Annotated in this window: 65 protein-coding genes, 1 tRNA gene and 1 pseudogene (2 of these 67 cut by a window edge); 18 read left to right on the top strand and 49 right to left on the bottom strand. The window is 54.0% G+C overall.

Going from position 1 to position 53,422, the window contains the following annotated elements; all coding sequences use genetic code 11:
- The 3 genes in view from hldE to AAIR21_RS07370 are tightly spaced (at most 40 nt apart) and all read right to left on the bottom strand, a layout consistent with a single transcriptional unit that may run on beyond the window.
- Positions 1-926, bottom strand: the 5' portion of a protein-coding gene (gene hldE / locus AAIR21_RS07380; protein WP_149376008.1) for a bifunctional D-glycero-beta-D-manno-heptose-7-phosphate kinase/D-glycero-beta-D-manno-heptose 1-phosphate adenylyltransferase HldE. 505 nt of this gene lie to the left of the window's left edge; the window shows 926 of its 1,431 coding nt (coding positions 1-926); the start codon lies at positions 924-926; the stop codon falls past the left edge of the window.
- A 40-nt stretch (positions 927-966) separates the two neighbouring features.
- The gene (gene glnE / locus AAIR21_RS07375; RefSeq protein WP_434680568.1) at positions 967-3,825 is read right to left on the bottom strand and encodes a bifunctional [glutamate--ammonia ligase]-adenylyl-L-tyrosine phosphorylase/[glutamate--ammonia-ligase] adenylyltransferase; all 2,859 of its coding nucleotides are present in this window, start codon (positions 3,823-3,825) and stop codon (positions 967-969) included.
- A gap of 17 nt (positions 3,826-3,842) precedes the next feature.
- The gene (locus tag AAIR21_RS07370) at positions 3,843-5,144 is read right to left on the bottom strand and encodes an inorganic triphosphatase (protein WP_032678982.1); all 1,302 of its coding nucleotides are present in this window, start codon (positions 5,142-5,144) and stop codon (positions 3,843-3,845) included.
- 229 nt (positions 5,145-5,373) lie between these two features.
- On the opposite strand from AAIR21_RS07370, the gene AAIR21_RS07365 reads away from it, so the two are divergent.
- Both AAIR21_RS07365 and AAIR21_RS07360 read left to right on the top strand, forming a co-directional pair.
- Positions 5,374-5,994: a TIGR04211 family SH3 domain-containing protein gene (locus tag AAIR21_RS07365; RefSeq protein WP_025203004.1), complete on the top strand. Its 621-nt coding sequence runs from the start codon at positions 5,374-5,376 to the stop codon at positions 5,992-5,994.
- A 61-nt stretch (positions 5,995-6,055) separates the two neighbouring features.
- The gene (locus AAIR21_RS07360) at positions 6,056-7,297 is read left to right on the top strand and encodes a multifunctional CCA addition/repair protein (RefSeq protein ID WP_020883630.1); all 1,242 of its coding nucleotides are present in this window, start codon (positions 6,056-6,058) and stop codon (positions 7,295-7,297) included.
- 10 nt (positions 7,298-7,307) lie between these two features.
- Here AAIR21_RS07360 and bacA read toward each other — a convergent pair whose 3' ends face one another.
- Together bacA and folB are read right to left on the bottom strand one after the other, a co-directional pair.
- Positions 7,308-8,129 (bottom strand): undecaprenyl-diphosphate phosphatase, encoded by an 822-nt coding sequence (gene bacA, locus AAIR21_RS07355; RefSeq protein WP_014171656.1) that lies wholly within the window; start codon positions 8,127-8,129, stop codon positions 7,308-7,310.
- A gap of 107 nt (positions 8,130-8,236) precedes the next feature.
- Positions 8,237-8,605 carry a bifunctional dihydroneopterin aldolase/7,8-dihydroneopterin epimerase gene (gene folB / locus AAIR21_RS07350; protein WP_020883629.1) on the bottom strand — a complete coding sequence of 123 codons (369 nt, stop codon included), beginning with the start codon at positions 8,603-8,605 and terminating at the stop codon, positions 8,237-8,239.
- Positions 8,606-8,712: 107 nt separating this feature from the next.
- Here folB and plsY point away from each other — a divergent pair, with 107 nt between their 5' ends.
- The 10 genes from plsY (at position 8,713) to ureG (ending at position 16,494) form a co-directional block, all read left to right on the top strand.
- On the top strand, positions 8,713-9,327 hold the full coding sequence (gene plsY / locus AAIR21_RS07345) for a glycerol-3-phosphate 1-O-acyltransferase PlsY (protein WP_049023326.1): 615 nt from the start codon (positions 8,713-8,715) through the stop codon (positions 9,325-9,327).
- A 92-nt stretch (positions 9,328-9,419) separates the two neighbouring features.
- The gene (locus tag AAIR21_RS07340; RefSeq protein WP_183516715.1) at positions 9,420-10,886 is read left to right on the top strand and encodes an MFS transporter; all 1,467 of its coding nucleotides are present in this window, start codon (positions 9,420-9,422) and stop codon (positions 10,884-10,886) included.
- Positions 10,887-11,002: 116 nt separating this feature from the next.
- Positions 11,003-11,830, top strand: a complete 828-nt coding sequence (locus AAIR21_RS07335) for an urease accessory protein UreD (RefSeq protein ID WP_014171660.1) — start codon at positions 11,003-11,005, stop codon at positions 11,828-11,830.
- Between the two features lie 10 nt (positions 11,831-11,840).
- Complete coding sequence (locus AAIR21_RS07330; RefSeq protein WP_003862556.1) at positions 11,841-12,143, top strand: urease subunit gamma; 303 nt, start codon at positions 11,841-11,843, stop codon at positions 12,141-12,143.
- A 10-nt stretch (positions 12,144-12,153) separates the two neighbouring features.
- Positions 12,154-12,468 carry an urease subunit beta gene (locus AAIR21_RS07325; protein ID WP_040018813.1) on the top strand — a complete coding sequence of 105 codons (315 nt, stop codon included), beginning with the start codon at positions 12,154-12,156 and terminating at the stop codon, positions 12,466-12,468.
- Positions 12,461-14,164 carry an urease subunit alpha gene (gene ureC, locus AAIR21_RS07320; protein WP_183516716.1) on the top strand — a complete coding sequence of 568 codons (1,704 nt, stop codon included), beginning with the start codon at positions 12,461-12,463 and terminating at the stop codon, positions 14,162-14,164. The genes AAIR21_RS07325 and ureC overlap by 8 nt, the downstream gene beginning before the upstream one ends.
- A 9-nt stretch (positions 14,165-14,173) precedes the next feature.
- Positions 14,174-14,644, top strand: a complete 471-nt coding sequence (gene ureE, locus AAIR21_RS07315) for an urease accessory protein UreE (RefSeq protein WP_073396362.1) — start codon at positions 14,174-14,176, stop codon at positions 14,642-14,644.
- A 9-nt stretch (positions 14,645-14,653) separates the two neighbouring features.
- A complete protein-coding gene (locus AAIR21_RS07310; protein ID WP_020883621.1) occupies positions 14,654-15,193 on the top strand; it encodes a HupE/UreJ family protein in 540 nt (179 codons plus the stop codon).
- Complete coding sequence (locus AAIR21_RS07305; RefSeq protein WP_049023872.1) at positions 15,193-15,867, top strand: urease accessory protein UreF; 675 nt, start codon at positions 15,193-15,195, stop codon at positions 15,865-15,867. Before AAIR21_RS07310 ends, AAIR21_RS07305 begins: the two co-directional genes overlap by 1 nt.
- A 9-nt stretch (positions 15,868-15,876) precedes the next feature.
- Positions 15,877-16,494, top strand: coding sequence for an urease accessory protein UreG (gene ureG / locus AAIR21_RS07300; RefSeq protein ID WP_014171666.1), 618 nt, complete (start codon positions 15,877-15,879; stop codon positions 16,492-16,494).
- Between the two features lie 40 nt (positions 16,495-16,534).
- Here ureG and tsaD read toward each other — a convergent pair whose 3' ends face one another.
- Positions 16,535-17,548, bottom strand: coding sequence for a tRNA (adenosine(37)-N6)-threonylcarbamoyltransferase complex transferase subunit TsaD (gene tsaD, locus AAIR21_RS07295; RefSeq protein ID WP_020883618.1), 1,014 nt, complete (start codon positions 17,546-17,548; stop codon positions 16,535-16,537).
- Positions 17,549-17,784: 236 nt separating this feature from the next.
- Between tsaD and rpsU the strand changes: the two genes are divergently transcribed.
- The 3 genes from rpsU (at position 17,785) to rpoD (ending at position 21,858) form a co-directional block, all read left to right on the top strand.
- On the top strand, positions 17,785-18,000 hold the full coding sequence (rpsU, locus tag AAIR21_RS07290) for a 30S ribosomal protein S21 (RefSeq protein ID WP_001144069.1): 216 nt from the start codon (positions 17,785-17,787) through the stop codon (positions 17,998-18,000).
- 114 nt (positions 18,001-18,114) lie between these two features.
- Entirely contained in the window at positions 18,115-19,860 is a 1,746-nt protein-coding gene (gene dnaG, locus AAIR21_RS07285; protein WP_047366600.1) for a DNA primase, read from the top strand.
- 150 nt (positions 19,861-20,010) lie between these two features.
- Positions 20,011-21,858: an RNA polymerase sigma factor RpoD gene (gene rpoD, locus AAIR21_RS07280; RefSeq protein WP_020883616.1), complete on the top strand. Its 1,848-nt coding sequence runs from the start codon at positions 20,011-20,013 to the stop codon at positions 21,856-21,858.
- Positions 21,859-21,941: 83 nt separating this feature from the next.
- Here rpoD and mug read toward each other — a convergent pair whose 3' ends face one another.
- The gene (gene mug / locus AAIR21_RS07275; protein ID WP_025202984.1) at positions 21,942-22,448 is read right to left on the bottom strand and encodes a G/U mismatch-specific DNA glycosylase; all 507 of its coding nucleotides are present in this window, start codon (positions 22,446-22,448) and stop codon (positions 21,942-21,944) included.
- Between the two features lie 124 nt (positions 22,449-22,572).
- Here mug and AAIR21_RS07270 point away from each other — a divergent pair.
- Positions 22,573-22,648 (top strand) — tRNA-Ile (locus AAIR21_RS07270).
- Between the two features lie 88 nt (positions 22,649-22,736).
- On the opposite strand, the gene AAIR21_RS07265 is transcribed toward AAIR21_RS07270, so the two are convergent.
- The 5 genes from AAIR21_RS07265 to AAIR21_RS07245 all read right to left on the bottom strand — a co-directional run bounded on the left by AAIR21_RS07265 (position 22,737) and on the right by AAIR21_RS07245 (position 25,157).
- Positions 22,737-23,012 (bottom strand): type II toxin-antitoxin system RelE/ParE family toxin, encoded by a 276-nt coding sequence (locus tag AAIR21_RS07265; protein WP_434680502.1) that lies wholly within the window; start codon positions 23,010-23,012, stop codon positions 22,737-22,739.
- Positions 22,999-23,292 (bottom strand): type II toxin-antitoxin system RelB/DinJ family antitoxin, encoded by a 294-nt coding sequence (locus AAIR21_RS07260; protein ID WP_434680499.1) that lies wholly within the window; start codon positions 23,290-23,292, stop codon positions 22,999-23,001. Before AAIR21_RS07260 ends, AAIR21_RS07265 begins: the two co-directional genes overlap by 14 nt.
- 355 nt (positions 23,293-23,647) lie before the next feature.
- On the bottom strand, positions 23,648-23,851 hold the full coding sequence (locus AAIR21_RS07255) for an ogr/Delta-like zinc finger family protein (protein WP_434680497.1): 204 nt from the start codon (positions 23,849-23,851) through the stop codon (positions 23,648-23,650).
- A 304-nt stretch (positions 23,852-24,155) separates the two neighbouring features.
- A complete protein-coding gene (locus AAIR21_RS07250; RefSeq protein WP_434680494.1) occupies positions 24,156-24,392 on the bottom strand; it encodes a hypothetical protein in 237 nt (78 codons plus the stop codon).
- Positions 24,393-24,407: 15 nt separating this feature from the next.
- On the bottom strand, positions 24,408-25,157 hold the full coding sequence (locus AAIR21_RS07245) for a hypothetical protein (protein WP_434680491.1): 750 nt from the start codon (positions 25,155-25,157) through the stop codon (positions 24,408-24,410).
- Between the two features lie 167 nt (positions 25,158-25,324).
- Here AAIR21_RS07245 and AAIR21_RS07240 point away from each other — a divergent pair, with 167 nt between their 5' ends.
- The gene (locus AAIR21_RS07240; RefSeq protein WP_434680488.1) at positions 25,325-25,519 is read left to right on the top strand and encodes a hypothetical protein; all 195 of its coding nucleotides are present in this window, start codon (positions 25,325-25,327) and stop codon (positions 25,517-25,519) included.
- A 574-nt stretch (positions 25,520-26,093) separates the two neighbouring features.
- Here AAIR21_RS07240 and AAIR21_RS07235 read toward each other — a convergent pair.
- From AAIR21_RS07235 to AAIR21_RS07055, 37 genes and pseudogenes are all read right to left on the bottom strand, one after another.
- A complete protein-coding gene (locus AAIR21_RS07235; RefSeq protein ID WP_434680486.1) occupies positions 26,094-26,279 on the bottom strand; it encodes a hypothetical protein in 186 nt (61 codons plus the stop codon).
- Complete coding sequence (locus AAIR21_RS07230; protein ID WP_434680484.1) at positions 26,254-26,592, bottom strand: terminase gpP N-terminus-related DNA-binding protein; 339 nt, start codon at positions 26,590-26,592, stop codon at positions 26,254-26,256. Before AAIR21_RS07230 ends, AAIR21_RS07235 begins: the two co-directional genes overlap by 26 nt.
- A gap of 30 nt (positions 26,593-26,622) precedes the next feature.
- On the bottom strand, positions 26,623-27,612 hold the full coding sequence (locus AAIR21_RS07225; RefSeq protein ID WP_434680482.1) for a phage integrase: 990 nt from the start codon (positions 27,610-27,612) through the stop codon (positions 26,623-26,625).
- A 492-nt stretch (positions 27,613-28,104) separates the two neighbouring features.
- Positions 28,105-30,783 carry a toprim domain-containing protein gene (locus tag AAIR21_RS07220; RefSeq protein ID WP_434680480.1) on the bottom strand — a complete coding sequence of 893 codons (2,679 nt, stop codon included), beginning with the start codon at positions 30,781-30,783 and terminating at the stop codon, positions 28,105-28,107.
- Between the two features lie 69 nt (positions 30,784-30,852).
- Positions 30,853-31,104: a hypothetical protein gene (locus AAIR21_RS07215; protein ID WP_434680478.1), complete on the bottom strand. Its 252-nt coding sequence runs from the start codon at positions 31,102-31,104 to the stop codon at positions 30,853-30,855.
- 121 nt (positions 31,105-31,225) lie between these two features.
- On the bottom strand, positions 31,226-31,423 hold the full coding sequence (locus AAIR21_RS07210) for a hypothetical protein (protein ID WP_434680476.1): 198 nt from the start codon (positions 31,421-31,423) through the stop codon (positions 31,226-31,228).
- A gap of 7 nt (positions 31,424-31,430) precedes the next feature.
- Positions 31,431-31,697 (bottom strand): hypothetical protein, encoded by a 267-nt coding sequence (locus AAIR21_RS07205; RefSeq protein WP_434680474.1) that lies wholly within the window; start codon positions 31,695-31,697, stop codon positions 31,431-31,433.
- Positions 31,694-31,981: a hypothetical protein gene (locus AAIR21_RS07200; RefSeq protein ID WP_434680472.1), complete on the bottom strand. Its 288-nt coding sequence runs from the start codon at positions 31,979-31,981 to the stop codon at positions 31,694-31,696. The genes AAIR21_RS07205 and AAIR21_RS07200 overlap by 4 nt, the downstream gene beginning before the upstream one ends.
- Positions 31,974-32,618, bottom strand: coding sequence for a host cell division inhibitor Icd-like protein (locus AAIR21_RS07195; RefSeq protein ID WP_434680470.1), 645 nt, complete (start codon positions 32,616-32,618; stop codon positions 31,974-31,976). The genes AAIR21_RS07200 and AAIR21_RS07195 overlap by 8 nt, the downstream gene beginning before the upstream one ends.
- A gap of 78 nt (positions 32,619-32,696) precedes the next feature.
- The gene (locus AAIR21_RS07190; RefSeq protein ID WP_434680468.1) at positions 32,697-32,894 is read right to left on the bottom strand and encodes a helix-turn-helix domain-containing protein; all 198 of its coding nucleotides are present in this window, start codon (positions 32,892-32,894) and stop codon (positions 32,697-32,699) included.
- 201 nt (positions 32,895-33,095) lie between these two features.
- The gene (locus tag AAIR21_RS07185; protein ID WP_434680466.1) at positions 33,096-34,160 is read right to left on the bottom strand and encodes a hypothetical protein; all 1,065 of its coding nucleotides are present in this window, start codon (positions 34,158-34,160) and stop codon (positions 33,096-33,098) included.
- The gene (locus tag AAIR21_RS07180; RefSeq protein WP_434680464.1) at positions 34,157-35,557 is read right to left on the bottom strand and encodes a tyrosine-type recombinase/integrase; all 1,401 of its coding nucleotides are present in this window, start codon (positions 35,555-35,557) and stop codon (positions 34,157-34,159) included. Before AAIR21_RS07180 ends, AAIR21_RS07185 begins: the two co-directional genes overlap by 4 nt.
- A 317-nt stretch (positions 35,558-35,874) precedes the next feature.
- Positions 35,875-36,075, bottom strand: a complete 201-nt coding sequence (locus AAIR21_RS07175; RefSeq protein WP_025202983.1) for an ogr/Delta-like zinc finger family protein — start codon at positions 36,073-36,075, stop codon at positions 35,875-35,877.
- A gap of 67 nt (positions 36,076-36,142) precedes the next feature.
- Positions 36,143-37,297: a phage late control D family protein gene (locus AAIR21_RS07170; protein WP_047366599.1), complete on the bottom strand. Its 1,155-nt coding sequence runs from the start codon at positions 37,295-37,297 to the stop codon at positions 36,143-36,145.
- Positions 37,294-37,758 carry a phage tail protein gene (locus AAIR21_RS07165; protein ID WP_014171677.1) on the bottom strand — a complete coding sequence of 155 codons (465 nt, stop codon included), beginning with the start codon at positions 37,756-37,758 and terminating at the stop codon, positions 37,294-37,296. Before AAIR21_RS07165 ends, AAIR21_RS07170 begins: the two co-directional genes overlap by 4 nt.
- 11 nt (positions 37,759-37,769) lie before the next feature.
- A complete protein-coding gene (locus AAIR21_RS07160) occupies positions 37,770-40,217 on the bottom strand; it encodes a phage tail tape measure protein (protein ID WP_020883612.1) in 2,448 nt (815 codons plus the stop codon).
- A complete protein-coding gene (locus AAIR21_RS07155; RefSeq protein ID WP_014171679.1) occupies positions 40,210-40,329 on the bottom strand; it encodes a GpE family phage tail protein in 120 nt (39 codons plus the stop codon). Before AAIR21_RS07155 ends, AAIR21_RS07160 begins: the two co-directional genes overlap by 8 nt.
- A 32-nt stretch (positions 40,330-40,361) precedes the next feature.
- Entirely contained in the window at positions 40,362-40,670 is a 309-nt protein-coding gene (locus AAIR21_RS07150; RefSeq protein WP_020883611.1) for a phage tail assembly protein, read from the bottom strand.
- Positions 40,671-40,726: 56 nt separating this feature from the next.
- A complete protein-coding gene (locus tag AAIR21_RS07145; RefSeq protein ID WP_014171681.1) occupies positions 40,727-41,245 on the bottom strand; it encodes a phage major tail tube protein in 519 nt (172 codons plus the stop codon).
- 11 nt (positions 41,246-41,256) lie between these two features.
- The gene (locus AAIR21_RS07140; protein ID WP_025202978.1) at positions 41,257-42,444 is read right to left on the bottom strand and encodes a phage tail sheath protein; all 1,188 of its coding nucleotides are present in this window, start codon (positions 42,442-42,444) and stop codon (positions 41,257-41,259) included.
- Between the two features lie 124 nt (positions 42,445-42,568).
- A complete protein-coding gene (locus AAIR21_RS07135; protein ID WP_020883609.1) occupies positions 42,569-43,090 on the bottom strand; it encodes a tail fiber assembly protein in 522 nt (173 codons plus the stop codon).
- Positions 43,087-44,868 (bottom strand): phage tail protein, encoded by a 1,782-nt coding sequence (locus tag AAIR21_RS07130; RefSeq protein ID WP_230391336.1) that lies wholly within the window; start codon positions 44,866-44,868, stop codon positions 43,087-43,089. Before AAIR21_RS07130 ends, AAIR21_RS07135 begins: the two co-directional genes overlap by 4 nt.
- Positions 44,869-44,879: 11 nt before the next feature.
- Positions 44,880-45,410, bottom strand: a complete 531-nt coding sequence (locus AAIR21_RS07125) for a phage tail protein I (RefSeq protein ID WP_032678995.1) — start codon at positions 45,408-45,410, stop codon at positions 44,880-44,882.
- The gene (locus tag AAIR21_RS07120) at positions 45,403-46,311 is read right to left on the bottom strand and encodes a baseplate assembly protein (RefSeq protein ID WP_044866165.1); all 909 of its coding nucleotides are present in this window, start codon (positions 46,309-46,311) and stop codon (positions 45,403-45,405) included. The genes AAIR21_RS07125 and AAIR21_RS07120 overlap by 8 nt, the downstream gene beginning before the upstream one ends.
- Positions 46,312-46,316: 5 nt before the next feature.
- The gene (locus AAIR21_RS07115; protein WP_014171687.1) at positions 46,317-46,667 is read right to left on the bottom strand and encodes a GPW/gp25 family protein; all 351 of its coding nucleotides are present in this window, start codon (positions 46,665-46,667) and stop codon (positions 46,317-46,319) included.
- Positions 46,664-47,305 carry a phage baseplate assembly protein V gene (locus AAIR21_RS07110; RefSeq protein ID WP_020883605.1) on the bottom strand — a complete coding sequence of 214 codons (642 nt, stop codon included), beginning with the start codon at positions 47,303-47,305 and terminating at the stop codon, positions 46,664-46,666. The genes AAIR21_RS07115 and AAIR21_RS07110 overlap by 4 nt, the downstream gene beginning before the upstream one ends.
- A 109-nt stretch (positions 47,306-47,414) precedes the next feature.
- Entirely contained in the window at positions 47,415-47,882 is a 468-nt protein-coding gene (locus tag AAIR21_RS07105) for a phage tail protein (protein WP_063156869.1), read from the bottom strand.
- Positions 47,845-48,090 (bottom strand): Rz1-like lysis system protein LysC, encoded by a 246-nt coding sequence (gene lysC, locus AAIR21_RS07100; RefSeq protein WP_072126476.1) that lies wholly within the window; start codon positions 48,088-48,090, stop codon positions 47,845-47,847. Before lysC ends, AAIR21_RS07105 begins: the two co-directional genes overlap by 38 nt.
- The gene (gene lysB / locus AAIR21_RS07095) at positions 47,990-48,403 is read right to left on the bottom strand and encodes an Rz-like lysis system protein LysB (protein WP_181010277.1); all 414 of its coding nucleotides are present in this window, start codon (positions 48,401-48,403) and stop codon (positions 47,990-47,992) included. Before lysB ends, lysC begins: the two co-directional genes overlap by 101 nt.
- Positions 48,400-48,909 (bottom strand): lysozyme, encoded by a 510-nt coding sequence (locus AAIR21_RS07090; protein WP_020883601.1) that lies wholly within the window; start codon positions 48,907-48,909, stop codon positions 48,400-48,402. The genes lysB and AAIR21_RS07090 overlap by 4 nt, the downstream gene beginning before the upstream one ends.
- Positions 48,893-49,114 carry an HP1 family phage holin gene (locus AAIR21_RS07085; protein WP_014171693.1) on the bottom strand — a complete coding sequence of 74 codons (222 nt, stop codon included), beginning with the start codon at positions 49,112-49,114 and terminating at the stop codon, positions 48,893-48,895. The genes AAIR21_RS07090 and AAIR21_RS07085 overlap by 17 nt, the downstream gene beginning before the upstream one ends.
- Complete coding sequence (locus AAIR21_RS07080; protein ID WP_020883600.1) at positions 49,105-49,308, bottom strand: tail protein X; 204 nt, start codon at positions 49,306-49,308, stop codon at positions 49,105-49,107. Before AAIR21_RS07080 ends, AAIR21_RS07085 begins: the two co-directional genes overlap by 10 nt.
- A 123-nt stretch (positions 49,309-49,431) precedes the next feature.
- Positions 49,432-49,872 carry a DinI-like family protein gene (locus tag AAIR21_RS07075; RefSeq protein WP_020883599.1) on the bottom strand — a complete coding sequence of 147 codons (441 nt, stop codon included), beginning with the start codon at positions 49,870-49,872 and terminating at the stop codon, positions 49,432-49,434.
- Positions 49,873-49,981: 109 nt separating this feature from the next.
- Positions 49,982-52,036, bottom strand: a pseudogene (locus tag AAIR21_RS07070) (replication endonuclease).
- Positions 52,037-52,184: 148 nt separating this feature from the next.
- Positions 52,185-52,406 carry a TraR/DksA family transcriptional regulator gene (locus tag AAIR21_RS07065; RefSeq protein ID WP_020883597.1) on the bottom strand — a complete coding sequence of 74 codons (222 nt, stop codon included), beginning with the start codon at positions 52,404-52,406 and terminating at the stop codon, positions 52,185-52,187.
- Positions 52,406-52,633, bottom strand: a complete 228-nt coding sequence (locus AAIR21_RS07060) for a DUF2732 family protein (protein ID WP_020883596.1) — start codon at positions 52,631-52,633, stop codon at positions 52,406-52,408. The genes AAIR21_RS07065 and AAIR21_RS07060 overlap by 1 nt, the downstream gene beginning before the upstream one ends.
- Before the next feature lie 67 nt (positions 52,634-52,700).
- Complete coding sequence (locus AAIR21_RS07055; RefSeq protein ID WP_040018793.1) at positions 52,701-53,039, bottom strand: DUF5347 domain-containing protein; 339 nt, start codon at positions 53,037-53,039, stop codon at positions 52,701-52,703.
- 287 nt (positions 53,040-53,326) lie between these two features.
- On the opposite strand from AAIR21_RS07055, the gene AAIR21_RS07050 reads away from it, so the two are divergent.
- A protein-coding gene (locus AAIR21_RS07050; protein ID WP_183516717.1) for a phage repressor protein CI crosses the window boundary here: on the top strand, positions 53,327-53,422 show its start. 480 nt of this gene lie beyond the right edge of the window; only the first 96 of its 576 coding nucleotides appear in the window; the start codon lies at positions 53,327-53,329; its stop codon lies beyond the right edge, outside the window.

The raw sequence follows: 53,422 nt of genomic DNA, 5'->3' as shown, positions 1-53,422 counted from the left end.
TCCAGTTCGATCGGCGAAACGGTGGAAGTCCCCAGCTTGCCGACGACCACGCCTGCTGCCGCATTAGCGAAGTAGCACGCTTCTTCCAGAGAGTTCCCTGCCGCCAGCGTCGCCGCCAGAACGCCAATGACCGTGTCGCCGGCACCGGTCACGTCATACACTTCCTGCGCCTGGGTCGGCATATGCAGCGGCGCTTTGCCAGGCTGCAGCAGCGTCATCCCCTGCTCGGAGCGGGTCACCAGCAGCGCGGAGAGTTCGAAGTCAGCAATGATCTTCATGCCGCGCTCAACGAGCTCTTCTTCCGTCTTACATTTGCCCGCCACCGCTTCAAACTCAGAGAGGTTTGGCGTCAGCAGCGTTGCGCCGCGATAGCGCTCAAAGTCAGTACCTTTCGGGTCGATCAGCACGGGCACATTGGCTTTACGCGCGAGCTGAATCATCTGCTGTACGCTTGCCAGCGCACCTTTGGCGTAGTCGGACAGCACCAGCGCGCCGATAGTGCTCAGCGCCTGGTTAATGCGCTCGTGCAGCGGCTCAGGATCAACGCCCTCAAAGCCTTCCTCGAAGTCGAGGCGGATCAGCTGCTGGTTACGCGACAGAACGCGCAGTTTGGTGATCGTCGGGTGTGTCGGAACCGAAACGAAATCGCACTTCACGTTCACGTCCGCCAGCGACTTGCTCAGCGCACGCGCCGCATCGTCAATGCCGGTTAAGCCAACCAGACGCGACTGCGCGCCCAGAGAGGCAATGTTCATCGCCACGTTTGCCGCGCCGCCAGGACGCTCTTCAATGGTGTCGACCTTAACTACCGGTACCGGTGCTTCCGGAGAGATGCGGCTGGTCGGCCCGTACCAGTAGCGATCCAGCATGACATCCCCGACAACCATAACTCCAGCACGTTCAAACTCTGGCAGTGTTACTTTCATTCCTGACTCCAGAAAGATTCACAATTTGCGCGCGATAATATCACACTTGTTTTGTTACGCACGGTTCCACCAGCCACTTCTGCCAGCTGGCGGTGACCTGCGCGCGTTCAGTGGCGAAACAGTCCAGCGCGACGTGGCCAGGCTGCTCCTGTAAGGCCAGGTGGTGCAGCTCGTCGCGCAGCGTGGTATAGGCGCGCGTTAAGGCCTGCGCCTCCTGCTCATCCATAATGTCGTTTTGCGCCAGCAGTTCCAGAATACGCACATTATCAGACCAGCGGGTCAGCTTCGGTTTAGCGTGCGCATGGCGTAGCACCAGATATTGCGTAATAAATTCAATATCGGTAATGCCGCCCTCATCCGCTTTAATATCAAAGCGATCGCGATGCTTATTGCCCAGGTGCGCGCGCATTTTCTCGCGCATCTCACGCACGTCGGTCTGGAGCGTGCTGCCGTCACGCGGGGTTGTCATAATCTCCCGACGAATGGCATCAAACTGCGTTTTCAGCGACGGATCGCCGTACACCACGCGGGCACGCACCAGCGCCTGATGTTCCCACGTCCAGGCTTCATTCTTCTGGTACTCAGCGAAGGACTCCGTTGAGGTCACCAGCATGCCGGCCGCGCCGGAAGGACGCAGACGCGCATCCACTTCATATAAAATGCCGGATGACGTGCGGGTGCTGAACAGATGCATAATGCGCTGGGCCAGACGCAGGTAGAACTGACACCCGTCGATTTCACGTTCGCCGTCGGTCATGACGTCTGCCGGGCAGTCATGCAGGAAGATTAAATCGAGATCCGAGCTGTACCCCAGTTCCCATCCGCCGAGCTTACCGTACCCCACAACGGCAAAACCGCGGCCTTCGCGATCAGCAAGGTGTTTCGGCTGGCCGTAGCGCGCCACCATCTGAATCCATGCCTGATGCACTACCGCGTCAATGATCGCTTCTGCAAGCCAGGTTAAGTGATCGCTCACTTTCATCACTGGCAGCGTTCCGGCAATATCTGCCGCCGCCACGCGCAGCATTTGCGCCTGCTTAAACTGACGCAGCGCCTCCAGCTGTTGCTCTTCGTCCTCTTCCGGTACGCGCAGCAGATACTGACGCAGCTCGTCACGGTAGGCGTCCGTTGCCGTCGGCTGGTAGAGCGTATTGGGATCGAGCAGCTCATCTAGCAGCAGCGGATACCGCGCCAGCTTGTTGGCCACCATCGGCGAGGCGGCGCAAAGCGTAATCAGATGCTTGAGCGCGCCCGGGAACTCGCTCAGCAACTCAAGATAGGTCGTACGGGTGATGATGCCGCTCAGCAGCGGCATCATGCGCGACAGCGGTACCGGCGCATCAGCACGCGAGCAGACGTTGCTCAGCAGGTGCGGCATCAGATGATCCAGCACCTGACGACCGCGCGGACCAATGGCCCGTTTATTCAGTTCGAGACGGAAATCAGCAATTAACGCCACCACACGATGGCGATCGTCGTCGCTCAGGTGCGCCAGCACCGGCGTGGTGTCATCTTCCTGTAGCGCGTCCTGCCACAATTCGCGCCAGTGTTCAGAGAGCGTATCGTCCTGCGATTCACTTTCATCGTCACCAATCAGCGCGTTAAAGACACGGCGCACGCCGGCCATATGCGCATCCAGTTGACCGGTCAACGTTGACCAGTCGTCGACGTGCATCCCCCAGGCCAGCCGCGCCCGGTTCAGGTCATCGCCTGGTAAAGTCTGGGTCTGCTCGTCATTGATGCTTTGCAGCAGGTTTTCCAGGCGGCGCAGGAACAGATAGGCCTCACGCAGGATCTGCGCGTCGCCTTCCGGCAGCAGATGCAGTTGCTCTATGGCTGACAGCGTCGGCAGCAGCGAACGGGATTGCAGTGAAGGCTCACGTCCGCCGCGGATCAGCTGGAAGACCTGAACGATAAATTCGATTTCGCGAATGCCGCCCGCGCCGAGCTTGATGTTGTCCTTCAGACCCCGGCGACGCACTTCACGGGCGATCATTCCTTTCATGTTCCGCAGCGACTGAATAACGCTGAAGTCGATATAGCGACGGAACACGAACGGGCGCAGCATGGCGCGCAGCTCGTTGGCGTAGGCATCGTCGCTGTCTCCCATGATCCGCGCTTTGACCATCGCGTAACGCTCCCAGTCGCGCCCCTGCTCCTGGTAATAATCTTCCAGTGCCGCAAAGCTCAGCACCAGCGGACCGCTGTCGCCAAACGGGCGCAGGCGCATATCCACGCGATAGACAAAACCATCCTGGGTAGGTTGATCCAGCGCTTTAATCAGACGTTGCCCGAGACGGGTAAAGAACTGCGCATTGTCCAGTTCACGGCGGCCCCCGCGTGTGGAGCCGTTCTCCGGCCAGGCAAAAATCAGGTCGATATCCGAGGAGAAATTCAGTTCGCAGCCCCCGAGCTTGCCCATGCCCAGAATCAAGAGTGGCTGAGGAACCCCATCCTCATTGCACGGCGTGCCCCACTCTTTACAGCAGGCGGCATAGAGCCAGTCCCGTGCGGCAACAATCAGCGTTTGTGCCAGCTCGCTCAGCTGTTGCAGGGTACTTTCTTCGCTGACCAGTTCCAGCGCCTGAGCCCAGGCAATACGCACCATCACCCGGCGGCGGAACTGGCGCAGGACGCGCATCAGTGTCGCTTCATCCGCGACCTCTTCAAGTGCGGTTTGCAACCAGCCCGCATAATGCCGCCACTCGTCTGCCTGTGGCGGGGTGCTCTCAAGCGCCTCCAGCCAGTCCGGGTAAGCGGTGATACTTTCCTGCACAAAATCACTGAAGGTGAGCACGCTCCTGGCTTGCTCGCTTAACGATGACGCCGGTAATGACTCAGGCAGACGTTCGCAAACGGTCTGCCACTGCTGCTGTAACTGCGAAGAAAGCGGCATTATAGGGTTCCTTGCCAGAGTTAACGTTTTCCGCTGTGCAGCCAGAACGGCTCCTGCGAAATGGCTTCATTGCGGAAATGCTCAATCTCAATGTGCTGACGGGTTTCGATAGCATGTTTCAGCCCCTGCCAGTTCTCCAGCCAGGCCTGCGCTTTAGGGCCGTCATAGGCACCCGACAGCAGCAGCATGCTGTCGATATTGCGCGACAGTCGGATCAGCTGATCGCCATACTGGTCTCCCAGCGGATACGCAAAGGTGGTTTTAAGCTCCGCCGCGTGGCGTGAAAGATGGATATCCGCGAAACGTTTGAAGTTATCTTCAATTTTGGCCTGCGCTTTTGCATCCAGGAAGGCACGCCAGCTACGCGTCACCAGAAACTCGGTCAGCGCCAGCCTGGCGGCGGCGTTTTGCGGGCTGTAGAGCGCCGTTTGTGCGGATACATCAGAGAGCAGCAGCGCTTCGGTCTGGGTCAGCAGGTCACGTAAGTGAGCGCTCGCTTTACGAGGTACGATGCCGCCGAACAGCGCCAGGGTATGACGCACAAGGCTCATCGCCGCTAACACGTGCGCTTTTGCGTTTTTCACATTACGCACCCACAGCTCTTCATGATAAAGCCACTGTGAGAGCGCCAGCTCCAGCGCCGCCTCCATGCCCTGCTCAACGCTGGCTTTCGGTGGCACGTGCAAAATAGTCGTCTCTTTCAGCAGGCGCGGCGCATTCCCGGCGGCCAGATGATACCCCCGCGCCGCTTTGCTCAGGCTGCCCTGACGCAGGCCCGGCTGGCTTACCAGCTTACGCGCCAGCTTCAGTACGTCCTGGACTTCACCTTCCAGCAGTTCAAGCTCCAGCTCGCAAATCGGCTCCTGAAGCTCACCCGCTTTTACCTCACCCTGATCGAGGGCGATTTCAATGCGGCTTTTCCCTTCCGTTACCAGCCATTTTTCACGCCAGAAATCGGTACTAAACAGCGGTTTCACCTCGGCGGATAAGGTTTCTGGCAGCACGCCGTCCGGCCAGACTTCTGCCGGGAAACGATCCAGCTCAAGTTCTGGCTGATTGATGTCGATATTGTATTCCGGGCGCTGATGCAAACCGCCGACCACGCGGCCAGCGATTTTCATCGTCATCTCGTAGCGCCCGTTCGCGCCACGGATGCGCAGCCCCATATCATGGCGGCGCAGCCAGTTGTCTGGCGTTTCGTAATAGATATTAAGCAGTTGTACCGGTTCATGGTGTTCGCCGGAAAGGGTCTGCAGATGCTGACGGAGTGCGTCAACGCTGTCTTTTTCGACGATAAATTTTAATTCGATTTCTTGAGCCATAGCCTTGTACTTTTGCAGGCGTCACAGACGCGTCAATGAGGGCGAACTTCCTCGCCATTTGTTTGTCAGTACATAGTATTTTGCGCCAAATTGCCACGCAATGAGCAATTTGACGGGCGTAAATGTTTAGGGTCGTGACACAGATGATTCTGATTGCTGACGAATGCTTTGCGTAGAGACACTGTTGCCACTACTATCGTTCCACTATTTATGAAAATAACGACTAATGATGCTTAAATTACGCCTGATTGGACTTACTTTCCTCGCTTTTAGCGCCGCAACCGCCGTGCACGCTGAAGAGAAGCGTTACGTTTCTGACGAACTGAACACCTGGGTACGCAGTGGCCCTGGAGATAATTATCGCCTCGTGGGTACGGTCAATGCCGGCGAGGAAGTGACGCTGTTACAGACCAACGCGGAGACCAATTATGGTCAGGTTCGCGACAGTACCGGCCGCACGTCCTGGATCCCACTGAAAGAGCTGAGTGCGGTGCCAAGCCTGCGCACCCGCGTGCCGGATCTGGAAAATCAGGTGAAAACGCTGACCGACAAGCTGAACAATATCGACGGTACCTGGAACCAGCGTACCGCGGAAATGCAGCAGAAAGTGGCCCAGAGCGACAGCGTGATTAACGGTCTGAAAGACGAGAATCAGAAACTGAAAAACGAGCTGATTGTCGCGCAGAAGAAGGTGAACGCCGCCAATCTGCAACTTGATGACAAACAACGTACCATCATCATGCAGTGGTTTATGTACGGTGGCGGTGTGCTGGGCGTTGGCCTGGTGCTGGGTCTGGTGCTTCCTCACCTGATCCCAAGCCGTAAGCGTAAAGACCGCTGGATGAACTAATTCGTCTTCTCTGCCAGACTTACGTATTATCTTGCGAAAAGAGAAAACGGGAGTACAGGGCGTGAAGAGTTATCTGGTCGGTGGTGCGGTACGTGATGCGTTGTTAGGTCTGCCGGTCAAAGATAAAGACTGGGTGGTGGTGGGAGCCACACCTGAAGAAATGCTTAACGCGGGCTACCAGCAGGTAGGCCGCGATTTTCCCGTGTTTCTGCACCCGCAAAGTCGTGAGGAGTACGCCCTGGCGCGTACCGAACGGAAATCCGGTTCGGGTTATACCGGCTTCACCTGCTATGCCGCACCGGACGTCACGCTGGAGCAAGATCTCCTGCGTCGCGATCTCACCATCAACGCGCTGGCGCAGGACGAAGACGGCCAGATTATTGACGCGTATGGCGGTCAGGACGATCTGCGTAATCGACTGCTGCGTCACGTCTCCCCGGCGTTTTCTGAAGATCCGCTCCGCGTGCTGCGCGTGGCGCGCTTTGCGGCGCGTTACGCGCATCTGAGCTTCCGCATTGCCGATGAGACCCTGGCACTGATGACCGCCATGACCGAGGCGGGCGAACTGGCCCACCTCACGCCAGAGCGCGTCTGGAAAGAGACGGAAAACGCCCTTACTACCCGCAACCCGCAGGTCTTTTTCCAGGTGCTGCGTGACTGTGGCGCACTGAAAGTGCTGTTCCCGGAAATTGACGCGCTGTTCGGCGTGCCCGCCCCGGCGAAATGGCACCCGGAAATCGATACCGGCGTGCATACCCTGATGACCCTGAGTATGGCTGCCATGCTCAGCCCCGAGGTGGATGTGCGTTTTTCAACGCTGTGCCACGATCTCGGCAAAGGATTAACGCCAAAAGCCATGTGGCCGCGCCACCATGGCCACGGTCCTGCCGGGGTGAAGCTGGTCGAAGGGCTTTGCCAGCGCCTGCGGGTACCCAACGAGATCCGCGATCTCGCCAGACTGGTGGCGGAATTTCACGACCTGATCCACACCTTCCCGATCCTCAAACCGGCCACCATCGTTAAGCTGTTTGATAACATCGACGCATGGCGCAAACCCCAGCGCGTCGAGCAGATCGCGTTGACCAGCGAAGCCGACGTACGTGGCCGCACCGGTTTTGAAGCCTGCGATTATCCGCAGGGCCGGCTGTTACGCGCAGCGTGGGAAGTGGCAAAAGCGGTACCGACTAAAGCGGTTGTCGAGGCGGGTTTCAAGGGACCGGAAATCCGGGAAGAGCTGACGAAACGTCGAATTCAGGCGGTGACGGACTGGAAGGAAAAGCATTGCCCTCAGCCTAAAGACTGAGGGCCGTCGATCAGAAGAAGACCACGTAAACCGCAGCCGCCACGATAAAGCGATAGATCGCGAACGGAATAAACGAGATACGCTTAATCAACTGCAGGAAGGTTTTGATGGCGATCAGCGCCACGATAAAGGCGGTGACAAAGCCCACGGCGAACATCGGAATGTCACCCGTGGTGAGGAAGCCAATGCTTTTATAGACGTCGAGTGCGGTCGCGCCCATCATCATCGGCACCGCCAGCAGGAACGAGAACTCCGACGCAGCATAGCGGCTAACGCCCATCAGCATCCCGCCAGAGATGGTCGCGCCTGAGCGTGAAAAGCCCGGCCACAGCGCCAGACACTGGAAACAACCAATGATAAACGCCTGACGGTAGGTCATGTCATCCAGACCTTCCGCGCGTGGCGTTTTCGGCTTCAGCAGTTCTGCCGCGATCAGCAGGAAACCGCCGACGACCAGCGCATACATGACGTTAATCGGGTTAAACAGCGATTTAATGGTGTCGTGGAAAACCAGGCCCAGAACCACTGCCGGAACCATGCCAAGCAGAATATGGATAAGCGTCAGGCGACCTTTGCTTTCACCCTCGCGCTGAGGAAGACGGCCAAAGTGGATACCGATAAGCCCGAACAGACGACGCCAGAACATCACAACGACCGCCAGAATAGACCCCAACTGAATGACAACTTCAAACGTCTTTGCGGTATCGCCTTCAAAGCCCAGCAGATGGCCAACGATAATCATATGGCCCGTACTGGAAACCGGCAAAAACTCAGTCAATCCTTCGACCACACCCAGTATTGCCGCCACCAGCAGCGAGTGCATATCGCTCATCTATAAACCCCTAAAAAGATATAAAAAAAACGGTGTCCCACGCGGACAACCGTGAAAGATACAGCTTTAAGACCGGTATAACCTAAAATGGTTTAGCTATTATGACGTTAAATCTTCCCTTTCAGATTTGTGCCACGCTCAATGATCACGCCGACGTTAGCGGCACGCGCCACGGCACCCGGTTTGCTCAACTTGATGCGTACCCACGGTGCGTTGAACTTGCTCAGCAGCAGCTCGGCCACCTCTTCTGCCACACGCTCCACCAGCGCAAAACGTTGCCCTTCGACGTGGCCCACGACCGTTTCACTGATATCGGCGTAGCTCAGACAGTCATTCACGTCGTCGCTTTTTGCTGACTTGCGGTTATCCCAGCCCATTTCGATATCGAACACGAGTTTCTGCTCAATGGTCTGTTCCCAGTCGTAAACACCAATAGTGGTGATTACCGAAAGTTGCTCTATAAATACAATATCCATCACGACCTGCCTGCTTTTTGGCTAAACCGGATACCACTTCCGGCGAATTATGCGTATTATCCACAGATGCTGAGAATACAGATACATTTTCAAAACGGAACAGCGTTATGAGTGCAATCGCGCCTGGAATGATCCTCCTCGCCTACCTTTGCGGCTCAATCTCCAGCGCCATTCTGGTCTGCCGCATTGCCGGGTTACCTGACCCGCGCGAAAGTGGTTCCGGGAATCCGGGGGCGACCAATGTACTACGAATTGGCGGCAAGGGAGCAGCCGTAGCGGTATTGATTTTTGATGTTCTGAAAGGAATGTTACCCGTCTGGGGAGCGTATGCGCTGGGCGTAACGCCGTTCTGGCTGGGGCTCATTGCTATCGCCGCCTGTGTCGGCCATATCTGGCCTGTATTCTTTGGTTTTAAAGGTGGTAAAGGCGTCGCCACCGCCTTTGGTGCTATTGCCCCTATCGGCTGGGACTTAACCGGCGTGATGGCCGGCACCTGGCTACTGACCATTCTTCTGAGCGGTTACTCATCACTGGGCGCCATCGTCAGCGCGCTGATCGCGCCATTCTATGTCTGGTGGTTCAAACCGCAGTTTACCTTCCCGGTGTCGATGCTCTCCTGCCTCATCCTGCTGCGTCATCACGATAATATTCAGCGCCTGTGGCGTCGCCAGGAGACCAAAATCTGGTCGAAGCTCAGGAGAAAGAAAAAAGACGCCCCGTAAGGGGTTAGTTATGCCTTATAACCAAATGTGATTTTGGTCACCCTCTGCCTGTGGTAACTGTTAATGACACAACACAACCACACAAAAAGAAAATGGCAGACATTACAGACACAACTCCCCTTTCAACGGCAGGACATTCGCCTGATGGCGACATCAAGTGGGTACGTAACGCCTCTGACGTTTCACGTCTGGTCAACGACGGTTCTCAGGGTCGGGCCAACGCCCGCATCGTAGTCGGTATCGCGCTGGGCGGTATTTTCCTCGATGCGTACGACCTTGGTGCGCTGGCGTTCGGCATCAAAGACATCACCCGCGAATTTAATCTCACCCCTGCCGGTACCGGCATGGTGGCCTCGGCCATTACCTTTGGTGCGATTGTCGGGGCGCTACTGGGTGGCTATCTCACGGACAAGATCGGACGCTACCGCGTCTTTATGGCCGACATGCTGTTCTTCGTGGTAGCGGCCATCGCCTGTGCACTGGCACCCAACGAATATGCGCTGGCGGGCGCACGCTTTGTGATGGGCCTCGGCGTGGGGATCGATCTGCCGGTGGCGATGGCGTTTCTTAGCGAGTTCGCCAGGCTCAAAGGCCCCGGAAACAAGGCCTCCAGCGTGGCAATGTGGTGCCCAACCTGGTATGCCGCAATCAGCATCTCTTACCTGTTGGTGTTATTCTTCTACGCCGTACTGCCAGAAAGTCACAGCGACTGGCTGTGGCGCTTAATCCTGGGGTTTGGCGCGGTGCCTGCGCTGGTGATTATCGCCATTCGTAGCCGCTACATGAGCGAGTCCCCGGTCTGGGCGGCGAATCAGGGCAACCTGAAAGAGGCGGCCGCTATCTTGCGGCAATCGTATAACATCAACGCCCACGTGCCGCAGGATGCGCTTAACCAACCGGCACCGGTGGTCAACAAGGCGAAGTGGGCAAACTATCTGCACCTGTTCCGTGGCGTCTATCTGCGACGTACCACGCTCGCCACCCTGCTCTCGGTGGTGTCGTCTTTCGCCTATAACGCCGTCGCATTTGGTCTGCCGGTCATTATCTCCAGCTTCTTTGTGCAGTCGATGCTGACCACTATTCTGATCTCGCTGGTGCTAAACCTGCTGTTTGCCTTCGTCGGCGGATTGCTGGCAGTGCGCTATGTTCCGCGTTTCGGCGCGTGGCGGATGTCACTGGCGGGCTACGCCTGTCAGCTTGTTGCTCTGCTGGGGCTGGCGCTGATTGGTCGTCCGGAAGGCGTATCGGAAGGCATTATCGCCGTCGCGATGCTGGCGCTGTTCCTGTTCGGTCAGGGCTTTGGGCCCGGCGCCCATACCATGACGTTTGCGTCCCTGAGCTATCCCACCTCTCTGCGCGGCGTGGGCGTGGGCCTTAACCAGACGCTGATGCGCAGCAGTTCTACGCTCTCGCTGTTTCTGTTCCCGCTGCTGGTGGCCTCTCTTGATACCGCCGTGTTCTGGGTGATCGCCCTGGCACCGTTTATCGGGCTGGCTTCGCTACTGGCGATCCACTGGGAACCGTCCGGCTATGATGTGGATGCAGAGGATTATCGATAACCTTCTCAACCGGCTCCTTGAGCCGGTTTTTTTATCCATAAGCGACTCATATGACAGCCTTCATTTCTGCCAGGGCATACTGAAACGTCTCCCGATGATGAGCAGATGGATGCAGCATGTTAGCAGCTCAGGTCACTGATAATTCTTACAAAGGCTGGCAGGCATCGCTCGCCCTGCAGTTTTGTTACACCCCTGAGAAAACCCTCCTGCACGCTGCTCATCACATCGGGCCCCTCACCGTACAGCGACCTTTTTATCCCGAAGGCGACACCTGCCACCTGTATTTACTGCACCCGCCAGGCGGGATAGTCGGCGGCGATACGCTGGATATTTCGGTGCATCTGGACGCGAAAAGCCATGCGCTGATCACCATGCCCGGCGCGAGCAAGTTCTATCGCAGCAGCGGCCCGCAGGCCTGTCTCAATCAGCACTTCTGGCTCGACGATGAGGCTACGCTGGAGTGGCTGCCGCAGGACACCATTATCTTTCCCGGTGCGAATGCCGCCCTGCGTTCCGTTTTTCATCTGAAGGCTTCCAGTACGCTGCTGGCGTGGGAATTGTACTGTCTGGGTCGCCCGGTGATCGGCGAAACCTTCAGCCACGGCACGCTGGAAAGCCGCCTTGAGATCTGGGTCGACGATGAGCCACGGCTGATTGAACGTCAGCACCTCAGCAATGGCGATCTCACGCCCGTTGCAGGTCTCCCGTGGGTCGGCACGCTGCTGTTCTTTCCGGCCAGGGAAGCGCACCTCGAAACGGTGCGCGAGCTGCTGACGCCGCTGAGCCACTTTGCCGGGGCAACGCTCACAGACGATCTGCTGTCGGTGCGTTTTCTCTCCCACGACAACCTGATTTGCCAGCGGGTGATGCGCGATATCTGGCAGTCGCTTCGCCCGCTTTTAACCCCCAAAACCGCCTGTTCGCCGCGTATCTGGCAGACATAAGAGAAACGTTATGGAACTGACCCCCAGAGAAAAAGACAAGCTGTTGCTGTTTACCGCTGCGCTGGTTGCCGAACGCCGCCTTGCGCGCGGGGTAAAACTGAATTACCCGGAATCAGTCGCGCTGATCAGCGCGTTTATTATGGAAGGCGCCCGCGATGGCGAAACCGTCGCCTCACTGATGGAAGCGGGCCGTCACGTCCTGACGCGCGACCAGGTGATGGAAGGCGTACCGGAGATGATCCCCGACATTCAGGTGGAAGCGACGTTCCCGGACGGATCAAAGCTCGTCACCGTCCATAACCCGATCGTATAAGGAGCGCGTGATGATCCCAGGCGAATACCAGATCCAATCCGGAAACATTACGATCAACGTTGGGCGAGACACGCAAAACGTGATCGTCGAAAACCATGGCGACAGACCGATCCAGGTGGGATCGCACTACCACTTTTATGAGATTAACCCGGCGCTGAAATTCGACCGGGAAGCCACCAAAGGCTATCGGCTGAATATTCCGGCAGGCACCGCCGTGCGTTTCGAACCCGGACAGAAGCGCGAGGTGACGCTGGTTCAGGTCAGCGGCGCGCAGCGTATTTTCGGCTTTCGCGGCGAGGTGATGGGAGAGGTGAAAAATGGCTGAAATTTCACGCCAGGCCTACGCCGATATGTTCGGCCCCACCACTGGCGATAAAGTGCGTCTGGCCGACAGCGAGCTGTGGATAGAAGTGGAAAACGATCTCACGGTCTACGGCGAAGAGGTCAAATTCGGCGGCGGAAAGGTGATCCGCGACGGTATGGGCCAGGGGCAGATGACATCCGACGGCTGCGTGGATCTGGTGCTGACCAACGCGCTGATTATCGATCACTGGGGGATCGTTAAAGCCGATATTGGCGTAAAAAACGGACGGATCTTTGCCGTGGGTAAAGCCGGTAACCCGGATATACAGCCCGGGGTCACGATCCCGATTGGCGCAGCGACAGAAGTGATCGCCGCCGAAGGGAAAATTGTCACCGCCGGCGGGATCGACACGCACATCCACTGGATCTGCCCGCAGCAGGCGGAAGAGGCGCTGGTCTCTGGCGTCACCACCATGATTGGTGGGGGCACGGGCCCAGCGGCAGGCACCAACGCCACGACCTGTACGCCAGGGCCCTGGTATATCGCGCGGATGTTGCAGGCGGCCGATACACTACCGGTGAATATCGGCCTGCTTGGCAAAGGTAACGGTTCCAACCCTGATGCCCTGCGCGAGCAGATCGCAGCGGGTGCCATCGGGCTGAAGATCCACGAAGACTGGGGCGCGACGCCTGCAGCCATCAACTGCTCACTGGCGGTGGCGGAGGAGATGGATATTCAGGTGGCGCTGCACAGCGACACGCTGAACGAATCCGGGTTTGTTGAGGACACGCTGGCGGCTATCGGCGGACGGACCATTCACACCTTCCATACGGAAGGGGCGGGCGGCGGACATGCACCGGATATTATTACTGCCTGCGCGCACCCGAATATTCTGCCCTCCTCCACTAACCCGACGCTGCCCTACACGGTGAATACCATCGACGAGCATCTCGACATGCTGATGGTATGTCACCACCTCGACCCGGATATCGCCGAGGACGTCGCCTTTGCTGAATCACGCATTCGCCGGGAGACCATCGCTGCGGAAGATGTCCTTCACGATATCGGAGCCTTCTCGCTGACCTCGTCCGATTCCCAGGCAATGGGTCGCGTCGGCGAAGTGATTATTCGTACCTGGCAGGTGGCGCACCGTATGAAGGTTCAGCGCGGCGCACTGCCGGAAGAGACCGGGAACAACGATAACTACCGCGTGAAACGCTATATCGCCAAATACACCATTAACCCGGCGCTGACCCACGGGATTGCTCATGAAGTGGGCTCGATTGAGGCCGGGAAACTGGCGGATTTAGTGGTCTGGTCCCCCGCGTTCTTTGGCGTCAAACCCGCCACCATTGTGAAAGGCGGGATGATCGCCTGCGCGCCGATGGGGGATATCAACGCCTCTATCCCAACGCCGCAACCGGTCCATTACCGTCCGATGTTTGGCACGCTGGGTGCCGCGCGCCATGCGACACGGCTGACGTTTGTCTCCCAGGTTGCCGATGCGAAGGGCATTTCGCACCAGCTCAGCCTGCAGAGCGGCATAGCCGTCGTCAAAGGCTGCCGCACGGTGAAAAAGGCCGACATGATCCACAACAGCCTGCAGCCCAACATCACCGTTGATGCACAAACTTACGAGGTTCGCGTTGATGGCGAGCTCATTACCAGCGAGCCGGCAGACGTTCTGCCGATGGCCCAACGCTATTTCCTGTTTTAAGGAGTGACGATGATCTACCTGACCCAACGCCTTGACCATGCCCATCCGATAACCGCCAGCGTCACGCTGCCGATTGAAGTCCGGGTGAAAAGCCGTGCCCGCGTGGCGCTGAATGACGGCCGCGAAGCCGGGCTGATGCTGCCGCGCGGCCTGCTGCTGCGCGGGGGAGATCTGCTGACCACTGACGACGGCAGCGAGGTGATCGAGGTGATCGCCGCGCCGGAATCGGTCTCCGTGGTGCGCTGCGACGATCCGTTCCTGCTCGCCCGCGCCTGCTACCACCTCGGCAACCGCCACGTGCCGCTGCAGATCATGCCCGGCGAGCTGCGCTACCACCACGATCATGTGCTCGATGACATGCTGCGCCAGTTCGGGCTCGAGGTGACATTTGCCACCCTCCCGTTTGAACCGGAAGCAGGGGCGTATACCAGCGATGCCCACAGCCATAGCCATAGTCACTCTCACGCTCATTCACATTAAGGATTCATCATGCGTACGTTTTTACCTCTGCTACTGCTGGCCTTTTCTCTTCCTGCCCTGGCGCATCCCGGACACGGCACAGACAGTTTTCAGGCCGGTTTTTTCCATCCGCTGACGGGTCTTGATCATCTGCTGATGCTAACCGGTGCGGGCGTACTTTCGGCCCTGAGCGGGCGCAAGCTGCTGCTGCCCCTTGCCACTCTCGGCATGATGCTGGCCGGGGCCGTTGCAGGCAGCCTGCTTGGCGGCTTTAGCGGCATGGAAATGCTGATTATCGCCTCGCTGGCGGTCTGCGGCGCGATGATGTTTAAAACCGAAAATCGCCTGCTGTTGGCCGTGCCGGCGCTGGCAATGTTCCACGGCTGGGCGCACGGGGTAGAGATGTCTGGCCATAACTTCTGGCTCTTCACCAGCGGCTTTATGTTTGCCAGTGCCACGGTGCTGTGCGCCAGCTTCGCCGCCGGGTTGCTGCTGCGCCGTCACGACGGGTTACGTAAAACCTTTGGTGGCGGGCTGATTGTCTCTGCGCTGCTGGCGCTGATGAGCTGATGGAGCACGTCCGCCAGCGGCTGCGCCTGATGCAGCTCTCCAGCAGCAGCCTTCCGGTCGGGTCATTCACCTGGTCGCAGGGGCTGGAGTGGGCCGTAGAAGCAGGCTGGGTCCCCGATGCTGAGGCGTTCAAAAACTGGCAGATCCTGCAGATGGAGCAGAGCTTTTTCTGTGTCGATCTGCCGCTGTTTTCCCGACTTTATCAGGCGTGCGAGCAAAACGATTTGGCGACGGCAACACGCTGGACGGCCTACCTTCTCGCCTGCCGGGAAACGCGTGAACTGCGTGAAGAGGAACGCAACCGCGGGGCGGCCTTTACGCGCCTGCTCAAAAGCTGGGAGCCAGACTGTCCGGCAGAGTGGCGGACGCTGTTTATGCAAAGCCAGCTCAGCGGCATGGCGTGGCTCGGAGTACGCTGGGGCATTAGCGCCCATGAGCTGGCCCTGAGCCTGGGCTACAGCTGGATTGAGAGCGCGGTCATGGCGGGCGTCAAGCTGGTGCCGTTCGGGCAACAGGCGGCGCAGCAGCTGATTATCGACCTGAGCGACCACTTTGCCGCCGGGCTTGAACCGGCTTTTTTGCGTGGCGACGACGCGCTGGGTGCGGCAACGCCGCTGTCGGCCATCGCCTCTGCGCGCCACGAAACACAATATTCACGATTATTCCGTTCCTGAGGAGACAACATGGCTGATTACAAACATCCCCTGCGCGTGGGCGTGGGCGGCCCGGTGGGGTCGGGCAAAACCGCGTTACTGGAAGCACTCTGCAAAGCAATGCGCGACACCTATCACCTGGCAGTGGTGACCAACGATATCTACACCAAAGAGGATCAGCGCATTCTCACCGAAGCGGGGGCCCTTGAGCCAGAGCGCATCGTGGGCGTGGAGACGGGCGGCTGTCCGCATACCGCAATCCGCGAAGATGCCTCAATGAACCTGGCGGCAGTGGAAGCGTTAAGCGAAAAGTTTGGCAATCTGGACCTGATCTTCGTTGAAAGCGGCGGTGACAACCTGAGCGCCACCTTCAGCCCGGAGCTGGCTGACCTGACGATCTATGTGATTGACGTCGCTGAAGGGGAGAAGATCCCGCGTAAGGGCGGCCCAGGGATTACCAAATCCGATTTTCTGGTGATCAACAAAACCGACCTGGCCCCCTATGTGGGGGCCTCACTGGAAGTAATGGAGCGTGACACCAACCGCATGCGCGGCGAGCGCCCGTGGACCTTCACCAATCTGAAGGCGGGCGACGGACTGGCGACGATCGTGACATTTCTGGAAGAGAAAGGGATGTTGCGGGTGTAACCGTTTAAATCCCCTCTCCCTGGCGGGAGAGGGTCAGGCATTACGCCTCCGGCAACTCCGCCAGCGGCCAGCGTGGACGTACAGAGACGCTCAGATCGGCGGTCGCGCCAGCGTTCAGACGTACCATACCCGCGTAGGCGATCATCGCCCCGTTATCGGTACAGAATTCCGGACGGGCATAAAATACTTCCCCACCACGCTTTTGCATCATCTGCGCGAGTTTTGCACGCAGCGTGCGGTTGGCGCTGACGCCCCCGGCCATCACCAGACGCTTAAAGCCGGTCTTTTCCAGTGCGCGTTTGCATTTGATCATCAGGGTATCGACCACCGCGTCTTCGAACGCACGGGCGATATCAGCACGGGTCTGCTCGCTATCGTCATTATTGCGAATGGTATTGGCCGCGAAGGTTTTCAGACCGGAAAAGCTGAAATCCAGCCCTGGACGGTCAGTCATCGGACGCGGGAAGACGAAACGCCCTTCCGTGCCCTGCGATGCCATTTTCGAGAGCATCGGACCGCCAGGATAATCCAGACCCAGCAGTTTGGCCGTTTTGTCGAAGGCCTCACCGGCTGCGTCGTCAATGGACTCGCCGAGCAGCTCATACTTGCCAATCCCCGTTACGCTAATCAGCTGGGTATGGCCACCTGAAACCAGCAGCGCCACAAAAGGAAACGCAGGCGGATTATCTTCCAGCATCGGTGCCAGAAGATGCCCTTCCATATGGTGAACCGGAATGGCCGGCACATCCCACGCGAATGCCAGCGAACGGCCCACCGTTGCGCCGACCAGCAGCGCACCCACCAGGCCCGGGCCTGCGGTATACGCTACAGCATCAATATCAGTAGAGCTCAACCCGGCTTCTTTCAGCGCCGCCTGAATCAGGGGAACCGTTTTACGCACGTGGTCACGAGAAGCCAGTTCAGGCACGACGCCGCCGTAGTCAGCGTGTAATTTCACCTGACTATACAGTTGGTTGGCAAGAAGCCCTTTTTCGTCGTCGTAAATGGCGATGCCGGTCTCATCGCAGGATGTTTCAATACCCAGTACACGCATGACTTGTTTTACCTCGTTTCAATACCGCGCAGTGTAGGGCCAATGCGGATTGATGTAAAACTTTGTTCGCCCCAGGAAGAAGCCTCGTGTATACTCCTCACCCTTATTAAAGTCCCTTTCAAAAACGCGTCGGTGCTTTACAAAGCAGCAGCATTTGCAGTAAAATTCCGCACCATTTTGAAATAAGCTGGCGTTGATGCCAGCGGCAAACCGAATTTATCAAAGGTGAGAGTTACATGCCGGTAATTAAAGTACGTGAAAACGAGCCGTTCGACGTTGCACTGCGTCGCTTCAAACGTTCATGCGAGAAAGCAGGTGTTCTGGCTGAAGTTCGTCGTCGTGAGTTCTATGAAAAACCAACGACCGAACGTAAGCGCGCTAAAGCTTCTGCTGTGAAACGTCACGCGAAGAAACTGGCTCGCGAAAACGCACGCCGTACTCGTCTGTACTAATCAATTGAGGGCCTCAGCCCTCAATGACAGACAGAGTTGTAGTCGTAAGGCCGTGCTTCCGGAAGGAATGCGCGGCTTGTTTTCGTTTATGAGTTACTAAAATTTTTGGGGCATATGGCCGGACGAATCCCACGCGTATTCATCAATGACCTGCTAGCCAGAACCGACATCGTCGATCTCATCGACGCGCGGGTAAAGCTGAAAAAGCAGGGCAAGAACTACCATGCGTGCTGTCCTTTCCATAACGAAAAAACCCCCTCCTTCACCGTAAACGGTGAAAAGCAGTTTTACCATTGCTTCGGCTGTGGTGCTCACGGTAATGCTGTCGATTTTTTAATGAACTACGACAAGCTCGAGTTCGTTGAAACCGTCGAAGAGCTGGCGGCGATGCACAACCTTGAAGTGCCGTATGAAGCAGGCAGTGGACCAAGCCAGATCGAGCGCCATCAACGGCAGACGCTGTACCAACTGATGGATGGTCTGAACTCGTTTTATCAACAGTCTCTTAAGCACGCTGCTGCTGAGCCTGCGCGTCAGTACCTGACAGCGCGCGGACTGAGTGACGATGTGATTGCGCGTTTCGCTATTGGTTACGCTCCGCCCGGCTGGGACAACGTGTTAAAGCGTTTTGGCGGCAATAGCGAAGATCGTAAGTCTCTTATCGATGCCGGCATGCTGGTCACCAATGACCAGGGACGAAGCTACGACCGCTTCCGCGAACGGGTAATGTTCCCGATCCGCGACAAGCGTGGCCGGGTGATTGGTTTTGGTGGTCGCGTGCTGGGTGATGCCCTGCCGAAGTACCTCAACTCCCCGGAGACCGATATTTTTCATAAAGGCCGCCAGCTTTACGGTCTTTATGAGGCGCTGAAGGATAACGCGGAACCTCCGCGCCTTCTGGTCGTCGAAGGCTATATGGATGTCGTCGCGCTGGCGCAGTACGACATCAACTATGCGGTTGCATCTCTGGGCACCTCAACCACAGCCGATCACATTCAGCTGCTGTACAGGGTGACTAACAATGTCATCTGCTGTTACGACGGTGACCGTGCAGGGCGCGACGCCGCCTGGCGTGCGCTGGAAACCGCACTGCCTTATATGACCGACGGGCGTCAGTTACGCTTTATGTTCCTGCCCGACGGTGAAGACCCGGATACGCTGGTGCGTAAAGAGGGCAAAGCGGCGTTTGAAGCGCGGATCGAGCAGGCTCAGCCGCTCTCCACGTTTTTGTTTAACAGCCTGATGCCGCAGGTCGATTTGAGTACCCCTGACGGGCGCGCGCAGCTCAGCACGCTGGCGCTGCCGTTAATCAGTCAGGTGCCCGGCGAAACGCTGCGCATCTATCTGCGTCAGGAGCTAGGCAACAAACTCGGCATTCTGGATGACAGCCAGCTTGAACGTTTAATGCCTAAACAGTCTGAAAACGGTGCGGTTCGTCCCGCGCCTCAGCTAAAACGCACAACCATGCGTATACTGATAGGGTTACTGGTTCAAAACCCCGAACTTGCTCCGCAAGTGCCATCGCTGGCGGGTTTGAACCACGAAAAATTGCCCGGGCTTGGCTTATTTTCAGAATTGGTCAACACTTGTTTGTCTCAGCCAGGTCTGACCACCGGACAACTTTTAGAACATTATCGCGGCACAAAAGAGGCTGCTACCCTTGAAAAACTGTCGATGTGGGACGATATAGCAGATAAGGATATTGCAGAAAAAACGTTCACCGACTCACTCAACCATATGTTTGATTCGATGCTTGAGCTGCGCCAGGAAGAGTTGATAGCTCGCGAGCGCACACACGGCTTAAGCAGCGAAGAACGCCGGGAACTCTGGATGCTGAACCAGGAGCTGGCAAAAAAATGAATTCAACGGCTTAAGTGCCGAATATCGATCGGGAAGCCCCCGGCAGCCGCACTGAGAGGCAGCGGCACAAATATAAGTACGCCCTCGCTTTAAAGGTTGGCAGCCCCATCGCCGACACCAATCAAACGAATTAAGTGTGGATACCGTCTTATGGAGCAAAACCCGCAGTCACAGCTGAAACTTCTTGTCCAACGCGGTAAGGAGCAAGGCTATCTGACCTATGCCGAGGTCAATGACCATCTGCCGGAAGATATCGTCGATTCAGATCAAATCGAAGACATCATCCAAATGATCAATGACATGGGTATTCAGGTGATGGAAGAAGCACCTGATGCCGATGATCTGTTGCTGGCTGAAACCTCCAACAACACTGACGAAGATGCGGAAGAAGCTGCTGCACAGGTCCTGTCCAGCGTGGAATCTGAAATCGGGCGTACCACTGACCCGGTCCGCATGTACATGCGCGAAATGGGTACCGTTGAACTGTTGACCCGCGAAGGCGAAATTGACATCGCGAAACGCATCGAAGACGGGATCAACCAGGTTCAGTGCTCTGTTGCCGAATACCCTGAAGCGATCACCTATCTGCTGGAGCAGTACGATCGTGTTGAAGCGGAAGAAGCGCGCCTGTCTGACCTGATCACCGGTTTTGTCGACCCGAACGCTGAAGAAGATATGGCACCGACCGCCACTCACGTGGGTTCTGAACTGTCTCAGGAAGAGATGGATGATGACGAAGACGAAGATGAGGAAGATGCCGACGACGACACCGCCGATGATGACAACAGCATCGATCCGGAACTGGCGCGCGAGAAGTTTGCCGAGCTGCGTACCCAGTACGAAGTCACGCGTGACACCATCAAAGCAAAAGGTCGCAGCCACGCAGCCGCACAGGAAGAGATCCTGAAACTGTCTGAAGTCTTCAAACAGTTCCGTCTAGTGCCTAAACAGTTCGACTACCTGGTTAACAGCATGCGCGTGATGATGGATCGCGTACGTACCCAGGAACGCATCATCATGAAACTGTGCGTTGAGCAGTGCAAAATGCCGAAGAAGAACTTCATCACCCTCTTCACCGGCAACGAAACCAGCGAAACCTGGTTCAACGCGGCTATCGCGATGAACAAGCCGTGGTCTGAAAAACTGCATGACGTGAAAGAAGACGTGTTCCGCGGCCTGCAGAAACTGCATCAGATTGAAGAAGAGACCGGCCTGACCATTGAGCAGGTTAAAGACATCAACCGTCGTATGTCCATCGGTGAAGCGAAAGCCCGCCGTGCGAAGAAAGAGATGGTTGAAGCGAACCTGCGTCTGGTTATCTCTATCGCCAAGAAGTACACCAACCGTGGCCTGCAGTTCCTGGATCTGATTCAGGAAGGCAACATCGGTCTGATGAAAGCGGTTGATAAGTTTGAATACCGTCGTGGTTATAAGTTCTCCACCTATGCTACCTGGTGGATCCGTCAGGCTATCACCCGCTCTATCGCGGATCAGGCGCGCACCATCCGTATTCCGGTGCATATGATTGAGACCATCAACAAGCTCAACCGTATCTCCCGCCAGATGCTGCAGGAGATGGGCCGCGAGCCAACGCCAGAAGAGCTGGCTGAGCGCATGCTGATGCCGGAAGACAAGATCCGTAAAGTGCTGAAGATCGCCAAAGAGCCAATCTCCATGGAAACACCAATCGGTGATGATGAAGATTCGCATCTGGGTGATTTCATCGAGGATACCACCCTCGAGCTGCCGCTGGACTCTGCGACGACCGAGAGCCTGCGTGCTGCAACACACGACGTTCTGGCTGGCCTGACCGCCCGTGAAGCAAAAGTGCTGCGTATGCGTTTCGGTATCGATATGAACACCGACCATACGCTGGAAGAAGTGGGTAAACAGTTCGACGTTACCCGCGAACGTATCCGTCAGATCGAAGCGAAGGCGCTGCGTAAACTGCGCCATCCAAGCCGCTCTGAAGTACTGCGTAGCTTCCTGGACGATTAATCGATCCTGTCAGTGAAAAAGCTCCCTTTAGGGAGCTTTTTTTTTGCATTTTCTCCGCCCCTCAGGGACAAGGAAACACCGCCCTACAGCCCACGCACAACCAGGGCCTCATCCAGCTCCCGATACGCCTCCACCAGCTTATCCAGCGTTGCCCTGTTAAGCCCGCTCGGGTTCGGCAGCACCCACACCTGCGTGACGCCAATGGTGATGGCCTGTTTGCCCCACTGCGCACCGCGCTGACTGAACGCCTGTTCGTAAGCCTGCTTGCCCAGGATGGCCAGCGCTGCCGGCTGATAATCTTCAATCTTCTTAATCAGCTCCCGCCCACCGCTGCGCAGTTCATGCAGGTTCACCTCACTCGCCTGTACCGTGGGCCGCTCGACCAGCATGGTAATCCCGCAGCGCGTATCCAGCAGGTGTTGCTCCTCTTCAGGCTTCAGTAGCCTGTCGGTAAACCCGGCCTGGTAGATAACCTTCCAGAAGCGATTCCCCGGATGGGCAAAGTGAAAACCGGTGTGCGCTGAGGACTTCCCCGGGTTAATCCCGCAAAACACCACCCGCAAGCCCGGGGCCAGAATATCGTTGATCATCTCTACTCCCATTGATACATCCTTATGGAAGTATAAAGGATTGATTATGCATTGTTTATAAAAACAGCAGGCAGGTGTGAATGGCTGGATTGCTGAAGGGAGTTCCTCTATAATTCACCGCCACGGCCCCTTAGCTCAGTGGTTAGAGCAGGCGACTCATAATCGCTTGGTCGCTGGTTCAAGTCCAGCAGGGGCCACCATATAAAACAAAGGGTTACGATGAAAATCGTAACCCTTTCGCTTTTCTCAGGATTCCAAAAGGCTACCGCCAGCCCCCATGTAGGCACCTTAAGGCCACTGGCGGGAGGTGTGCAGCACCCTCAAAACATCTATTTTTCTGTCATCGAATCCATAAACAACGATGTAATTATGCCTGATGGTCATCTCTCGCGTGCCAGTAACGCGCCCCTGTCGATACAGGAACGGATTTCCGGCCAGCGCAGAGACCTTTGCATTGATTTCGTCGTAAAGCGCCTGAGCCGCATCCGGGTTGTCGTCGGCGATATATTCCACAATATCCAGCAAATCAACCTGCGCCGCCTGCCGCCATTCAATTTCTCGCATGGCGCTTCCTGTCTATCAGCTTTTGCGCCTCGCTCATAACCTGCTCGTGCGGCACGGTACGGGTGTCGCTCATGGCCTCATGCACCTTAGCCCTGAACCATGCATCATAGCTTTCTGGATCTGTAACCAGATTGGCGGGTAGTCCGCCATCTTTCACAACGCGGGTAAGAAGGATCCTCACCGCATCGGACACGGTGAGGCCATGCACTGCCAGCGTTGCGGCGGCATCGTTTTTTAACTGGTCATCTATGCGGATATGCATCATCGAAGATTGAGCCATTTTGATCCTCTCTTTAACTGCCTTATGGATATGTTAAGTGTATCTCAAATGAGATACAAAAGAGAGAAAATCGCCTAAACGGCGTTTTTTGGTAACGAAACAGAAAAATGAGTGCTTATCCGTCCCGCTGGTTGGTGATTTTTCTATTTCGTTCCCGTTTTTTGCCTGCCGGAAGCTAAAAAGTGCGCGCCGGCATGAATCGGCGGAGTCCTGCCACGCCATGCCAGTAGCTAGGTGGAATTTCCAGTCTGGCTAAGCCATCACGCCGCCCATGCTGACGAAACGGCATTTCTGCCGCTTGCGGGGCTGATTGCTGATACTTATATGAGGTGTGACGGGAACTGACAAAAAGCGGCTATGTGCGGTCTGATGAGCAAGTATCACTACGCAACTTGCTGGTTTCACCGCGGTTAAGGGTGTGCGTCACCTCGGTTAGCGTGCAAAAAGTCAGGCCACATTGCAAATTTTGGCACTGATGGTAAGAGCGCTGGACAGCATTTGACAGGTACTCACTGGTGCGGGTTTTGGATGCCGTTCGGCACTCAGGGCATTTAAACATTCGGCTGACCCCATGACTAACTTGTTACATTATATCAATTCGTGGGCAGATGACTGGCGCATAATGATTTTTGGCAGGAATTGAGCGCTACCGGCCAACACCGCCATAAATGCCCGTCTCACTGGTTATGTGACAGGTACAGACGAAAAAAACTATGCTGCAGGACGTTCAGCCGCCCCTGTCACGCAGGGGAAAAGTAGGTGCTAGCCCAAATCCCGCATCATCGATAGCGTGATGCTTTAGCGCCAGGCACGGTAACGATGCCATCCCGCCCACACTCGGAATGGCTGAGCGCAAAGCGCTATCAGTAGTCAACCTCCATTTCGGCGCTATTACCTCCGCCTGACGCATCACGCTGCCCGCTGTAAAATTGCCCCGACCTGAATCCTCGCGTCTGGTCAACATAACGATTAATGCCATCCTGCGGCGCAGAGAAATGAACAAGCCCCATATCACAACAGGCCATGACATGCTGTTTAAGCTCTTCACAGGTCAGCTCAAAGCGCTGCCCTTTTAGGGTGATAGAAACTGTATTTTTCATTAAATTAACCTCTGTTTATGCCCGCATTTTTTCCTGTCCAAGCGCAAGACGGCGCTCAAACGCGGGATCATCCTTCATTAACCTTTCCTGCACCACCGACGGCGCAAAACGAAGGGATTTGGCTACATCAACGGAGAGAGAGGGTGGATATAGCGTCAGTGCGCGGCTGGTGCCATCATTCTGCTCTATGGCGACGCGGGAAACATCCCGGCAATCCCCTTTCATGATCTTATCGACAGCGTCAGTTACCGCTCTGCGCGCATAATCATCGCGAATGCCCGCGAGCTGGCACAGGCCGATCAGTTGCTTCACAGGCTGAGCGACTAGCAGGGGAAGTGTTTGCATCACCTCAGTGAGAGCGGAATCAATCGCGTATTCTGCGGCCTGTTGATGCGCATTTTTACAGTCAAGCGCGGCTTTCCTGGCTGGAATGCGTAACCGTAGAACGGCGATTGCCTGCTCCTCAACCAGAGGCGTTAAGCGCTCCACAAGTCGCGTGGCATCGGCAATGTCTTTATCCAGCGCGTCGGCCTCCTCTGACATAGAGCCGTCGCCGGCCGCCATAAGCGCAGTCCACTTACGGGAACTCTCCCCGATCTTCTGCTGAGCGCGATCGCGTGATGCCTGGAGATTGTGTAATTTTTTCTCTGCATCCCGTAGTTCCTGATAGTGCAAATCAAAAGTGGCGATACAGCCATCAAGGCGAGATCTGGCCTCCTGCTGCGCTTCCACATCATTCTTTTCGTTGTTACCGATGGGGGGCATATTCGATCCTTATGCGGTGTGTGTTTTCAGGGTTAAAGGATGAAGAAAAGCTGGGAGGAAATCGCGCCGTGTTGTTTGTCGTGGTGTTGCTACAAAGCAAAGTGACGTTCACTTTTATCGGTCTTGCTTATCATTTTCGGCAACCACACCGCCAAGGAGATTGCACAATGTCAGCCCCACGCCGAACCCGCCACACCGTAATGAAATCCATCCGTCTGCATTATGAAACAGAACAAATTATTACCATCCTGAGCCAGCAACGCGGCGAGTCGTGGGCAACCTGCGCCAAAAAGCTACTGCTCACCGCCTCGCGTGAGGCGCTGGCCTCTGCTGTCCATAACCCATCTGACCTTAGCCAGTAACGCGGCCAGAGCTTTACGCGTCACGCCATCATACCTGCGAAGCAACAGGGTCATTGACTGCCTCGCCATGAGGCGAGCTAACACCGCCACACGAAACATCGCCCGCCCCGGCCCGAGATGAACACTGAAGATCCACGGTTCAGGCTACCCGGCTCAGTAACCTTTACATCACCTGATAATCAAATCATCGCTGTGCGGCTCGCTGGCAGGCGTTGCCGCGTTGATGCTGTTCCAGCAAAAACAAGGTGAACGCGCAGCAAGGCGCATCTACGGCACCCTCTCTTTGGTCTCCGGGGGATGGCTATGCCTGCCCCCTCTGCGTGGGGGCGTCCCCCACCACACCCGCACACCGTTTTTGTGTGCATGAAACCCGAATGATGGCCTGCATCATTCATCGGGTGCCGAAGTGCGTCAGTTCTGGCCTGTCTGCCATTTATAAGTGAATAAACCACCCTGATTTTTATCTTCAAAAAGCAGGTGATAATCGTCATTTATGCTTCACTTTTTTTCATGCTGCGGAGGGTAAAATCAGGGGGAATAAAAAGCGCCGCCAGCGTGGCGGCATAGAGAGAAATTAAGGGGCGGGAGAGTTGCGATGTACCTCAAAGGAACAAATCAGCACACCAAGACGCTCAATAAGCTGCATGTCCCCCGGCGTCAGTTCGTCGGGGTGGCGCTCAATCAGTTCAAGATACAGCTTAAGAGCAGCCGCAACCTGCGCGTCACGGGGGCTGTCACTGTTTTCCGTTGCTCTGCGCATCGTGCTTTTTCCTGTCAGTGGAATCACCTGCGCCGTTCAGCGTTGCCAGCAGGGAGGCATAACGATCCAGCAAATGAAGCTGGCGATCTGTCATCTCCTCGGGCGGCAGTTCAATTAGTCTCAGATACGCCTGTAACGTAGCGTCATGAGCCTGTTGTTTACCACCACATCCCCACCCATCTCGTTTTTTCCACGTGTAGAGGGTGGCGGTTTTTATCGATAGCCTCTCAGCGATCTCATTAACGGAGAAGCCGGAGAGGTAGAGCCTTTTAGCCTGATGTCGTGGTGGATCATTTTTGTCATTCTGAGTCATATTCTCATCTCCAGTAATAGTCAGATTAACTCATTGTTGAAAAAGAAATTTATTTTCATTAAGCGGGTTGAACTTTGTCGCCTCCTGCAAATAATCAGGCGAAAAATGTGCATAAACCATCGTTTGTTGGATCGTTGAGTGGCCCAATATTTTTTGCAACGTGACAATATTTCCTCCATTCATCATGAAATGACTGGCAAAAGTGTGTCGCAAAACATGCGTGGCCTGCCCTTTGGGGAGATCCGGTTTAAGTGTTTTCAGTATCTGGCGAAACTCACGATAATCGACCCTGAAAAGCCTTCCGGTGCGCTTAGTTTTTACCCGCTCCCGAATCTCTGGCGAGATCGGGATGGTTCGGCCTTTGCCATTTTTGGTCTGAGAGAGCACTACGCGCTCCCCCATGATTTGCTCAGCCCTTAGCTCGCTGGCCTCCCCCCATCTTAGCCCGGTAGAAAGGCACAGGATGGCAAGATTGAGCAGGTCGCCAGTTAGGACCGCGATTAGCGACGATATTTCCTCATCGCTCAGGAACGCCATTTCAGGGGTGCAAACCTTCAATTTGCGAAGCGCACGAACGGGATTTTCATTAGAGAAAACTTCAGCATCGATAAGCGCAGTAAACATCGAAGACAGCGCAAATAGATCGCGGTTAATGCTGGACGCTTTCAGCCCTGCGTGAAGCTTTTCAGACCTGTATTCTGTCAGGGATTTGCTGGTGATGTGCGATACCCTGGGGTTTCTCATCTCCCTGCACACCTTCTTAAGCCTAGCCTTCATATCTTCACCATACCGTTCATTTCGTCCGAAATACACCCACCACAAATCAATCAACTCCTCCAGTGCTCGCTTGTCTGCTGGTCGATTCAGCCATTCCTTTGAGTGATAGTTAACCAGCGCATACCTTTCAAAGCCCTGAGCCTCAGCTTTTGTATTAAACGCCTTGCGGACTCGTTTCCCTGCCACGCCGTTTGGCCTGATATCCACCCGATAACGCCCATCATCAAGCTTTTTAATTGCCATGTAAAAACCTCCAAAAACAACCGTTACGCCGAGGGGAAAAACGCCCTCAAATTGTTAATTTTATGTAAACAGAAAAATCACCAAAAATCCCCAGGGTGGGGGGGGGGGCTCGGAAAGTGGTTACAATGGTTACAGCCAAAAAAACATAACGTAACTCAATGTTTTATATAAATAAATGTTGTAACCATGTTTTGGTTACAACGGGTTACACCACTTCCAGAAAATTGAATAAAGCGATGATATATATAAATAAACCTTGTAACCGTCCATTGGTTACAACGGGTTACTCTGACCAAAAAAAAGTGGTTACGTGTAACCGGTTTGTAACCACTTTTGTAACTCCTTAGACCAGTTTAAAAATTGATATTAATCATATAGATATATACATTAATTTTTTTTGTAACCGTTGTAACCACTTTCCGAGCACCCCCCTAACATTTTGAAAAAGCCCGAAAATGTAGCAACCATGTTACTGATGTGTTTGTTATTTGTTTAACAATCACTTCCGGCATCTTTGGCGCGAAAGATGAGACATTTAACCACCTCGGAGACTTTTGGGGCCGAACTGCCTTTTCCGGTATTTTTCTGTTTACTGATCTCGCTTCTGACGGCCCCCTCTCTTACATAAACGCGCGACCTGCTGGTTTTCAAAAGCGGCTTGACATCACGTAACTCAAAAGGAATATCCACCCTCAGCGCACTAGCCTCCTGCGACATCTGGGAAAAATTCACGGAAAAATCCTTATCATTCCCCTTGCCACTGTGGTTCACGCCAAACGGTGAATCACCATCCAGGAAATCGAAGATGTTCCAGAACTCCACGACGAGGGGATGATCGGCGCTGATAGCCTTACGGCGCTCCACAGCAAGCCCGGTAATCGCCTCGCAGGTGCTGGCGATCCTCTCTTCAGGTATATCGACTATGCAGGGTAGCGACTTAACCAGGGCGATGAGTTGGGCGTGATTTTTGGCGATACGGTTGTGCGCAATCTCTTCGTTCTCCTCCATCGCCACTTTTGCCGCCTCGTAGTGTTTGTCTATGCTGGCCATAACGCTGGATTCAGCCATCGCGGACAGCAGAATGAACCCGGAAACCTGTTCCACCGCTACCCTCTCCAGACGTTCCGCTGCCTCGCGGGTTTGCTGGGTCTGACCGCTTTTGTCTGTCTGGAGGTGAACAATACGTTCCTGTAGTGCTTTGGACGCCTCAACCTCGGCATTCTGAGCGATGACGATAGCCCCGCGAAAAGGCGGCTCGTAGGTTTCATTCCCGCTTGATTTAACGCCGGTAGTGCGGACACTGCGCCCGTTGTAAAGCGCTTTCAGGTCATCAAAATCAAAACCGCGCTGCCTGGCATTGTCCTGAGTGCGATCCCCCTCAATCAGCACCACCGGAAGATTGCCAACCTGCGCAAAATTCCTCGTTCCACCGGCCTTCGTCGATTTTGAAGGGTCAAAACCTTCGTATTCATCGCGTCCACACAGGCGCCAGAGAAAATCAATCAGGGTACTCTTGCCGGTTCCCGGCTCGCCGGAAATCTCAAGGAACGGAAATGATTTATGTTTCTCTCGCAGCTGCTCGGCAAACAGCGAACCAAACCAGAAGGCCAATGCCACATACCCCTTCACTCCAAACGCTATCCACAAATCATCTAGCCATTCAGTGCGAAAGGATGTCAGGTCGGGGTTAATTTCCAGCACTGGCGTGCTACTCAGGCTTTTCACGCTGAGCTTATCGATCTCGAAGTAATCCTCTCCGTTAAGCGGAATCACACGCCCGCCAGACACCGCCAGCGAATTGAATACCCACGCCCCCCAATCCTTGTTGTAGCCAATGAATTTTTGTGTCTGGACTTCTTTAATCGCCGGTAAATCACGCTGAATAATGCGATCAAGCTGGTTTGTGTTGCCGGTGTAGATAGCTCCTTTAGCAACGTGCAGCAGACGTTTCTTGAACTCTGCGGCACTTGCTATCTGTGATGACGTGAACGTTCCCTTGACCGGCGGAGTCGCCCCGGGGAAACTCACGCGGAAGTAATACCAGGCTTCATCTGTTGGTTCTGAACGCTGGAAATAGAGCGGCTCGGGCATGCAGTTAGCTATCTCTTTGATGCCACCGGACTCTTTAAGCGCTCTCGCCTTAGTCTCATTACGACTCAAACGGTTATCTTCGTTCTGGATGCGCTCGATGGCCTTGGCGTTTTTCTCTATGTCGAGCTTGAACCAGTACAACCGGCCATCAAAATCTAAGTGAAATTCATTGATCCCGGAATAATCAAACATCAGGTGCGCTTTCTCTGCCGCACTTTCTGCCAGCAATAAATCACCAAGATGGCGGTATTTATTGGTGTGATGCTTCTCCAGTTTCCCGAGCAGGTGCAGATCGTTCCAGTCCCGCTTTTGCTTCCCTTCCTGGATTTGCGCAGCGCGAGCAATCCAGCCTTCATCACGGCTACGCTTAGCGAACTTTTTGATCGCCTTTTGCCCGGCCTTATCACTATCCAGCGCCCACACCAGAGCAGGCTTATATCCGCCGTTGATGATGGCTAAAAGCGCCGCCAGCGCCTTATCCGGGTAGTTATTACTGGACATGATGGAAACGGCCGTTATGCCGTTCTGTGCCAGACTGAGGGCATCTATGCAGCCCTCAACAATCCACAACTGTTTAGCCTTCGCCAGGTCGGTTCCGGGCGGTTGCCACCACTGGCCGCCATAGCTCCCCCTGAAATTGGCCTTACGGTCAAAGCGCTCCGGCCTGTCAATCAGACGCTCCCAGAAGGTGCCGCCGGCCAGCGCGAAACGAACAGTGGCGCTTGCTTCGCCGCCTTTAACAAAGTTCTCCTGCGTATAGCAGCCACCAAAACGAGATATATCGATCCCGCGAGCCACTGACAGATAAGCATCTGCCGCCGCGTGCGGCTTTTCTGGCGTGGAGATATAGCGATCTGACCACTGGCAGAAAAGGTCTGCATAATGCTCTTTGGTGATAATTTCAGTTCCGCATTTATTTTCACGCCCGCATTTCACAATGAAAGGCTTTTCGATGCTGGTAAACATTTCACGCTTACCGCACTGCGGACACTTGCCATTCTGCAAATATTTTCCATTTTCTTTAAATTCGAAATCATGAATAAGGCGTTGAACAATTTCGCCTGCTATATTATTCATCATGAAAAAACCCTCTTTAAGCGTGCGCCAACCTGCGCGGTCAGCGCATATAATAAAAACAATTTATGCAGTTTAGTTTCTGACTTTAATAAACCTATCGCATACGCCAATTGTTTTTAGTTCATCAAGAATAGAATGAGCATCATCGTTGATATAACCAAGAATATCAGGGAGCCATAACAATGGCTCTGGATGAAATTTACCGCCTCTCACCAGCCTTTCCATTGAAGCTGATATATTTATGATCCTGTTAATTTTACGGTAACACTCAGGGCTGATATTCGCCCTCAAAGCACCATCATTGGTATTACGATGTTTCTTCATACAATAACCTCTTTAGCGTCAGTAATTCGAAGATAAATTAATCCCTCGCGATAACTATGCGATAACATCACTGACTGAAAATAAATACTGGTATGCGGTATTCTCTAAATGGGTAACGCTGTCAACCCGCACCAATTACCCGCACGATCCGCAATTCCTGATACCCATCATTCATCATTTGCTTACTGGCTAACTGCGTGGCCTGTCCTGTATTGGTTGCATCAACGGTTAGCGTGATGCCGCGCGTATAGCCGCGACGATTTACAGCACGAAATACGACATTGAAGCGTTTTATAGTCCGGTTGTTTGTTTTAATCATAATGACCTCAGTGAATATCTTCATTGGGTTGAATGGTACTCAAATCTTCTTTCAGACTGGATAACGCTCGTCTCATGTCTTCTTCATTCGCAATTCGGGTCTGAATATCGCTAAATCGGGAAAAGCCACATTTTTTCATGCAAACAATCACACTACTTTCAGCTTGATACGAGGAATATGCTTCAACCACACAATCTGCCGTTGAATTCTGACCGTCAGGATCAATAGCCTTGAACTCAACAATAAACGTTTTCTTTTTAAAATAACCACTCATGCACCCACCCCGTTTGTTTTTTCTAAAATTATCCGACGCAATGACTCATATGAGACAAACCCCAGCCCTGGAGATACTCCACCGATAGCAGACTGTAATTCAGAATTAATAATTTCTGTAATTGCCGCCAACCCTGCCACATCAACTCCAACAACTTTACCTTCACTCATAATTTCAAGTATGTACGAAATAAGAGCAATGGATTTACTAACGCTATTCAGACGACCTAAATCACCTTCGCCAATCAGGTAGTTATATGATTCTCTTTCAGTCAGATTACCCATAAGCCACCCCACAAACCGGAATACGTCCGGCAAAGGAAAGGACGAAATCACGCGCCAGCGTGCGGCGTGCTTCGCGTTCGGTATGAGCAGTAACGGTTTTGCGCTGCGGGCGCTCGTTCACGTCAGAACGGCGCACAGCAAGGAACAGCCAGACAAATTGGGAATGTGATAAAGCAGGGGTAGAAGCCATAATGGCAACCTCCGATTGATAGCTATATTTGCTATCGCCGAAGCTGCAAATCTTCATGATGGCGATAGCCCAGACGGGGTTTGCAGTACCGGTGCTATCGAGAACCGGCCAGCCCGAAGGCCGCCCCGCCTGAGCTACCATTGACAAGGTGGCATAGTGCAACGAAAGGCACAGGAAAGAGCGATTCAAACCTGTACCGGATACGTAACACCACGCCATAAAATGGCGCTCTGTGGCGTTGGTTGCGACGTAAAAAAAGACGCATGGCGCGTCTGTCGTCGCCGATAGCTTACACGGGCTGCAAATCCCGGTTGCCCATTGAGGGGCAACGCGGCAACGATACGCCAGCCGGTTAACCAGCGTCAACCCCCTGCTTGAAAATAATTTATCACCAGCTCGCGGCGTGTTGATTCCGCGATCTGATTCGCTATAATTAAAACGTTTCATATTTAACTCCGATTTGAATGAAACAAGCGTGGTAGATATCAGCCCCATCGATGTAGCGATCGATGGGGCTTTTTGTTATTACGCCTGCAAGCGCCTGGTTGATTCCAGATAAGCATCAAGATCCACCTTTAGGTAAATCACTTTCTTTAACCCTGATTTGTAATACGGGATTTTTACCCTTCCTGTACAAGCCCAATTCGCCATCGTAGCTGCACTGACTCCGATGTAGTCGGCGGCTTCGGCTCTTGTCATGCGGTTCCTGAATTTTAATTCCATCTTTCACACCTTAATGAATGTTTTCGGCTCGATGAGAAAGATAAATTGAAAGTTAGGTGAATAAAATAATCATTAGCGCAATAGACAGATCGTTAACAATGATTAAGCATGATCGCTAATCTAATGATCATTTAAATATCAATTAGTTATAAAAATATGCGCCGTATATGGCGCTTATTTTTGGCCAGTGAGAGATCGCAATCACCAATACGGAAGCCGCGAAGCGCCCATTGGCTCAATCCGTCCGTTACGGATCCGTACAGCCTCGCCACCACCAATCTCCACTGTCTCACCGTTTAACAGCGCGCTAATCTCTTCCCGCGTCAACGCCAGGCCTGTCTTGTCACAAAATGAATCAATCAGAACGCGATCATCAGCCTTACTATCGCTATTGCTGCTGTCATCAAGATTGTCGGTTGAAATATATTTATCCTGTTCTTTGATTTTACCACCCTCTATTTCTTCGGTTACAAGAACGAAGGCTCGTGTATATGGCTCATTTGGAATCTGTATCATCACTTCACGATAATCATCAACCCATCTTCTCAGTGTTTGAACTGATGGTGCATCACGCAGTGATGCAAAGTGCTTGACTAACTTATTTGCCAGAGAAAATGTTGAAACGTTAGGGTATTTTTCCAGCGTTAGCTCAGTTATTCTTATAGCCTCATTAAAATTTTTATTTCTTGGTCCGCGTTTTTTTACCCCATTAACTTTCGAGGCGCCTTGTGCGAAATTATGTTCTGGCGAGGAAAGAAGTAACGATGTAGTTTTACAATACTGCTCACAAAAGTAATCAAGATAATTTCTTTTAACAACAGCATCTACTAGTGATGACACGACGCTATTATATTGATTTAGCTTACCAAGCCCCCTGAGATAGACAGCCGCAGAAAGCATGGTTATTTCTGATTTATTTAAACTAATGAAATTCATTTTCCTTACAATCTCAATGTCATCTATGATTTCATTAAACTCCATTGGCTTACCAAGAGAATCTTTAGCATTTAAATTAGATAATAACTTATCAATATTAGGTCTAACCTCTCGTACGGCAAGTGTTTTTATCCATTCATTTAAATAACCAAAGGCATCAAAAGCAGGAATCTTACTATTTACCGACTCGGTAATTGTCTCATTAAAAACACGCACCACATCGTTAGATAATACCCCTGACTGATCAGCATAAAACATTATCATTTTCACGGCACTATCTATAAGTGTTTTAGGATTATTATGACCAGCAACAGAATATTGAAATTTCATTTATCTGCCTTAAGTATTTTATTAAGTAATGATATTTTATCTTCATCTGTCAATGAGTTTAAAAAAACATCTATGCGGGATGTACTTTTCTTGATACCTGCCTCATGTAAAATCTTACGTTCAATTTTCTCGGCAGGCTCAATCAATTCCTCCACAGGCAAACTAATGTAACCTTGCGTTACATCTGAGGAGTTACCGGATTTGTGGTTTATTAACCGCTTTAATATATAAGTACCCACACCACTATGTTCGGCTATTGTTGAGAATGTACGCCGAGCATCATGACATGTAAAGTTAATTGGATCCTTGCCGCTATTTATTCCGCTTGATGTTTTTTCAACTATTTTACGAATAGCTCTGCGGGGATCGGTAATTATTCCTCCCTTGCATGCTGGGAAGACATATACATCATTTTTATTTCTGTATTCCTCGCGTCGTTTGAGTATAGCTAGTAATGTTTCAGTAAGCGGCAACTCTAATTTTTCACCATTTTTTGTTTCATCGATCCAAAAATAACCCCCACTGATATTAACTCTATCCCATGTTAAACCAAAAACCTCACCGCGCCTTAAACCTGTAAATAAAGCCATATCAAGCGCATCGCAGACAGAAGAAACAGCATCATCGCGGTCATTTAATGCCTCAGATCTGACATCATCAACAGCCATTAGCCAGCGTCCTAATTCACGATTACGAATACGCGTACTCTTTCTTGTTGATTCATGCCACTGACGTTTTGCACTTAATGCAACCATTGGGGATTCAGGCAATAATTTATTCCCGCCAGTATCCCGGTAATGATCATATGAAAAATTATATATCGCCCTTAATGTCCTTCCCCACAAATTCGCCTGAGCCTTGCTTCCCGTACCAACCCCCTTGCGCAACTTAGATAGATCGTCACCAAACCATACAGTGCCTTCCGTTATCGCTTTGTGCCTTATCTGTGTGTCATCTCTCGATATTTTGCCTATTGGCCTGTCAAGCCAGTCACCAGAGAAGTTACCAAGCACGCTGCGGTACTGATTGGCGGTTTTTGTCTTGAGGCGGTTGCCGCGCGTCTCAATGTATAGCTCCAGCGCATCACGGAGGCTTACATTTGCTAACTGATTTTCCCTTCGTGTCTCATTCGGGTTCCTGCCAGTCACACCAATTACACCCAGCGTTTCTAGCGCCATGGTTCTGGCCTGATCCACGGAGATTTCAGGGAAGCGCCCTAGCGCCGTTCTGATAAATTTCCCTTTGTACTTTCTGACTGCGTAGAACGTCTTCAGGCCGCTAGAGCCAACCCGGAGGCGAAGCCCTCTAACGTGACTATCAAAATACTCGACCTGTCGCCCTTTTGGTGCGCTAGGAAGCTCGTTGAGCCTTGATTTGGTAAACTTAAACGGTTCCATATTCCCCCTGCTAAAATTGCGCCAAAGTCGCCCGTCGCGTAGCCTTGAAAATCCAGGCACCGCATAGGCTACCTTAGAACGGCGATGGGAGGGAATAATCGTTATTATTCGTTAGTATGTGATAATACCTAACTTATTGAATTAAAATAAAACACATAAAAATGAAACAACAAAAAATAGGCTACCGTTTTCCTCATAATCGCTTGGTCGCTGGTTCAAGTCCAGCAGGGGCCACCAAATTTAGCTGTAGAATCAAATGATTAAGCCACTCTATTGAGTGGCTTTTTTATTGGTTTTTTGAGCCGGTGGCGCAGTCGCTAACCGTGGGTCTGCGAAGCCGTTCGGACACGCTCAGCGGCGCCAGGTGTCGCAATCAGACGCTCCACGGACTCCATCGTCACGAACGTACAGCTGCAGTCCACATTGGTGCACTGGTGATAGCGCTCTTTGGTATTTTCACTTAAATAGCGACTGGTACGCGCATGCGCGGAATGCTTGCACTTAGGACAATGAAACATGTACCCCTCCACGTAATTCACAATTTGTGAATTTATAATACCCAAAAAGAACTCAATAGCAAATACATTACTCATTTTCGATAGAAAATTTTTCATCGGCGACGTTCAGCTCAAGCTTAAGTTGCGTGGTAAATCCACTCTCGCTGAGAGTATGAACCACCTCGTTGATAATCCACGCCTGCTCGTCAATGACCCGTTTAAAGCCGTTGACCAGCACCGGCGTTTCGGGATACAGATCGGCGCGTCCCAGCGCCAGCTGGATAGAAAAATTCACGGTACCCCGCTGAAGCGCGCGCCACTTCGCCTCTGCAGCCCTGAGCGCCTGCTCTTCAGAGGCATAAACCGTGGTGAGCTCAAAAACGTTTTCCGCCGATCCCACCAGCCTCTCTTGCGGCTTCTCTGCCTTGCCTCCTGCTCCCGCTACCGGTGTAGCGGCATCCGGGTGCTGTAGTCCTTCTGTCGGCTGCCCCCCGGGCTGACGATTAATACTCAATTGAGTATTTTGTTGTTTTGGGTCACGCGTTTGCAGCCATTTGGCCGTCACGCCGGAATAATTTTCACGGTCAGCGACGGAAAAAAGGTGCCGATCGCCATCTCCACGCTCAATCATCATTAAGGGAAGCGGTGTGCCACTGGCCGTCACGGCATGGCCCGCTTTCATAAAAATAACCTTCCCGGCTTTGATTGAAACAAATGCACCATTACGTTCGGCCAGGCGGGAGAGAAACGCCGCGTCAGTCTCCTGAGACTGATCGATATGAGAAATGGCGATGGATGCAAGTCCCGCCCCGACGCTGGCGGTAAACCGGTTACGCTGAGCAATGGTGTTGACTATCGCGCCGATCGTCGTGTCATGCCACGACTGTTCGCGCCGCACGTTGAGCTTCCCACGAAAATCGGCGCTGCATCCTCGGATGGTCAGCGTGTCCGGCGTGCCCCGGAATTCAATCGCATCTATCGTAAAGTCCCCTTTCGGCTGGAGCGGTGTTCCTTCCCATCCCAGCCATAAGGACAGTCTTGCCCCCCGGGCAGGCAGGTCTAACAACCCGTCGGAATCATCCAGTAGAATATCCAGCTGATCGGCTTCCAGCCCACGTTTGTCGGTCATGGTCAAACTGATAAGACGATGGCTGAAATTTTGCGTGATATCGCGCTCGTCAAGCTTAAGCATAAAATCAGGGGCGATTTTCCCACCCGCCCGGATATTCATTTCGGTGATCATCCCACCAGCCCTCCAATGCTATTACGTGCGCTTTCCACCAGCTCTGAGGCTTGCGTTCTCAGGTCGCCAAACGTCGTCATCAGCGATTCGTCCACGCGTTTCAGTACCAGGGTAAAATCAATTTTCCGGGCAGTGCCATCGCTGTAAAAATCCGAATGCGTATGCGTGACTTTCTCAATGATAAACATGCCGTGAATGATGCCGGTACCGTCTATCAACGGCCATGCCCGCCCTTCATTCGCCATCAGCTCAACCGCCTTGAGAGAAAGCCGCCCTCCCGTGAGTTCCGGGTAAAGTAATCCGGAAAGGTTAAAGGATGTCTCACCTTCGCCAAGGTACTGCCAGGCTTTGGGTTTCCCGATGCGTTCGTTGGATGCCCAGCGGTAGTCTTTTGTAAATACCATTGACTGATACGGTAAGGTTCGTCGTTCAAAGACAAACAGACCCAGCACCATTAACATTTTCTCTCTCCTTAACCATACATAAAGCTGGATTGCTGCCGTCTCGCTTTTTCCTGCTCACTGCTCTCTATAGCCTCCCGGATTTGACGAGTCAGATCCGTTCCGGAGGCTGCGCTTCCCTGCAGCGTGAAGTTGTATTCACTTTTACTCTGATCGATGTAAGAACGCCCTCCCGCTGCTGCCATCGGCTGGTATCCCATGAAGCCGCTGTAAACAGGTGACGCCGGGTCCCAGGCACTGCCGGCGTCAGCAGAGGAGGTGCCTTCTTTCGGTACAGCCGAGTCGATATTGCCCGACTCTTTTTTTATGACGCCGAGTTTCTCCAGCAGCCAGCTGGCCTTGCCGCGCAGGCTGTTAAAGAGATTTAGCGGCGCCATTAGCGCATCTCCCAGCGCCTGACCGAACGCCACGCCGACATTTTTGCAGCTGTCGAGCGTTTCCTGCGTCGCCTTAATCGGCGCAATCAGATCGATGAACCACTGCCAGATCCCGCCCAGTTTTTCTGAAATGAAACCAAAGGCCTGTAACAGCGGAGAGAACAGCTCGCCCAGCGGCGCGAAGGCCGCAGAAAGCCCCTCAATCACCCCGCCAAAGAAGGCGCTAATGGGCTCCCAGTATTTAAGAATCAGTAAAGCGCCGGCGGCAATTGCCGCTCCGAGAGCAATAACGGGCCAGCTCAGGGCGCCCAGCACCGTCATGATGCTCCCCCCCACTACGCTGAATACCGTGCCCAGCATCCCGGCAGCGGTTATCACCAGATTCAGGCCTGACACAATGGGGGCGACCACCATACCTAGCGTGCCCAGGACACCGGCAAAGGCTTGTGCGCCCATAACCACGCTGACCAGGGCTTGCGTTAGTGCAGGGTTAGCATTGACCCAGAGAGAGAGCGTACTAAGCCATCCGGTCGCGGTTGAGATCAGCGTGCGCAGGGCACCATCGGCCTTATCAAAGACATCAATCTTCAGGCCGTTTAATGCAGCCTGGAACTTGCTGATATCACCCTCGAGGTTATCGCCCTGAACCGAGGCTGTCAGCGCGGTGCTCCCCCTCGCGCCCTGGAGTGTCTGGCGCTTGTTATCCAGAGTTCCATTCCCAGCCGCTGAAACCAGTACGCCTGCGCCTTGCATCGCATCCGCACCGAAAATGGCCTTCAGGTATTCAGTTTGTTGAGCCGCACCGATTTTGCTGTTTTCGAATGAGGCAGAGATCGCCTTGAGGATATTCTCTGTCGGCAGTGGATTACCCTCGCCATCCCGGGTTTGCACCTTCAGTTCATTCAGCGCTGCAGAACGCTGCCCATCCGGCGTCTGCAGGCGGCTCAACATGGCGCTAACCTCTGCGCCGGCATCTGCCCCTTTCATCCCCTTTTCCATCAAAATACCAAGCAGCGCGGTGGTCTCCTCAAGGCTGGCGCCGGCTTCTCCGGCGGCAGGTGCGGCGGATGCAACGGCGGTACTCAGTTCGGTGAGACTGGTATTTGACGCAGTGAAACCGCGGGTAAGGACATCTGCAACGCGTTCAACATCCGTATTCGCCAGGTTAAACGAGGCCTGCGTGCTGCGGATGATGTCGACCGCTTTGGCGGCATCAATATTCCCAGCGAGGCTGAGGTTGACCGTCGGCACAGTGGCGGCCACCACCCCGTCGGCGTCATAGCCTGATCGGGCCAGCTCGCCCTGCGCCCGGGTGACCACATCTGTAGAGGTTCCTGTACTGACGCTGACTTCCCGTGCCTGCTGGCGAATGGCCTCCAGCCTGGTATCCCCCTTCTGCAGACCCAGGCTTGCCTGTATGGCAGACATCTGCTTTTCAAAACGGATGCCTGGGGCAATAAAGCGGGACGTCTGATTAAAGCCCGCCTTTGCCATTCCTGCGCTCACATTAGCAAACTGCTGCACACCTGCGGCAAAACGTTTGCCAGACTCGTAGCGGTTCTGGACGGTATTAAGCCGCTCCTGTTGCTGATTGACCCTGGCAAGCGCCTCTTTATGTCGATTTAGTTGTAGCGTTTTTTCGCTGATACCCTGTCTTAAACGACGCTCATCTGACGACAGCGTGCGCGTATTAATCCCTGCCTGCGCCAGCTCACCGCGCTGGCGCTGCACTGACTGGCGTAAATTGTTGTACTCAAGCTTAAGCGCAGCGGCAGATTGGCGGGCTGCCGCCAGCGCATCCGCCTGGTCACGGGTTGGGTTCTGGGTGTTTTTGAGCTGGAGCGCCAGCTCCGCGGTCTGCTGTTTCGCCCGGGCAAGAGACTGCCCCGTCACGGCGAGCTGTTCGTTGGCTTTTCTGAAGCCGTTAATGCGGCCCGCCTGTTCATCAAGCGCGCGCAACGCCGCCTCAGAATCGCGGATACTGGCCGCGAGAGAGAGACTGGCGTTCTGGATAGCGTTAAGCGGTCGGCTTGCCCGGTCGACTGCCTTAAGCAACTCCTGAAGTCTGACATTATTACTCATGGTAGTTTCCGCTTCGCTGCAGCGCCTTTTCGCGCCATATAAGGAGTTCGGTCATGCTCAGCGAGTACAGCTCTGACGGCGGCCAGTGAAAGATCACCGCGATATCCGCCATCAGATCATCGACCGACAGGTTTTCGGGAAATGTTAGCGAGCCGAAGCCGGTGACAAAAAACCGATCACCTTGCCCGCAAAAGAGAGCAGATCGGAAGCATCCAGACGCGCAATCTCATGCTCGGTCAGGGCCGGCGAGGTCATTCGCGGCAGCACTTTAATCAGCGCATCGACGTCAGATTGTGCCAGCGACGCCAGCGATACCCCACGCAGAGTCCCCGCGTTGGGTTTTACGACGGTCACCTTTTCGATTTTTTGCTCGCCGCGCAGAACGGGGGTGTCGAGCGTAATGGTGTTCGGGTTTTCGCTTTCGTTAATGACGGTCTCGTTGATATTTTCCATTTCTTTACTCTTCAGAAAGTTAACTTACCGGCCGGCAGTCCCGGCCGGTTAAAGGTTTACAGGCCAATCGCCTTACGGTGTTCCGCCAGACGATCGACGCCGTCGACTTTCAGCACCATGTTGATGATGTCAATTTCGATGATCTCTTTGCCATCGATGGTCAGCTGGTAGTAAGCGCACTCGGTGGACATCTTGGTGGTGCCGCTCTCGCCCTGCTTGTTTTCACCACCATCAAACTCTTTATGACGGCCTCGCATGACGATTTCGACGGCGGAGATTTCGCCCGTGTCGTCACGCTGGAAGGAGCCGGTAAAGCGCAGAGGCACGCTGTCCGCGCCCGGAGAGGCATACTGTGCCCACAGCGCGACGTCCGGCAGACCGCCAATGGTCCACTCAAGCGCCAGGGCATCATCGTCCAGGCCGAGGTCGACAGAGACCGAGCCCGGCATACCGCCGCCGCGATACTTCTCCAGTTTGCGGGTGAGCTTCGGTAAGGTGACAGACTCAACAACGCCCATATAGCTCAGGCCATCGTTGAACATGTTCAGATATTTAAGTTTGCGTGGTAACGCCATGCTTCAGCTCCTTAGCTGTTAACCGAATCGGACAGATCTGCCAGATAGGTATCGGTGATGCGCTGGCGCAGGGTCAGGTTCTCCAGCGGCGGGACAGGGGTGTAGTCGTAATCGATGTACAATTTCCCCGCTTTCAGGGTCGATGCATCATTTGATTCCGGGTCATACCAGCAAGTGCCATCAACGATATAGCCGTTGGTTTTCAGCTCACGGAATTTGGCATTGATACCGGAAACGATGTCGCGGATGAGCGTTGGCGTAATGGGTTTATCCATTGCCCATGCGTGTGCTTCGGCCATGGTATCGGCCAACACCTGCGCGGTACGGGTGTAGTTTTCAAAGACGAAGAGCGGATCGTCTGAACAGGTACGGTTGCCCCAGAATTTGAAGCCGTCGTTACGAATAAGCGTGGTGACGCCGGCCTGGTTAAGCAGGTTCGCATCGGTCGCTTGTTCCTGCAGATCCCAGGACACGGAGGCACTTACACCTGTGACACCGTTAACGCCGATGTTGGACAGGGTTTTGTGCCAGCCAATCGTCTGGTCGATTTTGGCGCGCAGGCCGAGAGCTCGTGCAGTGGCCCAGGCGTGGGTCGTCGTGTTGGTGGTGGTATCCCACGCCAGAAAATCAGGGTGAATCACCATCAACTCGCGCTGACTGAAGTTTTTGCGGTAATCGATAGCGGCTGAAATGGTTTTACAACCCCATGCACTGACATAGCCAAACGCGCGCAGGCTCTGGCACATGGCGGCCAGCGCGGTCGCCACTTCCTGAGAATCCAGCCCCGGAACACCGAGAATACGTGGCTTAACGCCAGTGACCGTTTTCGCGGTAAGGAGCGCTTTCAGACCGGTATATTTACCGTTTTCATCGGTTGTACCGATGATATTAGAGATAGTCTCTTTCTGTGCTTCCTCAGCGGTATCAGCGGTGCCTTCAGCGACACGTACGACAACAACAACCGGTTTACACTGATCGGCAATCGCCTGCAGGGAAGCGGACAACGTCCCCATTTTCCCGGCTTTCGCAATCGCGGTTTGCACGTTGGTAATGAGCACAGGCTCGTTTAAAGGAAATGTCTTGTCGTCCGCATCGCTGGCCGTACAGACCATGCCGATGATTGCCGTCGAGACGGTGGAAATGGTGCGGGTGCCATCGTTGATTTCGATGACTTCCACGCCGTGATGATAGTCGCCCATCCGTTTAACTCCTTCGTTTAGTGGTGAGGCTATTGTCTGTGGCGCGCACGATTGATGCGACGTATTGGGGTTGGAGAAAGGATTACACAACAAACGAAAAACCCTCCGGATGGAGGGTTTGGGGTCAGGCAGGGCGTTCTGGCCATTCAATTTCTGGTGAAGTGCTGAGATCCAGCCGGTTTAGCATCACCCGATAGTGCTTCCAGAGCAACAGCGTGGCAGCTTCCTCGTCTGTTGCAATGCCGAGTTCTGAAGCGTCCTGAAGGGGGGCGATAGTATCCGAAGCTTCGGCAAGCAATTCACTTCTTCTGGTTTCCGCCTGTTGAATTAATTCCTCCCTTGTCAACTGACGTGGAATAATTTTAGTGCCATTCCACACCCAGTCACCGTGTATATTCAGCCCTTCTGGCACTTCTGTTGGTTCGACTTCCGAAACAGACATCCCCAGAGGAAAGAGGCGATCAACCTGATGACTGAAAGAGCGAATAATATTATTTTTGTCAAAGCAAATCTTCAGTGTATCAGGCTGAAAACGTGACATATGGTAATACCAGTCCAGCCCCTCCTCTGATTGAATAAATATAGCATTAAACAAAAATTCTTTATATTCTGGTTCATATTGAACGAAATTTTTAAGTGTAATCATGCTGTATGACCTACCGTAATCCATCCAATATTAGACATGTATTTTTGAATCGGACGATAAAAAATAGTATCCCCGCCGGGGTTTTGACCTTCTGCATTCCATCCAGTCATTGCGCATCCAGCCGGAACCCGTTGCCAACCGTTTTGCATAATTATGAATGACCCTTCTGCCCCCATTGCTACATCTCGAACAAAGTATTGCAACGTCCAGTCTTGCCTTGCATAAGGACTTAAATCCTGTTGTGGAGGTGGGTTATTTGACGAGTAAACTCGTACCGCTCCGCCTGATTCAAATAAACCCTGCCCGGCAACAATATTGCCACCGCTAGTAACTTGCCCTGGGGCATCAAAATTACCGTTAATATCAAACAGAAAATTAACACTATTCCTGGCATCGCCAGTTAAATTGATAATCGCCGCTCCAAAAGCGTTGGTGCCAGTGCGATAAACGCCAAAACTTATCGCTGTTCCATAACCATGACCGACAGTTTCCGAAAAGCCCTTAATTATCGGTAGATAAATAGAAGTACCGTTAGGAGATTGATATCCTTTTGGCATCAAAAATGGTGCAGCATTGTTTTGATACTGATCAGCAAAAGCGCCAGAGCCGTACCAACCTGTGGGATTCGTCTGGTAATAAGTTGCATCTGACAAGTACGAAACACTTCCGCCATGATTAGTGATGACCTTTGTCCAGCCCCCCCAGACATTGTTATCGCCATTAAGGGAGCGGAATTTAAGCTGTTTACCACCATCACCATAAGATGCAGCATACTGCACCCGATAACCGCTAAGCCCACCAATATCGAGGATAGTTGCCTCATAACCTGGTGAATTTGTTGCATTCGAATAACAAAAGCTAACTGAATTGGATGGCAGAGCATCGGCATTTGAAAGTCCCGTGCTGGCTCTCGCAGACACTCCTCTGATAGCAACTGCACCACCATTTACCAGCACCCGACCTGGAGTAATATCGTCTGGAGCTTCCTGTATGTTTTTGGTTGCTGCCGTACCCAGGCTGCTTTTTAGTTTTGAGAGGTCATCGCCAACTATTTTCACAGCCTTAGGTGTTGCTGCAAGAGACTCGGATACACTATCAATTGTGCTACTGAGTTGAACAATACCCTTTTGTCCTGTAGTGGCGTCCTGAGCCGTGTATTTCCCGGCTGCAAGATCATAGGCGGCCTTGACCGCTTTCGGTGTTGCGGCGAGTGCCTCAGACGTACTGTCGGTCGAACTGCTGAGTTGTGTAAAGCCTTTATCCTTGGTCGTGGCATCCGGATGACGGCGGGATTGTTCATGCTCTTCAAGCTTCTCGTCTACATACTCCTGCGTCGCCATGACCATAGAAGTATCTATTGAGAGCTCGACCGAGGCGATATCGCTGACCATGATCACCATCCTCACAGTCTGCGCGCGACCTGAGCCTTCATCCAACAATGGCTTGTAACTTTCAGCCATGTTCCCGACAGCAATTAGCGTCCCGGTGTCATCATAAAGCCCCATTTCTCGCATCCAGAAACCGCCTGTTTCGGGAGGAATGAGGAGTTCTGCGATCACATAGTTCCGCTTTTTGTTGTCCTGACTGATTTTATTCAAGGCATGACGCCAGACTTCATTCACAAGCCTGGTCTGACTGGCATCCGGCATCGGCAACGTGCCGCCGCCATCACCCACCGCCATCGCCGTAAAATTCACTTTCTTCCCGTTCGGGACGGTTGCGGCAGCCAGTTTTTCGGCGCCGGCTTTGGTGATAACCGTTTTATACTTCACTGTCATTGTGCTCTCACTTATCCGGGGTAAACCGTGATGATGTCGCCGTCATAGCTCAGGGCACCGGTATAGAGATAGCCCGGAACGTCCTGAATGATATTGAGGCCGATAAGATGTCGGCTGGCAGGCTTTGCATCAGCAATAAGCCGCTCCATTTCGTAATACATTTCTTCGGTGATGCCGGTTTCCAGCACGCCAATGTCCAGGCGAAACGTGCCTGCCGGGTCGTTGGTTTGCCACCACTCCGTCACGTTGATCAGATAGCCAAGTGGCTCCACCACGCGGCGTACTGCGCCGATCGTTCCTTTGTGTGCATGGATAAACCATGCATTGCGGATAACATCGCGCTTGGTGGCTTCCGGCCAGTTTTCATCCCAGCGGTCAACCGAAAACGCCCACGCCAGCCAGGGCAACAGATTTGCCGGGCAGGTGTCGGCATTCCAGAGGTGACGAAGCGGGACGGGGGTATTCTCAATGTCGGCACAGGCGCGCGCCGCCGCGACCTCAAGCGGCGACGACCCCACCGGTAACAATCGGGTATTACTCATCGTTTCCCCCAACGGTTACGCTGTACTGGCTGCACCATGAGGCCTGGGTTTCATCAAGCACAATATCGGCCGCAGGCGCGGTCAGTTCGACGCGTTGTACACCCTCAACATGCAGTGCAGCGTAAATGGCGGACTTACGAATATCCCGCCCGAGCCGGTGCTGTGCCGTTATATAGGCCTGCAGCCGGGCCCTTGCCGCGTTGAGCACTGGCTCGCTTTCGGGACCTGGGAAGAGGAAAAGAGAAGCCGCAATGCGGTAGTCGACAATGCTGGCGGACTGAACGGTCACACGATCGGCAACGGGCCTGACGTCCTCATCGTTCAGCGCGTTGCGCACAATGGCCAGCAGCTCTTCAGACGCCACGCCGTTATTCTCCCGAGACAGCACGGAGACGGTAACGTTCGCAGGCTGAGGACTGATGACAGAGATGTCCGCCACCCGGCCATCCGCGCTGCGGCCATGGAACTGATAAGCCCCCGTCGATCCCGCCACGCTCAGCCCTTCCGGGGCTTGCTGGATGCGCAAACGAAAGTCGGTGTCAGACTCCATCACTGCCGGCGTGGGCGGAAACGTCGTGTCGTCGGCAGGCGTTATCACCAGACGCGCAAGGTTAGCGTTAGCTCCAAGCTGGTCGAGATCGCTACCGGTGGCGTAGGCCAGCATGACCGCACGCGCGGCCTCGTTAACGCGCTGGCGCCAGATAACTTCCCGATACGCATTCTCCTGCAGCAGTTTCACAATCGGTTCTGACTCAAGCGTCAGCGTTCGTGCAATTGCCTCCTGCTCTTCTTCAGGATAGAGCGAGACAAAAGTGGCCTTTCGTTCTGCCAGCAACGTTTCGTAATCCACCTCCTCCACGACATCCGGCGCGGCGAGCTGGCTCAGATCAACAATAGCCATAGCGTTTAACTCAATGAAATAGTGATAGAAAAGGAATGTCCGGAGGTCTGGCGGGTGCCGGTGAGATCGACATACAGCGTCCCGTCATTCTCCGAACGTTCGAAAGTGATAGCCGTCAGGCTGATCCGCGGCTCCCATTTCTGGATAGCGGAGTAACATGCGGCCATGATTTGCAGGCGCAGCGCCGGACTCTGCGGCCTGTCGATCATTGCCGCCAGCAGTGAACCGTACTCGCGGCGCATCACCCGCGAGCCAATCGGCGTGACCAGAATGTCCCGCACGCTTTGTCTGATATGTTCAGCCTCTGAAATGCTGAGCCCGGTCTGACTGTTCATTCCCCTGTAGCGCACCGTCATTGCGTCCCCTTAGTCCAGCTTCCGCCGCTTTGCACACTGCCGTGAGCATGGTTGTCCACCTGCACCCCATTGGAGGTGAATTTACCGCCGGAATGCTCAATATTGCCGGCCATTACCCCGCCCTTCTGCACTTCAAGAGAGGCGGTAATTAGCTTGTTGGTACACACCACCTCAGGTGTATCCAGGGTGATGCGCGTCTCAGACTTCACCAGGACCACCGGTACGGTGGCGGTGAGTGATTCAGAGGCTGTGATGTCAGCCGTTTTAATGCCTGTGGCCGTGAGTGCTCCGCTCCCGGGCTCGTACTCGATAACCGCCCCATCAGGGAACGAGACGTGGAGTGCGTCAGGGGAACCTGACGGCGCCGGGTGGTCATCGGAAAAGATACCTGGCAGCACGAAGGCGGTATCAAGCTCACCGCCGATGGCCAGCAGCAGCACTTGTTCTCCCTCGGACGGCGCCCACCACACGCGCGAACGGCCGGCGCGACAGGTCAGCCAGTTCAGCCAGGTGGTTTTCATCCCTCCGGACTGGACGCGGCAGAGCCCTCTGTTGAGGTCAACATCGGTGACAACACCGATACGAATCAGGTTACGGATCGCGCGAGCGATACCGTGCATGGAAGTGAGTGTATTCATGAGAAGAGAATGCCCTTCAGGGGGATCGGCAGCAACGAGACGGAGTTTTATGCGGGATGAAACAACAATCGTTCACGCTGATGGCTGGACAGCCATCAGCGTGGTGAACTTACGCTTTCCACTGACTGACCAGTTCACCGTTGATATACAGCTCCAGCGGACGTGTGACGGGCTCTGGCAACGGCGGCTCCGGGGAATAGGTGGCATGCAACGTTCCCTGCTCCTGCGAAACAAGAATGCGCTCGGTGAGCTGCAGGCTAAAGCTGATATTCACCGTACCATCGTCGTTGAAAGTGACGCCAAAGAGAAACCCGTTTTTTCGCCCGTCATCGAGGGTAAAAATATCTGGCTGGTTTTCACGCAGCCAGGCCAGTACCGGGACGAAGACCCCCTCGCTGTCGCCGGCGAAGCTACTGATATTCGCTTTCAGTTCATACTTTTTTTCAAAGGAGAGCGAGGACGCGAGGCGGGCGTCAATATTTCCGCTCCCCACCGACATCTGCAGATGATCAGGGTGATCGTTCAGTTGGGGAACGGCGTCAATTAATGCCTGACGCAGGCTGTTGAGTTTGTGCATCGAGTTTATCCTGACAGTCTTTTATGGTTTCGACCTGCAGCGCGCAGGCGATAAGGGCATGCTCAAGCCGACGAATATCAGCACTGAGATCGCCGTTGGTGATGGGCTCACTTCCCGGCATCGGACAGGCGCTCACCTTCGGGCAGGCGTTGTAAACAATGTGCTGCGGAGGCGCAGGCGGCGCGGGTGTGCAACCTGCGCACAGCATCAGGCAGCTGAGCGTTATACCAGCGGCGTAACTCTTCATTTTCATTTACCCATTTCCCGATAGCCGCTTCGCGTCGTGCCATCTCCTCGCCTACGGCAGCAAGATCCTCGCGGAGCCTGACTTGCGCATCTTCGTTCGACCTGGCAATCCGCTGTGCTTCGGATAACTGCTGAAGCAGCGTGTTGATTGTGTTTTTTTGATCGCGGGCGATCTGGTTGGCTTTAGCAAGAGAGCAGGACAGGTTCACGTTGTCATGACGAAACCACAGCGTGATGGCCAGCAGAACGGCCAGTACCAGCAGAAGAGGTTTCATGGCATCCCCTTCAGGCACCAGGCCTTCTCACGAGCTCGACGGTTTTCCAGTCCGGCATTTTTGACCCCATTGACGTACACCCAGCGGGTAAGCTGATTGCACGCCTGCGGCCACTGTTTACGCTTAATGAATGACACCAGCGTGGAACGGCAGGCAGCCCCTGTTCCAACGTTAAAGGCAAAACTCACCAGCGCATCATAGACACGGGGCGGCATCTCCACCGGTGCGCATACCGCCAGCCGTCTTTCAACGTTCATCACGTCGGCAACAAGGTTCGCTGCCGCCTCACGCTCTGTAATTTCCCGTCCCGGCACGACGCCTGACGTATGGCCAATGCCTGATGTCCATACGCCCGCACTGCAACGATAAGGCGACAGGCGACACCCTTCGAGATCAGCAATGAGCGCCAACCCCTCCGGTGAGGTGTTCAGTAACCGGAAGTCAGGCATCAGCACCGCCAGGGCCAGTACGCCCGCGGCGCTGCAACGCTTAATGATTGAGTTCACGAATACTCTTCTTATCGAGTCCAAGAGAGGTCAGATAGCGATAGGTTTTCCGCTTAAACCAGTAATTCGTCAGCGCGGTAAAAATGGCGCAGAGGCTTCCCACGTATAGCGCGACTTTTTCAGGAGACATCGCCCCGAACCAGGCCAGCGCTACGGCCAGCCAGTAGGCGATAAACGTGGTGATTTTCTCAAGACTCAGTCCCATAGGTTCACTGATTCTTTAGTCGGTGCGCTATCAACCTCTGGCATGTCTATCGGCGTGCCATGAGGTAAGATGACCCCCAACTCCGCGAGGCCAGAATTGGCGTTCAGAACGGTTTCAACCACCCCTGCCGTGCGCCCATAATAACGGGCACAGATGGCATCAAGCGTGTCCCCCTGCATTGCATAGATTTTCATCAGACGCTCCCAACATCCGGATTTCCAGGTACCGTTGAGTTTCCAGCGCTGGCGTCCTTTTTGCTATCACTGCAGGATGGACAATCGCGGACACAACAGACTGCCCGCGAGATGGCAGAGGGCCTAGCGCCAGCTCTCGTCTTCCCAGACTTCCCGGAGGATATTGTCCAGCGCTTCGCGATCGGCCTCTCTTTCAATCCCCTGCAACTCCACGCCGGTCATGGATCCTTTTTTGACGGTAACCAGCGTTGACGGAAACACGGATCTTATCCTGCGGGTTAATTCGTCCTGAAACGCCTCCACGACGGACGGACCAATAAGCTGATCCTTATCCAGGGTAATGTTCACCCGCACGCTGGCCTCTTTTTTGATTCTGTCCGGAACGGGTGATGCCGAGAAAACCACGGTAAACGCGTTGTTCCTGATTAAATTTCCTCTCGCAATCTCAGCGATCAAATTCAGGGCAATTTCACGATCTCTTTCCTGACACGTTCCTTCTGTCGTCAGCCGCGCAATCATCTCGACGCGTTCAATCATGACTTGCTCGTTCAACTCTCTGTCCACACAACCTCCACCACGAGATACTGTATAAACATACAGTAGCATGTATTCATAAAAAGAGTGAAGCAAAAAATCAGAACCATGCGAGGTATGTACATGATATCGATGAAGATTAGCGAATCCCTTTGCTTATCAGATGCGTTAAATACCTTATACGTTCAAGGATTTTCCGGGCCTTTTGCTGATAAGACGGTGCCGCAGGAAATAGCGATCCGTCTGCAGATCCCCGGCACCATTTGTCGTTAAAACGGCTAATGCCCCCCGCCATAAGATGCAGGGCTTCCCCCCGGCTGATCGTTATTCCGGTGGCGAGCCGTATCTCATCAATCACTCTCTCTGCCACTCCGTTCTGCGGATCCTTGTCATAGACAAAGGGAGTCTTTGCAACCGGTCTGGGGAGGGTTATGCGTGCGGCTAACGCGCGTCTCGCACGCCGGCTGAGGGGTTGAGAGACGTCGCTCACCGTACAGTTATTGACAGAACTCCAAGAACGCGCAGCGGTGCCGTTAAGGTCAACGGCCAAATCAACGGCACGCTTCGGCACAATTTTCCACTGCGTGAGCCGGGTCAAAATCGGCGAGCCCGGGCCGAGTGCGGTGTCGTAAACGCCGCGAATACAGACTCGTTCTTCGCCGTACTGATTGTATTCGGCACGGGGCTCATACAGCGTGCGCACCTGCAACGCATCCCGACGAACAAACGGTCCTCCCTGTGCATTGACGTATCCTGCCCAGTCTCCGGCGTCCGCGGCGTCATGCGCTGCCGCAAATTCTACGCTCAGACCGTGTGCGGCCTGCGTATCAGTCAAACGGCGCAGCTCACGGTAGACGGTCACCGGTGCACCGCCGATAAACTGAAACTGACGGATATGCCAGCGCGCCGCTCAGGCCGAAACAGCAGATGCAGTCACTTTAAGCAACTCGCCGCTTTCGTGATCTGTCTCGCCATCAAGGGCATAGCCGTCGATATTCTTGGAGATGTATTTAGCGATATAACCGGTGGCACTGCCCTTTTGCGGGTCTATAGCTTCAGCGTGAAAGCGAGCTTTTCTGGCGTTATCGCTTTGCAGTTCAAAAGCGTCTTCCTCCTGTGTGTATTCCTCCATAATGCGGCGAACGCGCTCAACGTTTTCGGGCAGCATGAACATCAGCATGTGCCAGTGAGGCGTACCGTCATGGTGGGGTTCAGCAACGCGGATGCCAAACAGACGAATCGCCTGCCGGTGGAGTTTTGCCCGGATCCGCGCCCACAGTTTTGTCAGGTAGCTTTGTGTATCCGCAGGGCTCGCCCCGTTCCATTTACCGTTACGATAGCCGGTGTTCAGGGTGGCGTGATATTTCGACGGCGCGGTTAAGGTATAGAACTCGCCCACATAGCCAAGCTCATGGCAGATATTTTCAAACCCGCGAATGCGGGTCATCAGTTCGCAGCGACGTATCGCGGGATTGGCCACCGAGCCATCGTGCCTGGCAATCAGGCTTATACGGTTGCCCTCTTCATCCTCCAGTTCCAGACCTTTAAGAAATTCACGCGTGCGCCGCTTCTGTTCACGCCAGTCAGTGATGCAGCGTTTACTCGCATAGGCAGACTTCTTTTTGCTGACGTTTCCGAGTGCAATCTGCACATGCTCACGCCAGGCGGCCGCCATGCGACGCAGTCGTCCACGCCACCAGTCTTCGGAAAACATGCGGATCACCGCTGGCGCAATGTCCTCTTTGTTAAAGAGTATCTTCGACACGCGCTCCCAGTGAGGAGGCAGTACATTGAACTGGCGGGTGATTAATCCAGCGCGCTGATACCAGACATGAAGGGTTTGAAATTCGCCGAGGCCAGCGTCATTGATATTCGCCAGCTCGGAACGAATAAAGCCAGCGATGTCAGCGGCCAGCAAATCAATATCGGCGCGGGACATATCCGGGAGACGGTTGAAGCGGGCAATCAGCGTAACCATCCGCGATGCAAGATATTGCGAAAGCGGCGTGTCGAAGTGTCCACCAAAAACGGCGGTGGAGACGTTACGGTCAACACCTGAACAGGCATACCGTGCCGAGACCTGCTGCAGACGTGGTAATACCCTGTTGCAGAACCGAATCAAAAAGGCATTGGCTCGCAGGCTGCCCTGATGGAGTTCAAGAGCATCAACCGTGCGCCAGACGTCAAAACGCACGCAGTCAGGCTGCAGAGCGAGCGCTTTTCTGGCTTGCTGCAGCGCCGCGAACAGACGGTCGCGACGCTGTAATTGGGGGTGAGTCAGGTAGGGGCTGGCAATAGCCGATCGGGGTTCATTCCACGGATAAGCAAATGACATCACCAACTTATCCTCCCCGGAAATGTTTGTTTTTCAGCTCCGTTATCTCCTGGCAAGTGACGCATAAGGCCACTCCAGGTAACGCCTTTCGCCGCGCCTCGGGGATGGGGATGTCGCACTCCTCGCAGGTAAAACGCGAGGGCGATGCGCATCGCTGGCGGGCGCTATTAATATGACGTTCGCGATCTTCAAGCTCACGCTCCTGCGCCAGATCGATAAAATCGGCCATCAGTGCAGCTCCTGGGATTCGCGTTCGTAACGGGCAGCCTCGTGACACAGCAGTTCCGCTGCGTCTTCGCCACACATTCCGGTCTTATAGATGTGACTGGCTAATGCCTCCAGACGCAGGGAGACGGCGAGTGCGCGCGCCCTGCGCTCCTCCATCTTCGCCTGCACCAGCAGGCGCTGGAGTTCCTCGCGCCCGTTCAGAAAAGTGCGGTTTTCGCTATTTCGCATCACTCATTCTCCTTAATTCAGGCAATAAAATGCCCGGCGGGTTTACGCCATTACGTTTTGGGGTGGATTAAAGCGGCATGGTCAGCCGTTCAGGAAATAAACTCACGACTGCACGGAAATGATTCATGGCTCCGATAAGCGCTCTTTTCTCCTCAGTCGTCAGCTCGTTGATACCGCATTCGTGACGGGCGGCGGGTAATTTAGCCAGGAAAAAGATGGCCGCCAGCGCCCTGTTATTCTCCTCAAAACTGGGATCGCGCTTATCACGCATCTCGGCCAAAAACCGCGCCAGCGCTTTCTCGTTATCGCCCCAGTACCTGGCACGCAGTTCGGCCACGTGATTAAGCCCGGAAAGACGTGCCCCCACCTTGAGTGGGACCGTTGCACGTGTCGCTTCTATTGCCATAACGTCCCTCGCGTTGATTCACACTGTGTGAATTACTCACCCGTAACGGGTTGAAAACGGGATTGGCCTACGCGTTACGCCGCTTTCCAGCGCAGCGAACTGCGCCAGCCTAACGACAGGGCTGGCACTTTGATGATTGCGATTTCAGAAGCCATGTTGCATGATTCCCATTTTGATAATGTCTGCAATCATTAGCCTCTGTTTGCCAACGTCTGCCGCTGATTGCCCGAATTCGCATTGATACTAATACCCAATTGAGCATTAGTAAATACCCAAAGGAATATATTTTGATTTTAGATTCTCAAGTGAATAATGAAGAGTTACTCGATAGAATCTGTCAGGTATATGGTTTTACCCAAAAAATCCAGCTGGCCCGGCACTTC

Origin of the sequence: Enterobacter sp. PTB (genome assembly GCF_051130085.1) — a bacterium.
In the GTDB taxonomy this organism is placed as follows: Bacteria; Pseudomonadota; Gammaproteobacteria; order Enterobacterales; family Enterobacteriaceae; genus Enterobacter; species Enterobacter ludwigii.
This window is presented reverse-complemented; position numbering and strand designations above follow the sequence as displayed.

Excerpts from the sequence above, each read along its gene's own strand:
- AAIR21_RS07130 (WP_230391336.1), bottom strand. The coding sequence starts at position 44,868 with ATGACAGTGAAGTATAAAACGGTTATCACCAAAGCCGGCGCCGAAAAA.
- AAIR21_RS07370 (WP_032678982.1), bottom strand. The coding sequence starts at position 5,144 with ATGGCTCAAGAAATCGAATTAAAATTTATCGTCGAAAAAGACAGCGTT.
- AAIR21_RS07185 (WP_434680466.1), bottom strand. The coding sequence starts at position 34,160 with ATGAAATTTCAATATTCTGTTGCTGGTCATAATAATCCTAAAACACTT.
- AAIR21_RS07110 (WP_020883605.1), bottom strand. The coding sequence starts at position 47,305 with ATGAATACACTCACTTCCATGCACGGTATCGCTCGCGCGATCCGTAAC.
- AAIR21_RS07215 (WP_434680478.1), bottom strand. The coding sequence starts at position 31,104 with ATGAAGAAACATCGTAATACCAATGATGGTGCTTTGAGGGCGAATATC.
- AAIR21_RS07305 (WP_049023872.1), top strand. The coding sequence starts at position 15,193 with ATGGAGCACGTCCGCCAGCGGCTGCGCCTGATGCAGCTCTCCAGCAGC.
- AAIR21_RS07125 (WP_032678995.1), bottom strand. The coding sequence starts at position 45,410 with ATGAGTAATACCCGATTGTTACCGGTGGGGTCGTCGCCGCTTGAGGTC.
- AAIR21_RS07055 (WP_040018793.1), bottom strand. The coding sequence starts at position 53,039 with ATGGCAATAGAAGCGACACGTGCAACGGTCCCACTCAAGGTGGGGGCA.
- AAIR21_RS07160 (WP_020883612.1), bottom strand. The coding sequence starts at position 40,217 with ATGAGTAATAATGTCAGACTTCAGGAGTTGCTTAAGGCAGTCGACCGG.
- AAIR21_RS07200 (WP_434680472.1), bottom strand. The coding sequence starts at position 31,981 with ATGGGTAATCTGACTGAAAGAGAATCATATAACTACCTGATTGGCGAA.
- ureG (WP_014171666.1), top strand. The coding sequence starts at position 15,877 with ATGGCTGATTACAAACATCCCCTGCGCGTGGGCGTGGGCGGCCCGGTG.
- AAIR21_RS07330 (WP_003862556.1), top strand. The coding sequence starts at position 11,841 with ATGGAACTGACCCCCAGAGAAAAAGACAAGCTGTTGCTGTTTACCGCT.
- AAIR21_RS07340 (WP_183516715.1), top strand. The coding sequence starts at position 9,420 with ATGGCAGACATTACAGACACAACTCCCCTTTCAACGGCAGGACATTCG.
- AAIR21_RS07085 (WP_014171693.1), bottom strand. The coding sequence starts at position 49,114 with ATGGGACTGAGTCTTGAGAAAATCACCACGTTTATCGCCTACTGGCTG.
- AAIR21_RS07260 (WP_434680499.1), bottom strand. The coding sequence starts at position 23,292 with ATGGCTCAATCTTCGATGATGCATATCCGCATAGATGACCAGTTAAAA.
- lysB (WP_181010277.1), bottom strand. The coding sequence starts at position 48,403 with ATGAAACCTCTTCTGCTGGTACTGGCCGTTCTGCTGGCCATCACGCTG.
- AAIR21_RS07225 (WP_434680482.1), bottom strand. The coding sequence starts at position 27,612 with ATGGCAATTAAAAAGCTTGATGATGGGCGTTATCGGGTGGATATCAGG.
- AAIR21_RS07195 (WP_434680470.1), bottom strand. The coding sequence starts at position 32,618 with ATGAAACGTTTTAATTATAGCGAATCAGATCGCGGAATCAACACGCCG.
- AAIR21_RS07170 (WP_047366599.1), bottom strand. The coding sequence starts at position 37,297 with ATGATCACCGAAATGAATATCCGGGCGGGTGGGAAAATCGCCCCTGAT.
- AAIR21_RS07265 (WP_434680502.1), bottom strand. The coding sequence starts at position 23,012 with ATGCGAGAAATTGAATGGCGGCAGGCGGCGCAGGTTGATTTGCTGGAT.
- AAIR21_RS07140 (WP_025202978.1), bottom strand. The coding sequence starts at position 42,444 with ATGGGCGACTATCATCACGGCGTGGAAGTCATCGAAATCAACGATGGC.
- AAIR21_RS07220 (WP_434680480.1), bottom strand. The coding sequence starts at position 30,783 with ATGATGAATAATATAGCAGGCGAAATTGTTCAACGCCTTATTCATGAT.
- rpoD (WP_020883616.1), top strand. The coding sequence starts at position 20,011 with ATGGAGCAAAACCCGCAGTCACAGCTGAAACTTCTTGTCCAACGCGGT.
- AAIR21_RS07065 (WP_020883597.1), bottom strand. The coding sequence starts at position 52,406 with ATGGCCGATTTTATCGATCTGGCGCAGGAGCGTGAGCTTGAAGATCGC.
- mug (WP_025202984.1), bottom strand. The coding sequence starts at position 22,448 with ATGATCAACGATATTCTGGCCCCGGGCTTGCGGGTGGTGTTTTGCGGG.
- plsY (WP_049023326.1), top strand. The coding sequence starts at position 8,713 with ATGAGTGCAATCGCGCCTGGAATGATCCTCCTCGCCTACCTTTGCGGC.
- dnaG (WP_047366600.1), top strand. The coding sequence starts at position 18,115 with ATGGCCGGACGAATCCCACGCGTATTCATCAATGACCTGCTAGCCAGA.
- AAIR21_RS07165 (WP_014171677.1), bottom strand. The coding sequence starts at position 37,758 with ATGTTAATGGTGCTGGGTCTGTTTGTCTTTGAACGACGAACCTTACCG.
- AAIR21_RS07235 (WP_434680486.1), bottom strand. The coding sequence starts at position 26,279 with ATGCGCAGAGCAACGGAAAACAGTGACAGCCCCCGTGACGCGCAGGTT.
- AAIR21_RS07145 (WP_014171681.1), bottom strand. The coding sequence starts at position 41,245 with ATGGCGTTACCACGCAAACTTAAATATCTGAACATGTTCAACGATGGC.
- AAIR21_RS07230 (WP_434680484.1), bottom strand. The coding sequence starts at position 26,592 with ATGACTCAGAATGACAAAAATGATCCACCACGACATCAGGCTAAAAGG.
- AAIR21_RS07335 (WP_014171660.1), top strand. The coding sequence starts at position 11,003 with ATGTTAGCAGCTCAGGTCACTGATAATTCTTACAAAGGCTGGCAGGCA.
- lysC (WP_072126476.1), bottom strand. The coding sequence starts at position 48,090 with ATGCTGTGCGCAGGTTGCACACCCGCGCCGCCTGCGCCTCCGCAGCAC.
- AAIR21_RS07155 (WP_014171679.1), bottom strand. The coding sequence starts at position 40,329 with ATGGCGGATATCGCGGTGATCTTTCACTGGCCGCCGTCAGAGCTGTAC.
- AAIR21_RS07250 (WP_434680494.1), bottom strand. The coding sequence starts at position 24,392 with ATGAAAAATACAGTTTCTATCACCCTAAAAGGGCAGCGCTTTGAGCTG.
- rpsU (WP_001144069.1), top strand. The coding sequence starts at position 17,785 with ATGCCGGTAATTAAAGTACGTGAAAACGAGCCGTTCGACGTTGCACTG.
- AAIR21_RS07150 (WP_020883611.1), bottom strand. The coding sequence starts at position 40,670 with ATGGAAAATATCAACGAGACCGTCATTAACGAAAGCGAAAACCCGAAC.
- AAIR21_RS07115 (WP_014171687.1), bottom strand. The coding sequence starts at position 46,667 with ATGACGGTGCGCTACAGGGGAATGAACAGTCAGACCGGGCTCAGCATT.
- bacA (WP_014171656.1), bottom strand. The coding sequence starts at position 8,129 with ATGAGCGATATGCACTCGCTGCTGGTGGCGGCAATACTGGGTGTGGTC.
- AAIR21_RS07175 (WP_025202983.1), bottom strand. The coding sequence starts at position 36,075 with ATGTTTCATTGTCCTAAGTGCAAGCATTCCGCGCATGCGCGTACCAGT.
- AAIR21_RS07135 (WP_020883609.1), bottom strand. The coding sequence starts at position 43,090 with ATGATTACACTTAAAAATTTCGTTCAATATGAACCAGAATATAAAGAA.
- AAIR21_RS07080 (WP_020883600.1), bottom strand. The coding sequence starts at position 49,308 with ATGAAAATCTATGCAATGCAGGGGGACACGCTTGATGCCATCTGTGCC.
- AAIR21_RS07255 (WP_434680497.1), bottom strand. The coding sequence starts at position 23,851 with ATGTTTAAATGCCCTGAGTGCCGAACGGCATCCAAAACCCGCACCAGT.
- AAIR21_RS07060 (WP_020883596.1), bottom strand. The coding sequence starts at position 52,633 with ATGCGAAATAGCGAAAACCGCACTTTTCTGAACGGGCGCGAGGAACTC.
- ureE (WP_073396362.1), top strand. The coding sequence starts at position 14,174 with ATGATCTACCTGACCCAACGCCTTGACCATGCCCATCCGATAACCGCC.
- AAIR21_RS07190 (WP_434680468.1), bottom strand. The coding sequence starts at position 32,894 with ATGGAATTAAAATTCAGGAACCGCATGACAAGAGCCGAAGCCGCCGAC.
- AAIR21_RS07325 (WP_040018813.1), top strand. The coding sequence starts at position 12,154 with ATGATCCCAGGCGAATACCAGATCCAATCCGGAAACATTACGATCAAC.
- AAIR21_RS07365 (WP_025203004.1), top strand. The coding sequence starts at position 5,374 with ATGCTTAAATTACGCCTGATTGGACTTACTTTCCTCGCTTTTAGCGCC.
- AAIR21_RS07120 (WP_044866165.1), bottom strand. The coding sequence starts at position 46,311 with ATGGCTATTGTTGATCTGAGCCAGCTCGCCGCGCCGGATGTCGTGGAG.
- AAIR21_RS07205 (WP_434680474.1), bottom strand. The coding sequence starts at position 31,697 with ATGAGTGGTTATTTTAAAAAGAAAACGTTTATTGTTGAGTTCAAGGCT.
- AAIR21_RS07180 (WP_434680464.1), bottom strand. The coding sequence starts at position 35,557 with ATGGAACCGTTTAAGTTTACCAAATCAAGGCTCAACGAGCTTCCTAGC.
- AAIR21_RS07105 (WP_063156869.1), bottom strand. The coding sequence starts at position 47,882 with ATGCACAAACTCAACAGCCTGCGTCAGGCATTAATTGACGCCGTTCCC.
- ureC (WP_183516716.1), top strand. The coding sequence starts at position 12,461 with ATGGCTGAAATTTCACGCCAGGCCTACGCCGATATGTTCGGCCCCACC.
- AAIR21_RS07310 (WP_020883621.1), top strand. The coding sequence starts at position 14,654 with ATGCGTACGTTTTTACCTCTGCTACTGCTGGCCTTTTCTCTTCCTGCC.
- AAIR21_RS07240 (WP_434680488.1), top strand. The coding sequence starts at position 25,325 with ATGTCAGCCCCACGCCGAACCCGCCACACCGTAATGAAATCCATCCGT.
- AAIR21_RS07210 (WP_434680476.1), bottom strand. The coding sequence starts at position 31,423 with ATGATTAAAACAAACAACCGGACTATAAAACGCTTCAATGTCGTATTT.
- tsaD (WP_020883618.1), bottom strand. The coding sequence starts at position 17,548 with ATGCGTGTACTGGGTATTGAAACATCCTGCGATGAGACCGGCATCGCC.
- folB (WP_020883629.1), bottom strand. The coding sequence starts at position 8,605 with ATGGATATTGTATTTATAGAGCAACTTTCGGTAATCACCACTATTGGT.
- AAIR21_RS07245 (WP_434680491.1), bottom strand. The coding sequence starts at position 25,157 with ATGCCCCCCATCGGTAACAACGAAAAGAATGATGTGGAAGCGCAGCAG.